General features: G+C 49.3%; 53 protein-coding genes, 2 tRNA genes, 3 rRNA genes, 1 other RNA gene and 1 other annotated feature (1 of these 60 only partly in view). Of the genes, 6 read left to right on the forward strand and 53 right to left on the reverse strand.

Annotated features, from left to right (window positions below; translation table 11 throughout):
* The 11 genes from AAV35_RS13535 to metG all read right to left on the reverse strand — a co-directional run.
* Window positions 1-613: the 5' portion of a ribose-phosphate diphosphokinase gene (locus tag AAV35_RS13535; RefSeq protein WP_008591378.1), read on the reverse strand. The gene continues 344 nt to the left of window position 1, outside the view; 613 of the gene's 957 nt are visible here — the first part of the coding sequence; the start codon lies at window positions 611-613; its stop codon lies beyond the left edge, outside the window.
* A 15-nt stretch (window positions 614-628) separates the two neighbouring features.
* Entirely contained in the window at window positions 629-2008 is a 1380-nt protein-coding gene (gene glmU / locus AAV35_RS13540) for a bifunctional UDP-N-acetylglucosamine diphosphorylase/glucosamine-1-phosphate N-acetyltransferase GlmU (RefSeq protein ID WP_008591376.1), read from the reverse strand.
* A gap of 262 nt (window positions 2009-2270) precedes the next feature.
* The gene (spoVG, locus tag AAV35_RS13545; RefSeq protein ID WP_008591375.1) at window positions 2271-2564 is read right to left on the reverse strand and encodes a septation regulator SpoVG; all 294 of its coding nucleotides are present in this window, start codon (window positions 2562-2564) and stop codon (window positions 2271-2273) included.
* A gap of 109 nt (window positions 2565-2673) precedes the next feature.
* On the reverse strand, window positions 2674-3492 hold the full coding sequence (gene purR / locus AAV35_RS13550) for a pur operon repressor (RefSeq protein ID WP_008591372.1): 819 nt from the start codon (window positions 3490-3492) through the stop codon (window positions 2674-2676).
* A 59-nt stretch (window positions 3493-3551) separates the two neighbouring features.
* Window positions 3552-4421: a 4-(cytidine 5'-diphospho)-2-C-methyl-D-erythritol kinase gene (gene ispE / locus AAV35_RS13555; RefSeq protein ID WP_008591370.1), complete on the reverse strand. Its 870-nt coding sequence runs from the start codon at window positions 4419-4421 to the stop codon at window positions 3552-3554.
* Window positions 4422-4498: 77 nt separating this feature from the next.
* Window positions 4499-4762 (reverse strand): biofilm formation stimulator Veg, encoded by a 264-nt coding sequence (gene veg, locus AAV35_RS13560; protein ID WP_008591368.1) that lies wholly within the window; start codon window positions 4760-4762, stop codon window positions 4499-4501.
* Between the two features lie 515 nt (window positions 4763-5277).
* Window positions 5278-6153, reverse strand: coding sequence for a 16S rRNA (adenine(1518)-N(6)/adenine(1519)-N(6))-dimethyltransferase RsmA (rsmA, locus tag AAV35_RS13570; RefSeq protein WP_008591362.1), 876 nt, complete (start codon window positions 6151-6153; stop codon window positions 5278-5280).
* A complete protein-coding gene (gene rnmV, locus AAV35_RS13575; protein ID WP_008591360.1) occupies window positions 6143-6706 on the reverse strand; it encodes a ribonuclease M5 in 564 nt (187 codons plus the stop codon). Before rnmV ends, rsmA begins: the two co-directional genes overlap by 11 nt.
* Window positions 6707-6895: 189 nt before the next feature.
* Complete coding sequence (locus AAV35_RS13580; protein ID WP_008591358.1) at window positions 6896-7150, reverse strand: hypothetical protein; 255 nt, start codon at window positions 7148-7150, stop codon at window positions 6896-6898.
* Window positions 7151-7294: 144 nt separating this feature from the next.
* Window positions 7295-8065: a TatD family hydrolase gene (locus AAV35_RS13585; RefSeq protein WP_008591356.1), complete on the reverse strand. Its 771-nt coding sequence runs from the start codon at window positions 8063-8065 to the stop codon at window positions 7295-7297.
* Between the two features lie 201 nt (window positions 8066-8266).
* Complete coding sequence (gene metG / locus AAV35_RS13590) at window positions 8267-10210, reverse strand: methionine--tRNA ligase (RefSeq protein WP_008591353.1); 1944 nt, start codon at window positions 10208-10210, stop codon at window positions 8267-8269.
* Between the two features lie 276 nt (window positions 10211-10486).
* On the opposite strand from metG, the gene AAV35_RS13595 reads away from it, so the two are divergent.
* On the forward strand, window positions 10487-10759 hold the full coding sequence (locus AAV35_RS13595; RefSeq protein ID WP_008591350.1) for a transition state genes transcriptional regulator AbrB: 273 nt from the start codon (window positions 10487-10489) through the stop codon (window positions 10757-10759).
* A gap of 77 nt (window positions 10760-10836) precedes the next feature.
* Here AAV35_RS13595 and rsmI read toward each other — a convergent pair whose 3' ends face one another.
* From rsmI to acsA, 23 genes are all read right to left on the reverse strand, one after another.
* Complete coding sequence (gene rsmI / locus AAV35_RS13600; protein WP_008591348.1) at window positions 10837-11706, reverse strand: 16S rRNA (cytidine(1402)-2'-O)-methyltransferase; 870 nt, start codon at window positions 11704-11706, stop codon at window positions 10837-10839.
* The gene (locus AAV35_RS13605) at window positions 11703-11960 is read right to left on the reverse strand and encodes a GIY-YIG nuclease family protein (protein WP_008591345.1); all 258 of its coding nucleotides are present in this window, start codon (window positions 11958-11960) and stop codon (window positions 11703-11705) included. The genes rsmI and AAV35_RS13605 overlap by 4 nt, the downstream gene beginning before the upstream one ends.
* On the reverse strand, window positions 11953-12693 hold the full coding sequence (locus AAV35_RS13610) for a tRNA1(Val) (adenine(37)-N6)-methyltransferase (protein WP_008591342.1): 741 nt from the start codon (window positions 12691-12693) through the stop codon (window positions 11953-11955). The genes AAV35_RS13605 and AAV35_RS13610 overlap by 8 nt, the downstream gene beginning before the upstream one ends.
* Before the next feature lie 73 nt (window positions 12694-12766).
* On the reverse strand, window positions 12767-13108 hold the full coding sequence (gene yabA, locus AAV35_RS13615) for a DNA replication initiation control protein YabA (protein WP_040609641.1): 342 nt from the start codon (window positions 13106-13108) through the stop codon (window positions 12767-12769).
* A 16-nt stretch (window positions 13109-13124) separates the two neighbouring features.
* Window positions 13125-13952 carry a PSP1 domain-containing protein gene (locus AAV35_RS13620; RefSeq protein WP_008591339.1) on the reverse strand — a complete coding sequence of 276 codons (828 nt, stop codon included), beginning with the start codon at window positions 13950-13952 and terminating at the stop codon, window positions 13125-13127.
* Between the two features lie 6 nt (window positions 13953-13958).
* Complete coding sequence (holB, locus tag AAV35_RS13625) at window positions 13959-14948, reverse strand: DNA polymerase III subunit delta' (protein WP_008591337.1); 990 nt, start codon at window positions 14946-14948, stop codon at window positions 13959-13961.
* A gap of 12 nt (window positions 14949-14960) precedes the next feature.
* On the reverse strand, window positions 14961-15401 hold the full coding sequence (locus tag AAV35_RS13630; protein WP_008591334.1) for a YaaR family protein: 441 nt from the start codon (window positions 15399-15401) through the stop codon (window positions 14961-14963).
* A gap of 21 nt (window positions 15402-15422) precedes the next feature.
* Complete coding sequence (locus AAV35_RS13635) at window positions 15423-15752, reverse strand: cyclic-di-AMP receptor (protein WP_008591332.1); 330 nt, start codon at window positions 15750-15752, stop codon at window positions 15423-15425.
* A gap of 35 nt (window positions 15753-15787) precedes the next feature.
* The gene (gene tmk / locus AAV35_RS13640) at window positions 15788-16411 is read right to left on the reverse strand and encodes a dTMP kinase (RefSeq protein WP_008591330.1); all 624 of its coding nucleotides are present in this window, start codon (window positions 16409-16411) and stop codon (window positions 15788-15790) included.
* 6 nt (window positions 16412-16417) lie between these two features.
* Window positions 16418-17845, reverse strand: coding sequence for an aminotransferase class I/II-fold pyridoxal phosphate-dependent enzyme (locus tag AAV35_RS13645; protein WP_008591327.1), 1428 nt, complete (start codon window positions 17843-17845; stop codon window positions 16418-16420).
* 153 nt (window positions 17846-17998) lie between these two features.
* Window positions 17999-18113, reverse strand: a 5S ribosomal RNA gene (rrf, locus tag AAV35_RS13650).
* A 51-nt stretch (window positions 18114-18164) separates the two neighbouring features.
* A 23S ribosomal RNA gene (locus AAV35_RS13655) occupies window positions 18165-21076 on the reverse strand.
* A gap of 223 nt (window positions 21077-21299) precedes the next feature.
* A 16S ribosomal RNA gene (locus AAV35_RS13660) occupies window positions 21300-22870 on the reverse strand.
* The 16S, 23S and 5S rRNA genes sit together here, the layout of an rRNA operon.
* A gap of 359 nt (window positions 22871-23229) precedes the next feature.
* Entirely contained in the window at window positions 23230-23439 is a 210-nt protein-coding gene (locus AAV35_RS13665) for a YaaL family protein (protein ID WP_008590209.1), read from the reverse strand.
* Between the two features lie 16 nt (window positions 23440-23455).
* Complete coding sequence (gene recR / locus AAV35_RS13670) at window positions 23456-24052, reverse strand: recombination mediator RecR (protein WP_008590211.1); 597 nt, start codon at window positions 24050-24052, stop codon at window positions 23456-23458.
* On the reverse strand, window positions 24052-24372 hold the full coding sequence (locus AAV35_RS13675; RefSeq protein ID WP_008590213.1) for a YbaB/EbfC family nucleoid-associated protein: 321 nt from the start codon (window positions 24370-24372) through the stop codon (window positions 24052-24054). Before AAV35_RS13675 ends, recR begins: the two co-directional genes overlap by 1 nt.
* 18 nt (window positions 24373-24390) lie before the next feature.
* On the reverse strand, window positions 24391-26082 hold the full coding sequence (gene dnaX / locus AAV35_RS13680; RefSeq protein ID WP_008590216.1) for a DNA polymerase III subunit gamma/tau: 1692 nt from the start codon (window positions 26080-26082) through the stop codon (window positions 24391-24393).
* Between the two features lie 159 nt (window positions 26083-26241).
* An RNA gene (gene ffs, locus AAV35_RS13685) (signal recognition particle sRNA large type) lies at window positions 26242-26507 on the reverse strand.
* Between the two features lie 44 nt (window positions 26508-26551).
* Window positions 26552-27019: a tRNA adenosine(34) deaminase TadA gene (gene tadA / locus AAV35_RS13690; protein ID WP_008590218.1), complete on the reverse strand. Its 468-nt coding sequence runs from the start codon at window positions 27017-27019 to the stop codon at window positions 26552-26554.
* Between the two features lie 12 nt (window positions 27020-27031).
* Complete coding sequence (locus AAV35_RS13695) at window positions 27032-27832, reverse strand: DUF3891 family protein (protein WP_337589699.1); 801 nt, start codon at window positions 27830-27832, stop codon at window positions 27032-27034.
* A 90-nt stretch (window positions 27833-27922) separates the two neighbouring features.
* The gene (locus tag AAV35_RS13700; protein WP_008590222.1) at window positions 27923-28438 is read right to left on the reverse strand and encodes a type 1 glutamine amidotransferase domain-containing protein; all 516 of its coding nucleotides are present in this window, start codon (window positions 28436-28438) and stop codon (window positions 27923-27925) included.
* Window positions 28439-28499: 61 nt separating this feature from the next.
* The gene (locus tag AAV35_RS13705) at window positions 28500-29810 is read right to left on the reverse strand and encodes a lysine N(6)-hydroxylase/L-ornithine N(5)-oxygenase family protein (RefSeq protein ID WP_008590224.1); all 1311 of its coding nucleotides are present in this window, start codon (window positions 29808-29810) and stop codon (window positions 28500-28502) included.
* 312 nt (window positions 29811-30122) lie between these two features.
* Entirely contained in the window at window positions 30123-31832 is a 1710-nt protein-coding gene (gene acsA, locus AAV35_RS13710; protein ID WP_008590227.1) for an acetate--CoA ligase, read from the reverse strand.
* Window positions 31833-32048: 216 nt separating this feature from the next.
* Between acsA and AAV35_RS13715 the strand changes: the two genes are divergently transcribed.
* Window positions 32049-32243 carry a hypothetical protein gene (locus AAV35_RS13715; RefSeq protein ID WP_008590229.1) on the forward strand — a complete coding sequence of 65 codons (195 nt, stop codon included), beginning with the start codon at window positions 32049-32051 and terminating at the stop codon, window positions 32241-32243.
* Here AAV35_RS13715 and AAV35_RS13720 read toward each other — a convergent pair.
* From AAV35_RS13720 to AAV35_RS13740, 5 genes are all read right to left on the reverse strand, one after another.
* Entirely contained in the window at window positions 32228-33136 is a 909-nt protein-coding gene (locus AAV35_RS13720) for a DMT family transporter (RefSeq protein WP_008590231.1), read from the reverse strand. The genes AAV35_RS13715 and AAV35_RS13720 overlap by 16 nt on opposite strands.
* Window positions 33137-33261: 125 nt before the next feature.
* Window positions 33262-33513: a hypothetical protein gene (locus AAV35_RS13725; protein ID WP_008590233.1), complete on the reverse strand. Its 252-nt coding sequence runs from the start codon at window positions 33511-33513 to the stop codon at window positions 33262-33264.
* 91 nt (window positions 33514-33604) lie between these two features.
* Window positions 33605-34252 carry a M50 family metallopeptidase gene (locus AAV35_RS13730; RefSeq protein ID WP_008590236.1) on the reverse strand — a complete coding sequence of 216 codons (648 nt, stop codon included), beginning with the start codon at window positions 34250-34252 and terminating at the stop codon, window positions 33605-33607.
* Window positions 34253-34310: 58 nt separating this feature from the next.
* On the reverse strand, window positions 34311-35567 hold the full coding sequence (locus AAV35_RS13735) for a DNA polymerase IV (RefSeq protein WP_008590237.1): 1257 nt from the start codon (window positions 35565-35567) through the stop codon (window positions 34311-34313).
* Between the two features lie 226 nt (window positions 35568-35793).
* Window positions 35794-36438: an alpha/beta hydrolase gene (locus AAV35_RS13740; protein ID WP_169819467.1), complete on the reverse strand. Its 645-nt coding sequence runs from the start codon at window positions 36436-36438 to the stop codon at window positions 35794-35796.
* Between the two features lie 298 nt (window positions 36439-36736).
* Here AAV35_RS13740 and AAV35_RS13745 point away from each other — a divergent pair, with 298 nt between their 5' ends.
* On the forward strand, window positions 36737-37474 hold the full coding sequence (locus AAV35_RS13745; protein ID WP_008590241.1) for a DUF3862 domain-containing protein: 738 nt from the start codon (window positions 36737-36739) through the stop codon (window positions 37472-37474).
* Between the two features lie 183 nt (window positions 37475-37657).
* Here the strand turns inward: AAV35_RS13745 and AAV35_RS13750 are convergent.
* Window positions 37658-37730 (reverse strand) — tRNA-Arg (locus tag AAV35_RS13750).
* A gap of 133 nt (window positions 37731-37863) precedes the next feature.
* Here AAV35_RS13750 and AAV35_RS13755 point away from each other — a divergent pair.
* Window positions 37864-38505 carry a deoxynucleoside kinase gene (locus tag AAV35_RS13755; RefSeq protein ID WP_008590242.1) on the forward strand — a complete coding sequence of 214 codons (642 nt, stop codon included), beginning with the start codon at window positions 37864-37866 and terminating at the stop codon, window positions 38503-38505.
* A complete protein-coding gene (locus AAV35_RS13760) occupies window positions 38502-39188 on the forward strand; it encodes a deoxynucleoside kinase (RefSeq protein WP_008590245.1) in 687 nt (228 codons plus the stop codon). Before AAV35_RS13755 ends, AAV35_RS13760 begins: the two co-directional genes overlap by 4 nt.
* Before the next feature lie 58 nt (window positions 39189-39246).
* Here the strand turns inward: AAV35_RS13760 and AAV35_RS13765 are convergent, their stop codons facing one another.
* From AAV35_RS13765 to AAV35_RS13785, 5 genes are all read right to left on the reverse strand, one after another.
* Window positions 39247-40194 carry a siderophore ABC transporter substrate-binding protein gene (locus AAV35_RS13765; RefSeq protein ID WP_008590247.1) on the reverse strand — a complete coding sequence of 316 codons (948 nt, stop codon included), beginning with the start codon at window positions 40192-40194 and terminating at the stop codon, window positions 39247-39249.
* A 29-nt stretch (window positions 40195-40223) separates the two neighbouring features.
* Entirely contained in the window at window positions 40224-40982 is a 759-nt protein-coding gene (locus AAV35_RS13770) for an iron ABC transporter ATP-binding protein (protein WP_008590249.1), read from the reverse strand.
* On the reverse strand, window positions 40976-41926 hold the full coding sequence (locus tag AAV35_RS13775) for an iron chelate uptake ABC transporter family permease subunit (RefSeq protein WP_008590251.1): 951 nt from the start codon (window positions 41924-41926) through the stop codon (window positions 40976-40978). The genes AAV35_RS13770 and AAV35_RS13775 overlap by 7 nt, the downstream gene beginning before the upstream one ends.
* Entirely contained in the window at window positions 41916-42869 is a 954-nt protein-coding gene (locus AAV35_RS13780) for an ABC transporter permease (RefSeq protein WP_008590253.1), read from the reverse strand. Before AAV35_RS13780 ends, AAV35_RS13775 begins: the two co-directional genes overlap by 11 nt.
* A 141-nt stretch (window positions 42870-43010) precedes the next feature.
* Entirely contained in the window at window positions 43011-43454 is a 444-nt protein-coding gene (locus AAV35_RS13785) for a MarR family winged helix-turn-helix transcriptional regulator (RefSeq protein ID WP_008590256.1), read from the reverse strand.
* 92 nt (window positions 43455-43546) lie between these two features.
* Here AAV35_RS13785 and AAV35_RS13790 point away from each other — a divergent pair, with 92 nt between their 5' ends.
* Window positions 43547-44359 (forward strand): alpha/beta fold hydrolase, encoded by an 813-nt coding sequence (locus AAV35_RS13790; RefSeq protein WP_008590258.1) that lies wholly within the window; start codon window positions 43547-43549, stop codon window positions 44357-44359.
* 171 nt (window positions 44360-44530) lie between these two features.
* Here AAV35_RS13790 and AAV35_RS13795 read toward each other — a convergent pair.
* The 8 genes from AAV35_RS13795 to gyrA all read right to left on the reverse strand — a co-directional run bounded on the left by AAV35_RS13795 (window position 44531) and on the right by gyrA (window position 54727).
* Window positions 44531-44623, reverse strand: a tRNA-Ser gene (locus AAV35_RS13795).
* 151 nt (window positions 44624-44774) lie between these two features.
* Window positions 44775-46049 carry a serine--tRNA ligase gene (gene serS, locus AAV35_RS13800; RefSeq protein WP_008590263.1) on the reverse strand — a complete coding sequence of 425 codons (1275 nt, stop codon included), beginning with the start codon at window positions 46047-46049 and terminating at the stop codon, window positions 44775-44777.
* A gap of 65 nt (window positions 46050-46114) precedes the next feature.
* Window positions 46115-46323, reverse strand: a binding site (T-box leader).
* 35 nt (window positions 46324-46358) lie between these two features.
* On the reverse strand, window positions 46359-46949 hold the full coding sequence (gene pdxT / locus AAV35_RS13810) for a pyridoxal 5'-phosphate synthase glutaminase subunit PdxT (protein ID WP_008590267.1): 591 nt from the start codon (window positions 46947-46949) through the stop codon (window positions 46359-46361).
* 18 nt (window positions 46950-46967) lie between these two features.
* Entirely contained in the window at window positions 46968-47846 is an 879-nt protein-coding gene (pdxS, locus tag AAV35_RS13815) for a pyridoxal 5'-phosphate synthase lyase subunit PdxS (RefSeq protein WP_008590269.1), read from the reverse strand.
* A 116-nt stretch (window positions 47847-47962) separates the two neighbouring features.
* Window positions 47963-49264 carry a serine hydrolase gene (locus AAV35_RS13820; protein ID WP_008590272.1) on the reverse strand — a complete coding sequence of 434 codons (1302 nt, stop codon included), beginning with the start codon at window positions 49262-49264 and terminating at the stop codon, window positions 47963-47965.
* A 187-nt stretch (window positions 49265-49451) separates the two neighbouring features.
* The gene (gene guaB / locus AAV35_RS13825) at window positions 49452-50921 is read right to left on the reverse strand and encodes an IMP dehydrogenase (RefSeq protein WP_008590274.1); all 1470 of its coding nucleotides are present in this window, start codon (window positions 50919-50921) and stop codon (window positions 49452-49454) included.
* A gap of 101 nt (window positions 50922-51022) precedes the next feature.
* On the reverse strand, window positions 51023-52096 hold the full coding sequence (locus tag AAV35_RS13830) for an HD-GYP domain-containing protein (protein ID WP_008590276.1): 1074 nt from the start codon (window positions 52094-52096) through the stop codon (window positions 51023-51025).
* Window positions 52097-52231: 135 nt separating this feature from the next.
* Window positions 52232-54727: a DNA gyrase subunit A gene (gene gyrA, locus AAV35_RS13835; protein ID WP_008590277.1), complete on the reverse strand. Its 2496-nt coding sequence runs from the start codon at window positions 54725-54727 to the stop codon at window positions 52232-52234.
* Window positions 54728-54771: the final 44 nt, after the last annotated feature.

Below are 54771 nucleotides of genomic sequence, written 5' to 3' on the forward strand. Positions count from 1 at the left end.
TTGGCAGCGGCCGGCGTTTATCGATAATGGCAATCGGGGCCCCGAGACGGTCTGCCATTTTTCTGGCGCGTGTCACCCCGCCGTGGTCAGGCGATACGACAACGATGTCGTCGAGATTCTTATTCTCGAAATACTCGGAAAGGATAGGTACTCCGATAAGGTTGTCGATCGGTATGTCGAAGAAACCCTGGATTTGCGGAGCATGAAGATCCATCATAATGACCCGGTCCGCTCCCGAAGTCTGAAGCAGGTCTGCTACAAGTTTAGCGGTGATGGGTTCACGCGACCGGGCTTTCCTGTCCTGTCTCGCGTACCCGTAATAAGGCATGACGATATTGATCGAGTTTGCCGACGCCCGTTTCAGTGCGTCAATCATAATCAGAAGTTCCATCAGGTGCTGGTTGACCGGTGAACTTGTCGATTGCACCACGTATACGTCACAACCACGAATACTTTCATCAATGTTGATTTGAACTTCTCCATCACTGAACGTAGTTACTGTACATTTCCCGAGCTCAATACCGATATTGCTGGCAATCTCTTCTGCAAGCGCCGGGTTGGAATTCAAAGTAAAAACCTTCAGCTCCGAGTTTCGGTAATCCTTAGCCGCCATGGAACGAACCCTCCATTAATCTTTTTTCTTGGATTTCAGTTTCTGTGCGTAATTTTCTTTGTTCGTCTGCCGTGCTCTTGCAATAGACAGCGACTCTTTCGGAACATCTTTATTAATGGTTGAGCCGGCCGCTACGTACGAACCTTTCCCAACGGTAACCGGGGCGATGAGGTTCGAATTACAGCCGATAAACGCATCATCTTCGATTGTAGTCAAAAACTTATTCTTTCCGTCATAGTTGACGGTGATCGTTCCACAGCCGATATTCACCCCGCTGCCTACGTCAGCGTCCCCTATATAACTCAGGTGGGAGACTTTACTTCCTTCACCGAACGAAGCTTTCTTCACCTCAACGAAGTTACCCACTTTCACTTCATCACCGAGGTCCGATTCAGGACGAATGTGCGCAAATGGCCCTATTTTTACGCGTTTGCCCACTTTACTGTCGGACACAAAACTCTGTTTCACAACGGACCCTTCTCCGATATAGCTGCGCTCCACAGTGGAATTCGGACCGATGACCACGTCATCCTCAATGACCGTATCACCCGTAATCGTGGTACCGGGCTCAATTGTGACATCCTGACCGATAACGGCATCCGCACTGATATAAGTATTGGAAGGATCTATAATAGTCACGCCGCCGCGCATATGGTTTTCATTGATTCTTTCCCTCATAAACGCCTCTGCCCTGGACAGAGCGACACGGTCATTGACCCCGAGTGCTTCCCTCAGGTCTTCCATCTGATACGCACTTACGGATTCCCCTTCTTTTTGAAGAATCTCCATGACATCCGGCAGGTAGTATTCCCCCTGGGCATTATCATTCGAAACGCTGGAGAGTGCTTCAAAAAGCATTTCATTATCAAAACAGTACGTTCCGGTATTGATTTCCTGCACCTTCGCCTCTTCCGGTGAAGCGTCTTTCTGCTCCACGATACGTTTGACGTCGCCACGTTCATCGCGAAGGACACGACCATAACCGTGCGGGTCTTCCGCATGGGCAGTAAGTACTGTCGCTTTCGCCTGCTTCTGTTCATGGTGCGAAAGAAGAGCTTCAAGCGTATCACTCGTCAGAAGCGGTGTGTCACCGCAGACGACGACGGTCGTCCCTTTTTTACCGGAGAGGTGATCTCCGGCCTGGAGTACTGCATGACCTGTGCCGAGCTGTTCCTTCTGAATGACATACTCACTGCTGTCTCCGAGCTGTTCCTGCACAGTTTCCGCTCCGAAACCGACAACAGTAATGATCTGCGATAGTTCCAATTGATTAAGTTGATCTGTTACGTGCTGCACCATCGGCTTTCCGGCTACAGGATGAAGAACTTTGTAAAGCTTTGATTTCATCCTGGTACCCTGACCGGCTGCGAGCACTACTGCAAAACGATTGGCCATGAAGTAACCCCCATCATAGTTATCCACTATGAATATTATCTTAAATCAGAATTAATTTCAACATTACACCCGTCAGTGATTATATTTTTTAGAAATGGGTATATCAATACTATAGCAGGTGGTCGGCTCTTCTTCTTCTCCTGTCGAAAAAAATATCCCGCCCCGTTTTAGTTACGCGGCTCCGATTATTTCCGGGAAAGAAACTGCTGAGAGCTAAAAAAGAACCTGACCCGTCCCGGTCAGATTCTCTTCTGAAACATTTTTAAGAAGCGCCTGCTCCCTCATATTCCATTTGCTGAGGTGCCTCGGCTTTTTGATAAGCTTCGAGTACAGCCTCCTGTATTTTACCTCTCGTGCCGGAATTGATCGGATGAGCGATATCCCTGAATTCTCCGTCCGGTGTACGTTTGCTCGGCATCGCCACGAACAGTCCATTATTCCCGTCGATGACACGAACGTCATGTACCACGAATTCCTGATCAAACGTAATAGAAGCAATTGCTCGCATTCTTCCTTCTGTGTTTACTCGACGCAGTCTCACGTCAGTTACTTCCATTAACCATTCACCACCTTTGTTTTATAGAGCCTGTTATATTATTTCTACTCTGTCACAAAGTTTCCTGCTTTATTCAGAAAATTTTTTCTCTATTTCTAATAAAGTTTTCTTAAAGCCTTCCGAGAAGATTACCGGCTTCCACTTCAATTTCTTTCGTACGGTCATCGGCGTGAAGAATGCGCAACAGTGATACATAGTCATCGACGACACGTTCTTCCTCTTCGTCTTCCGCTTCCGCCAGCACTCCGATACCTGCAACTTGCGCATCGAATTCTTTCAGCAGATTCTTCATACCGTTAATCGTGCCGCCTGCTTTCATAAAATCATCGATGATACATACATTGGATCCGGGACTAAGCGAACGCTTCGTCAGCACCATTGTCTGGATTTTTCTGGTGGAGCCCGACACGTAGTTAATACTTACGGTCGACCCTTCCGTAACTTTCGGGTCTCTTCTCGCGATGACCACCGGAACGTTTAAATGAGCGGCTACCGCATAAGCAAGAGGGATCCCTTTCGTTGCTACAGTCATTACCGCATCTATTTCCCGGTCGACGAACACAGAAGCGAACATTTTTCCGATGTCATTCACCGTCCGCGGGTCTCCGAGGAGATCACTCATAAACAGGTAACCTCCCGGAAGAAGGCGGCCTGTATCCGAAAGCTTCTCACAGAGTTGTTCGACAAACGGAGTCCCATAGCTCTGCGAGTAGGCCGGGATATATTTCACCCCGCCGGAAGCCCCCGCCACCGATGCCAGGTACCCCGTTCCTTCCTCCTGGAACCGTTCATCAATGATTCCGAGATCTTCACTGATGGAAGATTTGGCGGAACCGAACTTTTCCACGAAAAAGGGGAGGGAGATCAGGGTGTAAGGATGTTCAATAATGTAACGGGTCATAGAAACTAAACGTTTACTTCTTTTCATATACAGAAACTCCTCTTAAAACCGAATATTTTATTTAAATATAACAAAAATATACGGTTTTAATCAAGAGTGTCCTTCGTTCCAAGGACTCTCACCATATACACTTCATCACAAAACCCTTTCAGATGGTTACAGATCCTTCTGGCTTTTACATCCGGCTCCACCAGGGAAAACACGGTCGGACCGCTCCCGCTCATCAGGGACGTATCCGCTCCGGCCTGCAGCATATGTTCTTTCAGCTGGGCTACTTCAGGATAAAGTCGCACGGTGACCCCCTCCAGCGTATTACCTACGCTCTGGCACATCTTTTCATAATCTCCTGTCCGCAGGGCTTCCACCATGGAGGAGGTGTCCGGGTGCCCGGCCTCTTTTATGTCCAGGGCCTGATAAATGGTTTTCGTAGATACGCCGATAGGCGGTTTGGCAAGTACGACCCAGCACGGAGGAGGTGCGGGGAGCTCCTCGATTTTTTCTCCCCGACCGGTAGCTAAGGCCGTGCCCCCGTGGACGCAAAAAGAAACGTCCGATCCGATTTCTGCTCCGATTTCCGCAAGTTCACCGGGAGTTGTATCCAGGTCAAACAGCCGCGCCATCCCTCTTAATACGGCAGCTGCATCACTGCTTCCTCCTGCCAGTCCTGCAGCCACGGGAACGTGTTTCGTCAATTTGATATGGACACCGCCAGTGATGGAATAATGCTTCTTCATTTTCTTCGCTGCCAGGTAGGCAAGATTACGCTCATCATTGGGGACGTATCTGCTTTCGGCTTCCAGAACAATTTTATTCTTTTTCAGGCTGGTCAGTTCAATACGGTCGGCAAGGTCTATCGTAGTCATCACCATCTCCACTTCGTGGAAACCGTCTTTTCTTTTATGTAGCACGTCGAGCGATAAATTTATTTTCGCCGGCGCTTTCTCCATTATATACATACCAACACCCACTTAAACGTATAGTATGACCGCATTGTACCATAAAAAGACAAAACAAAAAGCAGCAAACGAAATGTTTACTGCTCTGCTACGGCAACTGATGGTTGTTCTTCGAAGTTGAGTTCCACGGTTTCGGTCAAAACATCCGCGTAACTGTAAGAGACTCTCTCATAAGAATTCTCTTCGGGATCCAATTCCACGATAAAAACGGAAGGGTACGTATCGGAAAGCGTCCCTGTACGTTCAATCGTTTTGCGTCGACCTCCATTAGCTTTCAATGTAAGTCGGTTTCCGATCTGTTCTTCTAGCGTTTGCTTGATTTCTCCCAATGTTTTAGCCACTAGACTCCACCTCACTAAAACAAATGTATCACACATATTGGAAATAGTCAAATAAGTGATATATTATAGCAATATTCAATAAAGAATGTCAATCACAAAGAAAAGCGGAGCCATTCGCTTAGAAGTTCTAAGATAAGCAGGTACTCCGGGCTTCGGGTGCTCTGGCCCGAAACAGGGGGGCCAGCTTATCTTACGGACTTCTGAATGGCGGAGCTGGATCATGAAAAGCGGAAACTTCCGGGTAGAAGCACTGGCGTAAGCAGGAGGCTTACTTTTCGGGGGCCTTTCCCCGAAAATAAGTGTACTGCTTAGGACATGAGCTTCTGGAAGTTGCAGCTGGACAAAGAAAAGCGAAAGCGTCCGTTCAGAAATGAAGGCATAAGCAGCCCGGTCACGTGAAAGGTGACTTTTCCTTTCACTGATCCGAGCTGCTTGTGACATGAATTTCTGGACGCTGCAGCTGGATCATGAAAAGCCGAAAATTCCGGGTAGAAGCGCTGGCGTAAGCAGGAGGCTTACTTTACCTTATGGAAAACATCCGCCAGTTTCGCGAACTCTTCCATCGAAAGCGACTCCCCCCGGCGACCGGGGTCGATACCCGAGCCCTCCATACGTTCCCTGATCTCACTCTTTTCAAGTGACCCTTTGAAGAAACTACCGAGGTTATTGATAAGCGTCTTCCTCCTCTGTTTAAAAGAGGCTCTCACTATTTCAAAGAAAAAATCTTCATCCTGCACGTCGACAGGCGGTTCCGCACGCTTTTCCAGATGAAGCACAGCGGAATCCACATTCGGCTGGGGCATGAATACAGACTTCGGCACCGTCATCGGTATGCTCGCTTCCGTGTAATACTGCACAGCGATCGACAGCGAACCGTAGCTTTTTGTGCCCGGAGAGGCGGCCATCCGCTCGGCTACTTCCTTCTGAATCATTACCGTAATGCTCTGGAACGGAAGACGGTCCATCAGCAATCTCATTAGGATAGGAGTAGTGATGTAATAGGGGAGGTTCGCAACCACTCTCACTTCTTCATGATCACGGGCAAGCTCGCGAACGACCTGGTCTATATCCGCTTTCAGAATATCTTCATTGATAATTGTGGCGTTCTCGAAAGATGACAGTTCCTCCTCGAGAATAGGTACCAGCCGCTGATCGATTTCAAAAGCCGTGACAGAACCTGCGTGGAGAGCCAGCTGTTCGGTCAGCGCTCCTATGCCGGGGCCGATTTCAATAGCTGCTGTATTCTCACTGATCCCGGCATGGCAGAGCATATTTTTTAAAATATTAACATCTACGAGAAAGTTCTGTCCCAGGCTCTTCTTAAAGGAAAACCCGGCTTTTGCTAAAATGTCTTTCGTGCGACCTGGTGTCGCTATCGCTTTATTGTTCATCTTTCTCCTCCTGAATAATTTCTCTCATGACCTGTTCCACTTCCTCTTTAGTAATGCGGAACATATTCAAACGACGCACCAGCTGCTTCGCGTTCGTATGACCAATGTAAAGGCGTTCCCCCAGTTTTTCCCGCCGGGCACTGGCACCGGGTCCTCCGACCAGACCGTATGGCAGAAGGTCGGCTTTCTCCAAATGATCATCCTCTTCTTCTGTCACTTCATAAACGGCGGACAATGCTTCCCTTATATGCTCTGCCGACGCATGTTCCACTCCTACCCCTTTGTCATGTTTGGCAATAGCCGTATGCTTCGGCAGAAACGCGTGCTTGCAGCCCGGTACATGTTCGGAGACGATATGTCGGATCCGTTTTCCCGGATAATCCGGATCCGTAAAAATGATGACCCCGCGCTTTTCGTATGCATGTCTGATTCTCTCAAGGACGTCATCACCAATCGCCGAGCCATTCGTTTCAATCGTATCGGCCACGACCGCCTGTTTGATTTTTTGTGTATCATCTTTACCTTCGACGACGATTATTTCTTTAACTTTCACCTCAGGCCCCTCCGTTCATTTGCTTCTGTAAGCATACCACGTGTGACCCCTCAGAAAAAGCACAGGCAAAATCAGCAGCTCGAATCAGTAGAGTAGGATTTACTATCCTTCCTCAAAAAGAAACTGAATACACAAAAACGCCTGTTTAGAGATAAAAACTCTATTCAGGCGTTTTGTATTATATGTCCGTTAATTTTCAGGATAAATCAAAACATTATCGACGAATATCCTGCAACGTACTGTGAACATACCACCGATACTTACTTTAATATTTTCTGTACATCCATTACTGCGCTTTAAACTCCCGGTCAAAATCCCTCGCAGGGTAAAACCGACCTGTTCGTCCTGCAATGTACCATCAACATATAATCTTTCCCCATTAAACCATGTATTCACTACCTGAATGTGGTGCCCTTCGTATGTAACTTCGAAGGTTTTCTTCATTTAAGCCTGCCCCCATCCGAAACTATAATAGAAATTTCTAACCAGAGTGGCATGATTTATTGAAAAATAACATACCAATCTATACGAAAATTGATATGTTATTAAACCTGTTATGTTGTGTTTTCTCCATTGAAAGTAAAGTAGTTACGACTGAATACCAAAAAACTTTTTCGCATTCTCCGTAGTCGTTTCCGCTACTTCCTCGTAAGATAACTCTTTCAACTCCGCAATCTGTTCGGCGACCAGCTTCACCCACGCAGGTTCATTCCTTTTGCCGCGATTCGGATGAGGAGCAAGGAAAGGGGCATCCGTTTCCACGAGCAGATGTTTCATGTCTACAGCTTTTGCCACTTCTTTCGGGAGCGTAGCGTTTTTGAACGTGACCGGGCCTCCGAGAGAGATCATAAAGTTCATGTCTATCGCACGCTCCGCATATTCTACGGGGCCGTTGTAACAGTGCATAATACCGCCAACATCCTCTGCATTTTCCTGCTCGAGAACTTCGATGATATCTTCTGTCGCCTCCCGGTTATGGATGATAATCGGCAGATTCACCCGTTTCGCAAGAGCAATCTGTTTTTTGAACACTTCTTTCTGTACGTCTTCCGGTGATTTATCCCAGTGATAATCAAGACCCATTTCACCGATCGCCACTACTTTCGGGTGGTCCGCAAGACTCTCAATCCATTCGAGATCTTCTTCCGTCATATCGACAGCATCCACCGGGTGCCAGCCGACAGCGGCGTAAATGTTCTCATCGCTCTCCGCTATTTCCAGAGCTTTCGGAATCGTTTTCCGGTCAAATCCGACGACTGTCATATATTCAACACCCGCTTCCCGGGCCCGGCGTATCGTTTCGTCCCGGTCTTCCTCAAACTGATCGGCGTTCAGGTGTACGTGTGTATCGAACAACATATTGTGTTTCCTCCTTCCGGATATTCATGACAAAGATTCAGGGGCAAAACAAAAAGATAACAAAAGAACAGCACGTCGCCTCCCACGGGCCCGGCCTCAACTTGTGCCGACGCCTCAGGAGTCTCCGTGCTGTTCTTCAAAAAATTCGGAAACCGGCGGGAACATCCGCTTCCCGTTATCTGTTTTATCCCGAACGTTTTCTCAGGTTACTTTGGCTCCGTTTGCCAGCGTCTGATCGACGGAAGCGAGTGACAAATTACCGGACTCGTCTTCTCCGGCAAGAATCATACCTTCCGACAGTTCTCCGCGAAGTTTCACAGGTTTCAGGTTACGAATGCATATAACCTTGCGACCTTTCAGATCTTCCGGACTGTAGTATTCGGCAATCCCCGATACGACCTGGCGTTCTTCATACCCGAGATCGAGCTGAATTTTCAGCAGTTTGTTCGCCTTTTTGACAGGAACCGCTTTTTTCACTTCGGCTACGCGGAAGTCGAACTGCTGGAAGTCATCGAAGGTTACTTCCGGCAGGTCCTCGGGCTTTTCCGGTCCTGCCGAAGGTTTCCTCATCATATCCTTGATGATTTGCGTCTCTTCCTCCACATCCAGTCTCGGGAAAATCGGTTCCGCTTTTTGAACTTCCGTCCCTTCGCTGATGTAATTGAAATCATCAAGTGTCTTCCATTCTTTCCCGGCAGGATCTGTGAGACCGAGCTGCTCAAACATACGCTCCGGCGTGTTCGTCATGAACGGCCGTAGCATAATGCCGATATGACGCAGTGAAGCTGCCAGGTGGGCCATCACGTTACCGAGACGTTCCCTCTGATCCTCGTCTTTTGCAAGAATCCACGGAGTCGTTTCGTCGATATATTTATTCGTACGGCTTATAAATTTCCAAAGTTCACCGAGGGCCACGGAGAATTCCATCTGTTCCAGGCTCTCTTCTACGTTCGTTTTCGTCTCCATAGCCATTCTTTCGAGATCTTCCTCCAGGCCGGTCTCTCCCGGTACAAGCGCCGGGATCCGTCCGTCGAAGTACTTGTTGATCATGGCGACCGTACGGTTCAGCAGGTTACCGAGGTCATTGGCCAGATCGTAATTCGTACGCTCGACGAAAGCCTCCGGTGTGAACACTCCGTCCGACCCGAACGGCACTTCGCGGAGAAGATAGTAGCGGAGTGCATCAAGACCGTATCTGTCACTGAGCTGGACAGGGTCCACGACGTTTCCTTTGGATTTCGACATCTTTCCATCCTTCATCAGAATCCAGCCGTGCGCAAACACCTGTTTCGGAAGCGGAAGATCGAGAGCCATAAGCATGATCGGCCAATAGATCGTATGGAAACGGACGATTTCCTTCCCGACCAGCTGTACATCGGCAGGCCAGTACTTGCGGAACCGCTCGTCATCATCCGTATCGTACCCGAGGGCCGTAATGTAGTTACTGAGCGCATCGATCCACACGTAAATTACGTGTTTCTCATTGCCCGGCACCCCGATACCCCAGTCGAACGTAGTCCGGGAAATAGCGAGATCTTCAAGCCCCGGCTTAATGAAGTTATTGATCATTTCATTTTTCCGGCTTTCCGGCTGGATGAATTTCGGGTTGTCTTCATAGAACTTAAGAAGGCGGTCGGCATACTTGCTCATCTCAAAGAAATAGGATTCCTCTTTCACTTTCTCAACCGGGGCGCCGCAGTCCGGACAGTGCGCTTCATCAAGCTGACGTTCCGTGAAGAAGGACTCACAGGAAGTACAGTACCATCCTTCGTACTCCCCGAGGTAAATATCCCCTTTTTCCATGAGGTAATCGAAAATTTTAGCTACTACCTGCTTATGCCGCTCCTCGGTAGTTCTGATGAAATCATCGTAAGAGATATCAAGTTTCTTCCATAGATCCTGAATACCGCCAACGATTTCATCTACATACTCAATCGGGCTTACTCCCTTTTCTTCGGCTTTACGCTGAATTTTCTGGCCGTGTTCATCCGTTCCGGTCAGATACATCACGTCATATCCGCGCAGTCGTTTGTAGCGGGCCATTGCATCCCCGGCTACCGTGGTATAAGCATGTCCGATATGAAGATTACCGCTCGGGTAATAAATCGGTGTCGTAATATAAAATGTATTTTTCTCCTCAGGCATACAGGCCCCTCCTTATAATTACGAGACTTCTTATAAATAGTCATTCCTAACTTTAAAATATACCGAAAATAGGTCCGCCCTGTCAAAAAATCGGGGTTTATTAAGGATACACCCTCCCTTCCCGAAACAGGTATAGACACCCGTATACAGACATGTAAAAGTTTTTTCGTTATTTAGAACATGCTAATTGACATGATTGGCAAACTTTGGTATTATGATTCTGAACCATCGTCGAAATCAGACGACTAACTTTTGAAGTAAGGGGAGAGAAACATTATGAAATCTACTGGAATCGTCCGTAAAGTGGACGAACTGGGACGCGTCGTTATTCCTATCGAATTACGCCGTACCCTGGACATCAATGAGAAAGATGCGTTGGAGATATACGTAGACGACGACCGCATCGTTCTTAAGAAATACCAGCCATCCATGGCTTGTCAGGTCACCGGGGAAGTGGCTGATGACAACATTAAGCTCGCAGGCGGCAATCTGGTTCTCAGTAAAGAAGGCGCCGAACAGCTGGTCAAAGAAATCCAGAGCAAGTTCTGATTTTAAGACCTCTTTTTAAAAAAGAAAGCACTTTTACCAACACAGAGAGAAGGTAAAAGTGCTTTCTTTTTTATTTTTTAATCCTCTTCCACGTGGTAAGCCCGGTACACTTCGCGTTTCGGCATACCTCGCTCCACCGCTACTTTTTTGACGGCTTCTTTGTCTCTCATCCCTTCCTCCACGTAGGATCCGACGTGTTCCTCCAGAGTGAGCGAATCCCACCAGGACGATTTCTCTTCCTCTTCGCCTCCTTCGACCACGATACAGAACTCGCCTTTCAGTTCCGTTTCCTGCACCCGGGTGAGGACGTCGGAGAGATCTCCCCGCAGAAACTCCTCATACTGTTTCGTCAGTTCGCGGGCAAAAGAAACGCGACGATCACCGAACACCTCGTATAAATCCTGCGTCATCTGTTTCAGACGGTGGGGAGATTCATAAAATACCATCGTTTCCGGAAAGCTCTTCCACTTTTCCAGTTCCTTCACTCTGTCCTTCTTTTTCCGGGGTAAAAATCCGTAGTAAAAGAAGTGGTCCGCCGGCAGCCCCGAACCGACCAGGGCGACGAGTGCCGCGTTGGCGCCGGGAAGTACGACGACCGGAATATCTTCTGCCACAGCCTGACTTATGATCTCCTCCCCGGGATCCGAAATCCCCGGCATTCCGGCATCACTGACCAGCGCTACGGAAAGGCCGTCCCCGAGCCAGGCGATCAGTTCCTCCGCCCGGTTTTTCCGGTTATGTTCGTGGTAACTGATCAGAGGGGTGTCAATATCATAGTGCCGGGTCAATTTCTTCGTGTTGCGGGTATCTTCCGCTGCAATCTTATCGACCGACTGTAACGTATGCACGGCCCGGTACGTCATATCCTCGAGATTCCCGATCGGGGTCGGAACGATGTACAACGTACCTTCCTCCTTATTTCCCCGGAAACTTTTTTGCGTCTTCATCCTTCATCCACTCCCTGTATAAGCTTTTCCTTGGCTGTGCGGGACAGTTTTTTTATTCTGTATTCTTCCCGGAGGGCCTCGCTTTTCGTCGAAAATATTTTCGTATAGACGACTTCAAAAGGAGCTCTGCCTCTCGTATACTTCGCTCCCTGTCCTGCCTCATGTTTTTTCAGACGTGCGGGAAGGTTGTTCGTGTATCCTGTATACAGCGTGTGATCCCGGCACTTGAGGACGTAGACGATGTGCTCATCCATACAGCATCTGTTCCGCTTCGTGCGTGTAATTACCGTCTTCCTCATATACATAGAGAGGAGGCAGAACACTGAGACCCGGGTTTCCGTCCCGTACCCCTTCGATCAGCAGCATATTCGCTTCTTTCTTCGCATTCGGATAAACGAAACGGACCCGCTTCGGTTCCAGTTTATACTTGCGGAACGCCTCGATGATTTCGACGAAACGTTCGGGCCGGTGAACCATAGCTACTTTTCCGCCGGATTTTGCCAGTCGGGAGGATGCTTCCACCACTTCTTCAAGCGTACAGGCGACTTCGTGACGTGCGATCTTCAAATGTTCATTTTCGTTCCTCATTACGCCATCCGTCGTCTTGAAGTACGGCGGATTCACGGTTACAAGATCGAATTTATCATTTTTGAAATAAGCCGGCATCTCCCTCAGATCTCCGTGGATCATGGACACCTGCTCTGCCGCTCTGTTCAGCTCCACATTCCGGACGGCCATGTCATACAGCCGCTCCTGAATCTCCACGCCGGTGATCGGCACGTTGGAGTGGTTAAGGAAAAAGAGGGGCAGCACCCCGTTCCCGGTACATAAATCAAGAATCTTCCCCTTCGTCCGCGGAAGAGAGGCGAATCTCGCCAGAAAAGCGGCATCCAGAGAGAATGCGAATACGCTCGGGCTCTGTATAATTCGTCTGTTTTCTTCTGCAAGCAGATAATCTATTCTTTCGTCTTCGTATAAGTGAACCACGTTCCCGTTTCCTCCCGCCTGATATGAATAAAGAAAAGAGGACCCCCCTGCACCCAGGGGAGTCCCGAAATAACTAACTGCGGTTTAAGAAAGAGAGACAGAACAGACAATCTTCGTCTCTTGGGCTTCCGAAATGCAGATTACATATGTGAAAGCCTTCTTCGTAAAGACGGGCTAAATTGTCGTAGCCTTCTCCGACTACGGGCCGGACAGGCACACCGCCCCCCTCTGCCGCTTCTCTTTCGGCATTTTCCCGATCGAGACGCTGCCGCAGGTGATGGTTTTCGATAGAGAGATGCTGGTTCTCTTCAATCAGCATAGCCAGCTGCTCCTTCAGGTCCCCAAGCTGTTGGTGAAGATCCCCGATCTGTGATTCCAAATGAGTGAACTTTTCAATCACATTTTTCTTATTCAGTGTCCCTCTCTCCTTGCTACTCTGCACCATTTGTTTCAAGCACTCCTTCATCTATCAGTTCCTGAAGGGAGTACTCCAAAGCATTTTCCTGATCTTTGAACTCAATCTGTACAACACGCTCAAGCATATTCAGCCCTACGACCTTCCCGTCGCCGAGAGACGTGGAAATACGTTCTCCGAGGTCCGGCAAGACACGTTTCGCCTCTTCGTAGTCGTCGTTTTCGTATTTCAGACAGCACATCAGACGACCGCAGAGACCGGAAATTTTAGCCGGATTCAGGGAGAGGTTCTGGTCTTTCGCCATTTTTATGGAAACGGGCTCGAAGTCCCCGAGAAACGTGGAACAGCACAGCATACGACCGCATGGGCCTATGCCTCCGAGCATTTTCGCTTCATCTCTTACCCCGATTTGACGCAGTTCGATGCGCGTACGGAAAACGGAGGCGAGGTCTTTGACGAGATTTCGGAAATCCACCCGTCCATCCGCCGTAAAATAAAAGATCACTTTATTGCGATCAAATGTATATTCAACTTCCACCAGATTCATATCCAGCTTATGTTCCTTAATCTTCTTCTCACATGTATCATAGGCTTCCTGTGCTTGGACTTTATTCTCCTGGACAGTGAGCTTATCCTTCTCGTCGGCTTCCCGGATGACTTGTTTTAACGGAAGAACTACATCTTCTTCGTCTACCGTGCGGTTGGAGATGGCGACTTTCGCAAACTCAATGCCTCTCACCGTTTCGACAATGACGTAATCACTCGTCGTCAACTTCAAGTTACCAGGAGCGAAAAAATAAACTTTTCCTGCCTGCTTAAAGCGCACACCTACTACTTCGACCATTACGGATCAACACCTTTGCAATTGAAGTGTAAGTTGTTCCATCACGAGTGTGGGGTGAACGTTCTGGTGTATGTGACGTTTCGCCTCCATAATTCCGGACATACAGGAGGTGACTTGTGCACGGGACCACCGCATCATCGCCTGTTCTCTCTTCTCCTGTTCCTGAATGAATACGACAGCTTCTTCACGGGCGAGGTGTTCGTGAAGAATGTCCTTATACCATAGCATGAGGACGTCCAGGCCGCGCTGAAGCGTATCCTTTTCGGAAAAATGAGGCATCCACTGATGATTGACAAACAATAGTGCTTCATTCGGTTTCGATTGAAGTACTTCCGTCAATTGTATCACTAATTTTCGAGCATTGGCAAACCAGTCTCCCTCAAGCATTTCCTTCGCTTCTTCCGCGTTATTCGTCAGTTCGCTCAAAAGGAAAGCGTTCGACTTCGAAATGCCCTCCTCCATCAGATAATCCCTCATCCTTTCATGATTCAAAGGCTGGAAGGCGATCTGCTGACACCTCGAACGGATGGTCTGCAGAATCGCTTCACTGTTTTCCGTCAGGAGAATCGCCGTAGTATCCCTTCCCGGTTCTTCCAGGAATTTCAACAGACGGTTCGAAGCGTTGACCGTCATTAAATCGGCGGACTCCACAACGTAGATTTTCCGGTCGGATTCAAGGCCTGTATACGTGAATTCTTTCTGCAGTTCGAGAATCTGTTCTTTTTTGATCGAGGCTCCATCCGGTATGATCCAGTGCAGGTCCGGATGATTCCCGGAGTCGATGCGCCGGCACTCCCGGCATTCCTGACACGGTTCTGTATCTGCGGTATACGGACAGAAAAGCGTTTTTGCCAGAAGACGGGCGGCTTCACGCTTCCCGGTCCCCCGATGGCCGTAAAAAAGATAGGCATGCGCCATTCTGTCTTTATCATAACTGTTCATAAGCATCTGTGCCGCAAGCGGCTGCATTTCTTTCAGTTGGCTCCAACGTTCCATCTCTGTCCGCCCTTACGTATATAAATTGATTAACAGACCCTTTATTTCACCGATCAGGCCTAAAAGATCCATCTTACTGTCTTCCCGGGTCATCACGGCTTCCGTCAGTTCAGCAAGCTTCTCATCCACTTCTTCCACGATCGTCAGCTTCCGGTTCTGGCCGGATCGGCTCCAGCTGTGCGAATGCTTCAGATTCATTCCGTACTGTACGGATTCTTTCACGAACTCACGGATCATCTTTTTATATTTGGCAAGTTCCCGGAAGGAACGATTGCGGGCGAGTCTTTCTCCCTGGGCGGAGATCCCCGCCAGCAGCCGGTTCAACTGTTCTTTCTGCAGCTGACCTGTCTCTGTACGTACCAGTGACTCGAAAGACCGGGCTTTCGCTCCCGTCCGCGCATCCTGCTTATACTGTGTTTCCATCTGAACGCGCATATCCTGACTTATTTTCATAAAAGCGCTCCCTCACTCAATTTAAAAGTGGAAAAACGATTCGACGGGAAGAACGAATACGTTGGCTCCTCCAACTTCCACCTTCACCGGTTTCGGAATGTAGGAGTCCGCGTTCCCTCCCATCGGGGAGATCGGCGCTACCATCTGGTCCCGTTTTGAACAGTTCTCTTCGATGATTTCAAGCACGTGGTCCACCTGTCCGTCATCCACCCCGATCATAAGCGTTGTGTTCCCCTCTCTGAGAAATCCACCCCGGGTAGCCAGTTTCGTAGATTTATAATCGTGTTCCGAAAGGGCGTCTGTCAGCCGGTTCGTATCTTTGTCCTGTACAATCGCCATAATCAACTTCATCGTTCTGCCTCCTCATATTTTTTAGTAGAACTGAATCACTGTCTGTTCGTGTGTCGACGCAGGGCCTGACGGGCTGCTTCGGTCACTTTTTCAAGAGACTGATCGGCATCGATTCTCTCCACCCTGTCCGGGTACCTTGCGACGAGTTCGAGATAAGCTTCGTATACTTTCCGGTGGAAATCGATGTCTTCGAGATCAAGCCGATTCTTCTCTCTCGTATCATTGGCATCGATTCTCGCAAGTCCGCGTTCCGGGGTGATATCAAAAAACAGGGTGACATCCGGCATCCACTCTTCTATGGCGAATTCATTGATCGCCATCACTTCGGAAATGCCGAGCCCTCGTCCGACCCCCTGATATACGAGACTTGAATCGACGAAGCGGTCACAAAGGACGATCTTACCTTCTTTCAGGGCAGGAATCACTTTTTCCGTCAGATGCTGACGCCTGGCAGCGGCATAAAGAAGCGCCTCTGTCCTTGCATCCATTTCCCTGTGGACGGGGTCGAGGATGACGTCACGTATTTTTTCGGATATCCGGATCCCTCCCGGCTCTCTCGTTGCGAGTACGTCATACCCCTGATTTTCGAACTCTTCGTGAAGAAGCTTGAGGACCGTCGTTTTTCCGGCTCCTTCGCCTCCTTCAAATGTAATGAACATACTTAGTCACGACCATTCTTCCTGAAATATAGTTACTGCTTTTTCTATGTTTTCATTTTGAAATACTGCTTTATTCTCTATGAGCGTGCGAATGTGTTCCACCTGTTCCTGCCTGATCCTCTCTCCTTTAAGGATAAGAGGGATGCCCGGCGGATAGGGGATGACCGCTTCAGCAGCTATGTGCTCCACTGCATTTTCGAGTGGAAGACAGGTCTGTTGCAGATCTTCCATCTCTTCATACTGTGCATCGAGCTGTTGAACAGGGGGGAAAGATATATTGTTATCTATTATTTTATCATGCTTTTCCCGTTTTTGTAATAATCGTGCCACTTCATAAAAGGCTGCCTTATCATTTTCCCAGCTTTCCGGACGTTCCAGCCCGAATGTCAGAAGCACCCCGGTATTCGTGGCCATTTCCGCATATATCCCCTGCTCTTCAAGCATAGAAGCGAGAGTGAACCCGTCCACTCTGCGCGGCTTCAATTCCACTTTCAGGGGATCGTCCTGTGGCGAAGCAGGCAGGACCTCCCATCCGTCGCAGCAGGCGTCCAGTTCTTCCCTTACTTCATCGAGAAATGTTAACAGACCGTCCTCTTTCCACATCGCCATATATCTCCGGCATAAGTCCAGGCTCACCATAACGGGATAAGAGGGGCTGCTTGACTGTACGACCTGGAGCATGTAACTCAGGCGTTTTTCCGGTACAAGAGGTCCCTGAGTATGTAAATAAGCTCCCATAGTCATGGCGGGAGCCATTTTATGAGCAGACTGTACCACTATATCCGCACCCGCTGCAAGCGCAGTATCGGGAAAGTCACGGTGAAGGGAGAAATGTACGCCATGAGCCTCGTCTACGAGTACCGGCTTGCCCGCTTCATGTACGAGTGAGGTTATCGCTGAAAGATTGAACGTATGACCGAAATAATCCGGGTACGTCACAATGACCGCCACTGCCTCCGGAAATTGTCGCAACCCTTCCCGCACTCTTTCCGGCGTCAGGCTGCTGTACTTTCCGGTTCTCGCGTCCCATTCCGGAGCCAAAAACACGGGCTTGGCCCCGGCCAGTTCTATACCGTGGAGTATGGATTTATGGGCGTTTCTCTGTACGAGAACGGGACTTCCTCTCCGGCATACCGCAAGGATCATAGCCAGATTTCCCGAAGTGCTTCCATTCACGAGAAAGCGGGTCTTTTCACTTTTAAAGTAAAGACGAGCCAGTTCTTCCGCTTCTTTGATCGCTCCGCGGGGGGAATGGAGATCATCAAGACCGGGAATTTCTGTCGTATCCATTTCCAGCACTTCACGGAAGACCTCCCGAGCCTCCGTATCAAAGACAGTCCCGTTTTTGTGGCCGGGCACGTGGTAGCTTCCGGCTTTTCCGTGGCGGTACTGCTTTACAGCTTCCCAAAGAGGGGCTTTTTCATGTCGAGTCATTTGTGCTCTCCCTTTCTTTTCTCCACTAATCATAACAAAGAAAAAGACTGCCTTCTACACAAGCAGAAAGCAGTCTTCCTCCTCCCTTCCGGGAGCGCCGGGTCTTACCTATACAAAAGAAGCCCAGAGGGGGTGGCCTCTGGGCTTCTGACAATGTGGCAGCGCCCTACTCTTGCGGGGGGTAACCCCGACTACCATCGGCGCGGAAGAACTTAACTTCTGTGTTCGGCATGGGAACAGGTGTGACCTCTTCGCTCTTGCCACCACATCTATGAAGGAATGAACCTTCAAAACTGGATAAGAAACATACGACCAACGTATAGAGAAGATCTCGATGGATTAGTATCCGTCTGCTGCACGTGTCGCCACGCTTCCACACCGGACCTATCAACCTCTTCGTCTCAGAGGCATCTCTGTAAAGGGAAATCTCATCTCAAGGGGGGCTTCATGCTTAGATGCTTTCAGCACTTATCCCGTCCACACGTAGCTACCCAGCAATGCTCCTGGCGGAACAACTGGTACACCAGCGGTGTGTCCATCCCGGTCCTCTCGTACTAAGGACAGCTCCTTTCAAATTTCCAACGCCCACGACGGATAGGGACCGAACTGTCTCACGACGTTCTGAACCCAGCTCGCGTACCGCTTTAATGGGCGAACAGCCCAACCCTTGGGACCGACTACAGCCCCAGGATGCGATGAGCCGACATCGAGGTGCCAAACCTCCCCGTCGATGTGGACTCTTGGGGGAGATAAGCCTGTTATCCCCGGGGTAGCTTTTATCCGTTGAGCGACGGCCCTTCCATGCGGTACCGCCGGATCACTAAGTCCGACTTTCGTCCCTGCTCGACTTGTAGGTCTCGCAGTCAAGCTCCCTTGTGCCTTTACACGCTGCGAATGATTTCCAACCATTCTGAGGGAACCTTTGAGCGCCTCCGTTACTTTTTGGGAGGCGACCGCCCCAGTCAAACTGCCCACCTGACACTGTCTCCGGACCGGATCACGGTCCTGGGTTAGAATGTCCGTACCGCCAGGGTGGTATCCCACGGGCGCCTCCACCGAAGCTTGCGCTCCGGTTTCGATGGCTCCCACCTATCCTGTACAAGCGATACCAACATTCAATATCAGGCTACAGTAAAGCTCCACGGGGTCTTTCCGTCCTGTCGCGGGTAATGCGCATCTTCACGCATCGTATAATTTCACCGGGTCTCTCGTTGAGACAGTGCCCAAGTCGTTGCACCTTTCGTGCGGGTCGGAACTTACCCGACAAGGAATTTCGCTACCTTAGGACCGTTATAGTTACGGCCGCCGTTTACTGGGGCTTCGGTTCAACGCTTCGCTTACGCTAACGCATCCCTTTAACCTTCCAGCACCGGGCAGGTGTCAGCCCCTATACTTCACCTTACGGTTTCGCAGAGACCTGTGTTTTTGGTAAACAGTCGCTTGGGCCTCTTCACTGCGGCTCCTCGGCAGAGGAGCACCCCTTCTCCCGAAGTTACGGGGTCATTTTGCCGAGTTCCTTAACGAGAGTTCTCCCGATCACCTTAGGATACTCTCCTCGCCTACCTGTGTTGGTTTGCGGTACGGGCACCCGCCATCCTCGCTAGAGGCTTTTCTTGGCAGTGTGAAATCAGGAGCTTCGATACTCATGTTCTCTCCCCATCACTGCTTGCACTTGCCGGACGGATTTGCCTATCCGACGCGCTCACAGCTTGGACGCACACATCCAATGGTGCGCTCTCCCTATCCTCCTGCGTCCCCCCGTTCGCTCGAACGGAGGCGGGTGGTACAGGAATCTCCACCTGTTGTCCATCGCCTACGCCTTTCGGCCTCGGCTTAGGTCCCGACTAACCCTGAGTGGACGAGCCTTCCTCAGGAACCCTTAGGCTTACGGTGAAAGAGATTCTCACTCTTTTTTCGCTACTTATACCGGCATTCTCACTTCCAGTCGCTCCACCAGTCCTCACGGTCTGACTTCACAGCTCCTGGAACGCTCTCCTACCACTTGCATCATCGATGCAAATCCGTAGCTTCGGTGGTGTGTTTAGCCCCGGTACATTTTCGGCGCAGCGTCACTCGACCAGTGAGCTATTACGCACTCTTTCAATGATAGCTGCTTCTAAGCTAACATCCTGGTTGTCTAAGCAACGCCACATCCTTTTCCACTTAACACACACTTAGGGACCTTAGCTGACGGTCTGGGCTGTTCCCCTCTTGACCATGAACCTTCTCACCCATGGTCTGACTCCTCGACGCGAGTCGCTGGCATTCGGAGTTTGACTGAACTCGGTAACCCGGTAGGGGCCCCTCATCCAATCAGTGCTCTACCTCCAGGACTCCTGGCCGAAGGCTAGCCCTAAAGCTATTTCGGAGAGAACCAGCTATCTCCGTGTTCGATTGGCATTTCACCCCTACCCACCCCTCATCCCCGTAATTTTCAACTTACGTGGGTTCGGGCCTCCAGTCAGTATTACCTGACCTTCACCCTGGAGATGGGTAGATCACACGGTTTCGGGTCTACGACCGTCTACTCGAGACGCCCTGTTCAGACTCGCTTTCGCTGCGGCTCCACACCTACGGTGCTTAACCTTGCAGCCGATCGTAACTCGCCGGTCCATTCTACAAAAGGTACGCCGTCACCCATTAACGGGCTCCGACTACTTGTAGGCACACGGTTTCAGGTTCTCTTTCACTCCCCTTCCGGGGTGCTTTTCACCTTTCCCTCACGGTACTGGTTCACTATCGGTTACCAGGGAGTATTTAGCCTTGGGAGATGGTCCTCCCGGATTCCGACGAAATTTCTCGTGTTTCGCCGTACTCAGGATCCACTCCGGAGGAGGGAGGATGTCGGCTACAGGGCTGTTACCTGCTATGGCTGGACGTTCCAGTCCGATTCGCCTATCCTCCCTCTTGGTAACTCCAAGGGAGTGTCCTACAACCCCAGAGAGCAAGCTCTCTGGTTTGGGCTGGTTCCGTTTCGCTCGCCGCTACTCGGGAAATCGCATTTGCTTTCCTCTCCTCCGGGTACTGAGATGTTTCAGTTCCCCGGGTCTACCTCCGACCACCTATGTATTCAGTGATCGGTACTGTCCCATAACGGACAGTGGGTTCCCCCATTCGGACATCTTCGGATCAACGCCTACTTACGGCTCCCCGAAGCATTTCGGTGTTTGTCCCGTCCTTCATCGGCTCCTGGTACCAAGGCATCCACCGTGCGCCCTTCATTTCTTCACTATACTAGTGAAAAGACGCTTCATTCTAAAATAAAGATCGATGTTGGTCCAGATCAATATCTTACGATATTGTCTGTTTGTTTCTTATCCAGTTTTCAAGGTTCAAAGAGAGCATAGATCTCTCAAAACTGAACATGTTTTAGCCATACGCCGGAGCGCTCCATAAGAGCGCCCGGTTCGTGCGGATCTTTCCCGTAAGGGGAAAGATCCGTTCCTATCCTTAGAAAGGAGGTGATCCAGCCGCACCTTCCGATACGGCTACCTTGTTACGACTTCACCCCAATCATTGGCCCCACCTTCGACGGCTGGCTCCTGTAAAGGTTACCTCACCGGCTTCGGGTGTTGCCAACTCTCGTGGTGTGACGGGCGGTGTGTACAAGGCCCGGGAACGTATTCACCGCAGCATGCTGATCTGCGATTACTAGCGATTCCGGCTTCATGCAGGCGAGTTGCAGCCTGCAATCCGAACTGAGAATGGGTTTCTCGGATTGGCTACCCCTCGCGGGTTCGCTTCCGTTTGTCCCATCCATTGTAGCACGTGTGTAGCCCAGGTCATAAGGGGCATGATGATTTGACGTCATCCCCGCCTTCCTCCGGTTTGTCACCGGCAGTCACCTTAGAGTGCCCAACTGAATGCTGGCAACTAAGATTAGGGGTTGCGCTCGTTGCGGGACTTAACCCAACATCTCACGACACGAGCTGACGACAACCATGCACCACCTGTCACTTGGTCCCCGAAGGGAACCTTCCATCTCTGGAAGTAGCCAAGGATGTCAAGACCTGGTAAGGTTCTTCGCGTTGCTTCGAATTAAACCACATGCTCCACCGCTTGTGCGGGCCCCCGTCAATTCCTTTGAGTTTCAGCCTTGCGGCCGTACTCCCCAGGCGGAGTGCTTAATGCGTTAACTTCAGCACTAAGGGGTGGAAGCCCCCTAACACCTAGCACTCAGCGTTTACGGCGTGGACTACCAGGGTATCTAATCCTGTTTGCTACCCACGCTTTCGCACCTCAGCGTCAGAAACCGACCAGAGAGTCGCCTTCGCCACTGGTGTTCCTCCACATATCTACGCATTTCACCGCTACACGTGGAATTCCACTCTCCTCTTCAGTTCTCAAGTTCCCCAGTTTCCAATGGCCATCCGTGGTTGAGCCACGGGCTTTCACATCAGACTTAAGGAACCGCCTGCGTGCCCTTTACGCCCAATAATTCCGGACAACGCTTGCCCCCTACGTATTACCGCGGCTGCTGGCACGTAGTTAGCCGGGGCTTCCTCGTGAGGTACCGTCAAGGGACCGCTCTGTTCGCACGATCCTTGTTCTTCCCTCACAACAGAATTTTACGATCCGAAGACCTTCATCATTCACGCGGCGTTGCTCCGTCAGACTTTCGTCCATTGCGGAAGATTCCCTACTGCTGCCTCCCGTAGGAGTCTGGGCCGTGTCTCAGTCCCAGTGTGGCCGATCACCCTCTCAGGTCGGCTACGCATCGTCGCCTTGGTGAGCCGTTACCTCACCAACCAGCTAATGCGCCGCGGGCCCATCTGTAAGCGATAGCCGCTAAGGCCATCCTTTTACCATCGGTTCAGGAGAACCGATTGATTATCCGGCATTAGCCCCGGTTTCCCGGGGTTATTCCGGTCTTACAGGCAGGTTGCCCACGTGTTACTCACCCGTCCGCCGCTCGTTCCACGAGCGTCCGCCCCGAAGGGCTTCAGCTCGCTTCCCGCGCTCGACTTGCATGTATTAGGCACGCCGCCAGCGTTCGTCCTGAGCCAGGATCAAACTCTCCATAAAAGAGATTGATTAGCTCAATCATAATTCGTTCAAAAAATTGACGCATGGCATAAAACATTGTTCAGTTTTCAAAGATCCATTACAACGTCGCCTCAAAACAGCGACTTAATTAATATATCATGCTGAGGGTTTCCCGTCAACAACTTTATATATTTTTTAATTTCGCACTGCTTGCCGTTTCCGGCTTTCTTAATGCGACAGGTAATAATATAACACCTTGTTTCTAACATTACAAGAGTTATGTTGAAAAAAATAAAAAAACCGCAGAAATCGCAGTTTTTCAAAAGAGGGATGGCCGTTTCTCTTCTACAAGATACAGCCGGGGAGAAGATCTTTTGAAGCAGCACGGACTTCACAGTTCAAAGAACATTGATCTCTCTCTCCCGTGCCTCCCTGAGTAAATAGAAATATTTAGCTTTCGCCACGGTGATCTGACGATATTCTTCCTCACTCGCATGAAAGTTGTGCTCCATCAGACGGGCAAGTTCGCTCCATTCCCTGTGGGCACGTCCAATACTCTCAATTAACCGTTTCTCTTCCCGTTTTCTCTTTCTCTTCCTATTAAACATAAGGCACCCCTCACTCTCAGAGCTCCCGTCTTCCTTCCATCGCTTTGGAAAGAGTAACTTCGTCCGCGTATTCGAGGTCCCCGCCGACCGGCAGCCCATGGGCTATGCGGGTCGTCCGGATTCCGGCCGGCTTCACGAGACGTGAAATGTACATAGCCGTAGCCTCCCCTTCCACGTTCGGGTTGGTGGCAATGATGAGTTCTTCCACACCTTCATCTTTCAGACGCTTAATTAAGCTTTCAACGTTGATGTCTTCAGGACCTATCCCGTCCATCGGGGAGATGGCACCATGGAGCACGTGATACTTTCCACTGAACTCTTTCATCTTTTCCATAGCAATGACGTCTTTCGGGTCCTGGACTACGCAGATAAGCGTACTGTCTCTCGACTCGTCCTGGCAGATGGAACAGGGATCCTGATCCGTAATGTGTCCGCAATTGGTACAGTGGGTCAGTTCCCTTTTCGCATTCACAAGCGCTTTACCGAACTCCAGGACGTCGTCCTCTTCCATCTCTAAAACATAAAAAGCCAGACGGACCGCCGTTTTAGGACCGATCCCTGGCAATTTAGTAAAGCTGTCGATCAGCTTTGAAATCGGTTCTGGATAATACACTAAAACATTCCTCCACCAGGCATGCCTTTCGTAAACTCACCCATCGTATCATTCGTCTTATCGTCCACCTGTTTCAATACGTCGTTCGTAGCTGCGATGATCAGATCCTGAAGCATTTCCACATCATCCGGATCGACTGCTTCTTCATCTATTTCCACATTGGTGATTTCCTTTTTCCCGTTCGCTTCCACTTTAATCATTCCGCCGCCCGCTGTAGCTTCGAACGTCATTTCATAAAGTTCTTCCTGTGCTTTCATCATTTTCTTCTGCATTTTCTGCATCTGTTTCATCATATTATTCATGTTTCCGCCACCACGCATATGAATTCCTCCTAAAGTTTAATCGTGAATTTCAATTATATCATCACCGGCTAATTTTTTCGCTTCTGAGATGAAATCGTCTTCTGTATCTGCATTTTTCTCTTCTTCCGGAGCTTCGTCTCTCTGTTTCTGTACGTACTCCTCACGCAGTTGCTGCCACTTCGGTTCCGGCACGGGGATAATCACCAGCGGTTTCCCGGTGAATTCCTCAAGCAGAGGCTCGATAGTCGCTTTATGATCGAGCGCTAAGGAACAATGGATATCGTAACGGAAAGCGAGAACGAGTGAGCTTCCGGAAGCGGCCCTCGGTTTACTGTTCAACAGTGTCGCATGAGCGGGGGCATTTCTCTTCTTCAATGCTTCCATGAACTCGCCCCACACTTCCTTCACACCGGTAATCGCTTCTTTGGAAGCTTCATGGAGCGTACGGTTTATCTTCTCATAAGGAACCTGATAATTGTTTTTGGCTCCCCTGGAGGGCGTCCGCTTTTCCGGGGCCGGCGCCTGCTGGGAAGCTGCGACCGCAGGTGGATTTTCTTCCATCTTCATGATTTTCTTCTCCAGCGTATCGATTTTGCGGGAGAGTTTATCCACCATCTCCGTATCTCCCCCTGCGGGAGCTCCCGATTTCTGGTCTGCAATATTCAAAAGAGCGATCTCTATGAACACCTTAGGGCTCGTCGTCCACTTCATCTCCTGCTGACACTGGTTCAAAGAGCGGATTGCGCCCTGAATCCATTCCGGCTGAAGCTCCCCGGAGAGAGCCCGGAAGCCTTCATCCGGTACTGCTCTCTCCAGATGCTGTTCAAGTCCCGGCGCACTCTTGTACATAAGCAGATCCCGGAGATAATAGATCAGATCGAAAACGAAACGCCCCGGGTCTTTCCCTTCCTGAATAAGAGCATCCACCGTTTCGAGTGCTTCCTTTACTTCCCCTGCATGTACGTAACGCAAAAGAGCAGCCAGTTGCTGCTGGGAGATGGAGCCGGTAACGGCCAGTACATCTTCCGTACCTACGGCATCCTCACTGTAGGAAATCGCCTGGTCCAGCAGACTGAGAGCATCCCGCATTCCGCCCTCTGCACTCAAAGCTACGATCTCGAGAGCTTCCCTGTCCACTGCAAGATCCTCTTCTTCCGTAATGGAAGCCATCCGTTCTACCATAGCTGTCTGCGATATACGTTTGAAATCGAAACGCTGACAGCGGGAGATGATCGTCAGGGGTATTTTGTGAGGTTCCGTCGTCGCCAGAATGAAAACTACGTGTGAAGGAGGTTCTTCAAGCGTCTTCAACAGGGCGTTGAAAGCCCCGATGGAAAGCATGTGCACCTCATCGATAATGTAGACTTTGTAGGAGACGGAAGTAGGCGCGTATTTGACTTTATCCCTGATATCACGGATCTGCTCCACTCCATTGTTTGAAGCTGCGTCTATTTCGATAACGTCCGATATGGAACCGTCCTGGATACCGAGACATGCGCTGCAGGCGTTACAGGGTTCTTTCGTCGGTCCCTGTTCACAGTTGACCGTTTTTGCGAAAATTTTCGCAGCACTCGTCTTTCCGGTACCGCGCGGGCCGGAGAACAGATACGCATGTGAAAATTTCTGCTGGGCGATTGCGTTTTGCAAAGTACGTGTAATGTGTGTCTGTCCCACCACATCCCTGAACAGGGTAGGGCGCCACACCCGATATAGGGCCTGATAGCTCATAGTCGATGTTCCCCTTTGTTAGTCTTACTTCTTATTATAGCGAAAACGGACCCTCCCTGTGAAGTTCCACCTCTGTCTCTCTGCAAAAACTTTACAACCCCTGAGAGAAAAAAAGCCGCTATGGCTCTTCGCCATAACGACTTTCTGTTTTATGTAATGCCGTGCACCTGCTGTCGATGACAGAACCCCAAGCGTTACTCACAATCACAGCTCGATCCAGGCACTCCCGCGGCACACGAGAGGCACAGCTTACTGCTGCTTCCTTCCGGACCTGACAGGGTTCACTGCTTCTCATTGCGCAGGACCTGGATGTCAACACTGCTTTTGTGAGGCAGACCTTGAAACTTTGTCACCTCGAGCAGGAATTCAGCCTCGCTCTAGCGGCTTGCGAGTGCAGGGCACCGCTACCTCCCCGCTTAGCACGACAATCGTAATTATATAACCTCATCTTCGAAATTGCAATAGATAGCTATTTGTCTTTTCTTTTTTTCCTTATCCTTCTGAAAAAAGAGGAAAGCATCTCTCCGCACTCCTCTTCCATCACTCCGGCACGGATGGCTGTACGGTGGTTAAAACGATCGTCGTCCAGAAGGTTCATAAGCGTCCCGGCACATCCTGCTTTCCGGTCGTAAGCTCCGTACACGAGTACAGGAATGCGGGACTGGAGAATCGCTCCGGCACACATCGGACATGGTTCAAGTGTTACGTACAGCGTGCATTCCTCGAGTCTCCAGCTTCCTATAACATCATTGGCGCGATCGATCGTAATACACTCGGCGTGAGAGGACGTTTTTTGTGTAGTTTCTCTCAAGTTATGTCCCCGGGCTATCACTTCACCTTCGTGGACGAGGACAGCTCCTATCGGAACCTCTCCGAGCGCCTCTGCTTTCTCCGCTTCCTCGATGGCTTTCTTCATATAATACCGGTCGCTTTCCATACGTCCACGTCCTTAATCGAAAGTTACGAAATAGTTCTTTTCTTCCGCTTCATGATAAGCTCTCTCAAGACCCGCCTCATCGATTTTCTCCTTCGTTACGAAACGGTACGGAACGGAAACGGTCCATTCCTCCGCGAAAGGAAAAGGGGTAAGAAGAACGGCAGCTTCATTCTTCCACTCCGGATAAATCCCGCCCGGAGCGATGTCGAACTTCTGCGGGAAACCGTCTCTGAACCATGGCACTTCATTTTCTTTGGAGGCCCCCGGCTCATTCATACATATATACAGAGAGAGATTATCGCAAAACTGAAGCCTTTCAAAATGAAGATGACGTAATTCCGCCGGCACTTCCACTTTCATTTCATTGAGCAGTTTTTCCTGTACTTCCTTCTGCTCTTCATAAAATTCGGCGGTGCGGGGGTCGTCCCGGTCATTTTCGAAGAAGGACTGGTAATGCATACTCGTCAGCGCTCCGGCATACGGAGATTGCTCCGCTGTCTTCTCGATGCCGCTTCGATAGGCCGCCAGTTTCTCTTCCAGAGGGTAATCGACGAAGGTGAAAGGCCGCCCCTTCTCTTTGTTCCACAGCGGCTTCTCATCAAGAGGGATCCACGCCCTGTCATGGACCTCTACCGCCCAGTCCGCTTCCGATCGAATTCTTGAAGTCAGCAGGAAATCATTTTTCCACTGACGTGCCATCTCTCCTGAGATAAGCGCATGATCATGCTGACGAATCATAACAAATCCTTCCTTATATTCCCGGACAATCATTTTCACCCCTCCACTTCCTCGCTTTTTCGTACTACTAATCATAGCAATTTTTTGAAAATATTAAAAGCACGGGCTTTCGGACGTTTTCCCGAAAGAAAACCCCCGCTTATGAAAGCGGAGGCTTCTGTCCTTTTATTTACTGAGGATGCGGGTCATTTCTTTATTGAATGCCGGGATATCATCAGGCTGACGGCTCGTCACCAGCTGATCCTGGCATACGACTACTTCCTTGTCCTGAACGGTCGCACCGGCGTACTCCATATCCACCTGAATGGATTTGAAGCCTGTCGCGTGACGTCCTTCCAGACTTTTCGCAGTGATCAGAAGCTGTGGTCCGTGGCATATTGCAAAGACCGGCTTCTCATTATCCATGAAATACTTGGCGAACTTCACGAAATTATCGTCCGCACGGAGCTGATCCGGAGAGAAACCTCCCGGAATGAACAGCGCATCGAAATCGCCGGGGTTCACTTCATCAATAGATTTATCTATTGCAACTTTCGCCTCTCCCTGTTTTCCTGTCACTTCTTTTCCGGCTTCCCATTCTATATTCGTCACTTCATGGCCTTCTTTTTTCAAAGCGTTGACCGGCTGAGTGAATTCTACATCTTCAAACATATCGGTGATTACACATGCTATTTTACTCATTGTGTTTTCATCTCCTTTGTAAGATTGTTTCCACTATCAATGTTTCCCGGTGCACACTATATTAAACCTGACCCCACTTCCGTTCTTTCACGGAAAACGTCTGAAAAGCCGGGTTCTCCTGGTTTCTATAGACTTCCTTGCCTGCTATGGCATTTAAAATGTGTATATTTCTGTGCACGGCGAGTCCAAGGTTGGTCGCTCCGGTACCATGGGAATGAGTAAGGCCGGTAGCTGTGAAGAAGTGGTGAGATCGTTCTTCATTGAAGACGAGTTTATAGTCTCTCGTCACTTTGTACTGCATCTCGCCTTCCCACTCGATTTTATCTTTGAAATTCTGCATGAACCACTCGGGAAAATGAGGTTCATATCCTGTCGCGAGCACGACTTTTTTCGTCGAATGTACGTATTGTTCTTCTTCCTGCCACTGATAACAGTCGAGATGATACCTTCCGTTGTCGTAAGTGATATTGTTCACTTCCGTCATCGGCTGAATGAAGATACCGCTCTCCCCTCCTCCTGCTGTCCGGTGATACAGTTTCGTATACAGACGGATGAGGGTGTCGGGGTCGATTCCTTTACGCAGAGGTTTAAGGGTATCGAGGGCTTCCAGACGTTTTTCTTCACTTAAACTATGGAAGTAATCGATGTATTCGGGGGTGAACATCTCCTGGGCAAATTTCGCCTGATCGAGCTGGAACAGACCTCCGGACCTTGTAAGAAGCGTTATCCGCATATCCTGTCGCTCCTGTTCCTCCAGCAGGTCGAGGAAAATTTCGAGAGCACTCTGCCCCGAGCCGATCACCGTCACGTCCTGGGAGCGGAGAAGCTGATCTTTTTCAAACAGATAACGGCTAGAATGAAGGACGTCTTCCCGCGGGAGTTCTTCCGTCCCCTTGAATGCGAGCGGCTTCGTGCCCGTCCCCATTAAAACGTGTTTCGTATCATATTGCTTGAGTTCACCCGTCATTTTATCCTCCACCTTAACGGTGTAATACTCTTCCTCCTCGTGATCCAGAACATCAACTACCACATGCCCAAAATACAGGTTATCGAGGCGATCGGCCGCCCATTGCAAATAATCATTGTATTCCTGACGGGGGATTTTGAAATTCTGATACAGGTAAAAAGGAAATAATCTATTGTTTTCATACAGATAGTTCATGAACGTATAAGGGCTTTTAGGGTCAGCGAATGTAGCCAGATCCGCCATGAACGGAACCTGTAAATCCATTTTTTCCACGAGCATGCCGGGGTGCCATTCGAACTTCGGAGTATCATCAAAAAAGATCCCCTCTACTTCATTCGTCTGATCTATGAGCCCGGCCATCCCGAGATTGTAAGGTCCGATTCCAATACCAATTACGTCGTACATACTGTTTCCCCCTTTTTCTTCTAAGAGGCTATTCCCAACTTTCCTCCTTCTTAATCTCCGGGGTTTTTTCGGGTACGTTCATCTATTATGTATGTTTCACGTGGAACTTCTGCCGAAAAGCAAAACGAAAAGCACGTCGCTTTCCGCGGGCACAGCCTCAGCTGACGCGATCAGAAAATCCGTTTGATCACGCGGGTCTTCAGCCCGTACCGGTTCTGCGGAAGTTGACGTACTTTTCGTATAGAATTCATGGATTCGATTGTCCGGATGCTGTATCTTTACCGTTCGTTTTACCCCGGGTGCCGGGAATATTTATTCTTCAAGTGTGGACGTATCTCCTGTCGGAAGTCCAAGTTCCCAGGACTTCAGCAGGCGACGCATAATCTTACCACTTCTCGTTTTAGGAATGGAGTCTTTCACTTCCATTTCACGTGGTGCTGCGTGAGCACTCAGACCTTTTTTCACGAACTGACGGATGTCTTCCAGAAGTTCATCCGATTCTTCGTAGCCATCGTTAAGCATAATGAAAGCTTTGATGATTTCTCCGCGCTCAGGGTCCGGTTTACCGATAACCCCTGCTTCCGCTACGGCTTCATGCTCAATCAGCTTACTCTCCACTTCAAACGGGCCTACCCGCTCTCCGGAAGTGTTGATGACATCATCGAGACGTCCCTGGAACCAGAAGTACCCGTCTTCATCCTGATAGGCACTGTCGCCGGAGACGTACCAGCCGTTGACGAAGTAGCTTTCAAATTTACCGGGGTTGTTCCAGATGGCGCGCATCTGGGCAGGCCATCCTTCTTTGATGGCCAGGTTCCCCATCTGGTTCGGTGGAAGTTCGTTCCCTTCGTTATCTACGATAGAAGCTTCTATCCCCGGAATCGGTTTACCCATGGAACCGGGACGGATTTCCATAGCAGGGAAGTTACAGATCAGCTGGGCTCCCGTCTCCGTCATCCACCATGTATCGTGGATACGAAGATCGAACGCCTTCAGCCCCCACGTAACGACTTCCGGGTTAAGCGGCTCCCCTACACTCAGTACGTGACGGAGGGAAGTCATATCATGTTTCTTCGCAACCTCCGCTCCCGCACTCATCAGCTTACGGAAAGCGGTAGGCGCCGAGTACCAGACGCTGATCTCTTTCTCTGCGATCAGAGAGTACCAGTCATCGGCGCTGAAGCGGCCGCCTTTGACCACGTTCGTCACTCCGTTCAGCCAAGGGGCGAAAATACCGTAGCTCGTACCCGTAACCCAGCCCGGGTCGGCAGTACACCAGTAAATATCGCCCTCTTTCAGATCGAGCACCCATTTACCCGTCTGATAATGCTGGATCATGGCGTTGTGTACGTGATAGACGCCTTTTGGTTTACCCGTTGAGCCCGAGGTGTAGTGAAGCAGCATTCCGTCTTCGAGGTCTACCCATTCTATATCGAAATCCTGAGAAGCGTCTTTCATCTCCTCTTCAAAACTGATGTAGTCGCCGGAACCTTCTCCTCCTACGAGCACGACCTGCTTCAGGTCCGGAAGTTCTTTTTCCGGTACGCGTTCGAGAAGCTCAGGAGTCGTTATGAGCATTTTAGCCCCGCTGTCTTCCAGGCGATCACGGACAGCCTGTTCCATAAACGCTTCAAACAGAGGACCCGCGATAGCTCCGGTTTTCAATATACCGAGAAAAGCAGCGTAAAATTCCGGGCTTCGCGGAAGGAACATAAAAACCCGGTCCCCTTTTTCAATATTATGCTTCTTAAGTACGTTTGCGAATTTATCACTTTCCCGCTTCAAATCACTGAATGTGAGTGTTTCTTCCCGACCGGGAGCCGAATAGACGAGAGCGGGCTGATTCTTTTTGTCCGGATCCTCTGCATGCTTATCTATCGCCTCATAAGCCATGTTCACTTTCCCTGTTTCATTCCAGGTGAAGTTCTTTTTGGCGTCTTCCCAGTCAAACGTTTTGTACATTTCTTCGTAGTTCTCGAGATTGTAATTACCCGTTTGTGCCGGAATTGATTTCATATCCATAATTGTCTCACACTCCTTGGCAAAATTACTCCCCCGTTTCACATGTCGGGGAAGCTATGTACATGTATTTCGGAAAATTCCGTTAATTGTATTGTATGCGATTTCAAAAAATATTTAAAGTGAAACACATATTTTCCCTTTTGACCGCCGCAGTCGGGGGACGTTTGCTTCCCGCCTTTTGTCTTTATATAATATACAGTAGAAAGGTGAGAGACTATGACTAAAGAAAATAAAATGTTTTGGATTCTCGGTGTTATAGGAACAGTCAATATTATCGTTTCCCTTATACTGCTTCTGGCTATCAACAACACAATGATTTCCCTGATGCTCTTCTCCTCGGGTGTGTTTCTTATCATCGGAGGAATTGCGGATCGGAAGGAGAAAAACCGGCGCCGTCAGCGCAGCTTGTAACCGGGTTTTCTTCCACCTTTTACTCTCGTAGTAAAATAAATCCCCGTGAGAACGATTGCGCCCCCGATGACCTGATCGACCGTAATTTTTTCCTGCAGAAAAAGAAGGGAAAGGATCGCAGTGGCGAACGGCAGCAGATTGATGAATATCGTTGCCTTCGCCGGTCCTATTTCCGCAACGGCCATATTCCATGACAGCAGCGCAAGAAAAGACGGAAACAGTCCGGTGTAAAGGATGCTGGTGATGATCGGCATGGACCAGTCGGTTATGAACCGGCCCTGGGACCATTCGAATAGAAAGGCCGCTATCATCACCATAACATTCCCGATCACCAGGATACCGAACAGACTTCCGAACAAAGGCAGCCTGTAACCGTAAATGTTCACGAGCGTAGAGTAAATGGCCCAGCTGATGACCGCCCCTATCATAATCAGATCTCCACTGTTGAACTCGAGACTCAGCAGCCTCGCAAAAGACCCCTTACTTATAATATAGGCGACACCGGTCAGGGATATCCCCACGCCTATCAGCTGACTCAGTCCATATTTCTCCTTCAGAAATACGGCTCCGATAAAAATAGTCACTGCCGGAGTAAGCGATTCCATAATAGAGGCGTTTATAGTGGTAGTGTAATGAAGAGCCAGGTATGAAAAAGCCGGAAACATTACTATTCCCGTAGCTGCCATGCCGACCAGAGGGCGCCATCCGTCGATGAGCTGTCTCTTCACCATCCTTATCTTCTTCCAGTAAAACGTCGTGACAAGAATCACCCCGATGAGCGTTCTCAGCCACGTCAGGGTCAAAGGAGGGACGGCATCAGCCGCCACTTTCCCCACAATGTAGTTTCCTGCAAACAAAAACATAGTTACCATTACAAGAGCATACGCTCTCATCCCGACTCCCCCTTTCCTGAATAACGAATGTACTCGGGTATCTCTTTTTCTAAAAGCCAGGGATTTTTCTTCTTCCTCATTTCCCCTCAGTAAAAAAGAGCCTCTCGTCTATAAAGAGGTTCTTCTCACCATTCCAGGATATATCCTTTCACCCCTATCGGCTTTTGATCGGGTTCCTGTTGAACCGCTTTGAAATAAGGATCTTCATGATCAAGATGATATTCGATAGATTCCGGATCCAGATACAGCTTATATTCAAGATTAGTGACTTTATGAAGTTTGACGTTCGATACCGTCTCCTGATTCTTTTCGTCGTCGATGAGGAAAATATCGACCGTATCGAAGCCATACGTAATTAAACGATCTTTCAATTCCATAACCCGCCTCCTTCCTATTTCATTGTGTACTATATTTCTTACCCTATCTTTTTCACATAAAAACAAGGACGGGCCGATTGTCCCGGAGAAATTAAAAAAATCGTTTCCATGCCTGAATACCGAAGTAGAACGCCTGGAGGAAAAAGCCTGTACCCCAGACGACCGCCGGTATTTTCGTGGCACGTGCGAGGTTCGTCGCATCACCGGCCCCGGAAGGAGAAGTGAGGCTGAGCCACATGATATTAAAAGCACTTATAACTGACTGCACCAGTATGAGTGCGGCAATAAACGTCAAAGCATAAGCGATGAGCGTCTGGTGACCGGAACGCAGCAGCCAGAGAAAGAGAACTGCGAACGTGATAATCCAGAATACTCCGTACGGATTGCGTACCCAGAATAACAGGTTTACGGAGAGTAATCCGAGTAACAGAATAACGATCAGCGTGTATTTTCCTTTAGAGAGAAGGTAAAAAAGAAGAAATGCGAACGCTGACGCGAAAATATAGCCCGACAGGCTGGTGAGTACGTGGCTGAACCATGAGGTGTGCCCGGTCATGGTTACACCGGACGTGTTGGGAAAGAGGGAGATGTTCCGTACTTCTCCGCCGCTTAAAAGAGCCATTAAGGAGTGGCCGGTTTCGTGTACCATCGTATTCAGCATAGCAAAATACTTTCCTATGATAGGCATCTGCGTCAGTAAAAGAGCAACTATAAGACTTATAATAATTTGTATTTTCATCGATACCTCTCCATTCCTCATCTGCTTTCTTCTTTACGTTTTCACGGACGGAAACGTTTCATGCATAGTGGCCCCCGACCTTTTTACTTCTCTCGATTGTAATCCCGCCCGGCTCATAACTGCTGGCCCGCAGCAGAGAAGTGGAGCCGTACCGGGCCCGTATGTCATCCATCGTAACAGCCAGATCACGTTCTTTCTCTTTCCGGTCGAAAAAGGTCATCTGCAGACTCTCATCATTCTCCAAGTTCGTGAGAGAGACGTAAACCTGGCGAATGGCCAGGCCGCGGTCGTAATGTTTCCGGAATAAGGAAAGGATCGCTCTATACATATCCATCGTCAGGTTCGTCGGGGTATGGAGAGTGAGTGAACGGGAAAACCCTCCGCCTGTCCCTTTCGTGTACCCGAGCCCTAAATGGACGGTCCGGCCGATATGATGGAATTCTCTCGCCCTGCGGCACACCTCCTCACATAAATCCAGAAGACAGGGATATATATCCTTTTCGTCATAATCCTCAAGCAGCGTTATTCCGTGTCCATAACTCTTTTGCACCGCCCCCGTGAAGTTTCCGAATACCGGACTTAAGTCCACGCCTCTTGCATGCCAGTAGAGCTGTTCTCCCATGACACCGAAACGTTTTTTAAGAAAGCGGAGCGGATGGGTAGCCAGATCTCCGAGCTTTATAATTCCCATATTGTTCAAACGCCGCATCATACGTTTCCCTATCCCCCATATATCTTCCACCGGCACCGGCCACAGAAGCCTTTCCACATCTTCATAACGGCAGACGGCGATTCCGCTTGCGCTCTTTTTCGCGTGTATGTCCAGCACGACTTTAGCCAGAAACTTGTTATCTCCTATACCGACAGCACACTCAATTCCGAACTGTTCGGCAATTCTTTTCCGGAAAAGTTCAGCGATTTCACGTGGAGGACCATAGAGCTTCTCCAGCCCGTCCACCGTCACCCAAAGCTCATCGACGGAATAAACGTGGATGGCTTCCCGCGGCGCATACTGATGAACGAGCCTCGTAATCTCTACGGAAACATCCAGATAATCCTGCATGCATGCTTTGGCGATAATGATTTCCGGGTCATCGGGAAGCTCGAAAAAGCGGGAGACGTTCCCTGTTCCGTGCCGCTCCTTAAGAGCAGGAGAAGCTGCAAGCACGATACTACCGCTGCGCTCCGGGTCGCCGACTACAGCGAGAAGCGCCTTTGCCGGATCCAGTCCTCTTTTCATACATTCGACACTGGCATAAAAAGACCTCATATCGAGACATAGCACGTCGTGCCTCGGATAGGGGTACTCCGTCATCGCCATCACCTCATTTCCCGGGAAATATAATATCAGTACCGTTTCACTTTTAACGGGAACACTTGTTCTTATATTACCCTTGTACTGTTTTTTTGTAAACAGTACTTTTTGATCCTTCCCCCTGCAAGTCCACGATTTTGGTTACGGGAAGCGGGGGCTGCCACGTTGATAAAAAACGCCTCATGAGACAGAGACCTTCTGCTGACTCACGAGGCGCTTATATCTGTCAGGAAGTGTTTTCATCCTTAAGAAACCGGATGATTTCGCTCATCACCTCTTCACTTTTCTCCCCTTTGAATATCTCCTGAGCGTGGGCTCCGCCCGAAATTTCCATCGTTTTCATCACTTCTTCCGTACTTTCTTCAAGTTCTCTGTAACCTTCGTCCTCACTGTAAACGGTCAACACCGGAGTATCACTGATTTCCATAGGGTCGCCCCCTGGGGAGAGGAGCACCACTTTTTGAAAATCGAAGTCCCCTTCCGTCACAGCTTCAATAGCGGAAGAACCGCCGGCACTTGCCCCCATCACAGCTACCTCTTCGGCTCCGTGCTCTTCTTTAAGCATCGCAGCCGCTTTTTTGAGTGTCCGCGGTGACGTGTCTTTCGTCGCAAAAGCGGTGATACCGTTATCTGCTAATTTTTTGCCCTGGTCATCCCAGCTTTCCGCATTGTAAACGGCACCGTGCGAGAGGACGACGGCAAGGTCTCCGTCCCCTTTCCACAATTCACCTTCTATATTACTTTCCTCGGATGTTTCGCTGCTATTTTCATCTTCCTTCTCCGGACTCTGACTGTCCGGATCGTCTCCCTGGCAGGCTGCAAGAGAGAGTAGTACTACAACTGAAAAAAGTACCCTATACATCAATCTCACTTTCGATCCCTCCCGTATTTCATAATTTCCGGGCCCGGATCTGTTCAGGGCTCCATTCGTCCTGTACCCTTCAAGCGTCTTTTTCAAAATGATAAACACGTAGTATTGGGTAAGAAGAGGTGCATGTGTTCCAAAAAACTGCTCATAAATCAACTGGTAGATGAAAGGAACATCAAAAAAATGTAGAAATTCGGGAAAGTCGGAAGCGATAACCATTTCTCCTGTAGTTATTTTTTACTACATATGTTTATAATGATACCTGCAGCGTTACAAATATCCATTCAGGGAGGTACATAGTATGAAAAAGTTTTTCAAGTTCGGTTGTTTAGGGATCATAGGAATCATAGTTCTTGGTACTGTGATCGCTGCTTTAGGTGGAGGAGATTCAACTGAGAATACATCCTCGAATGAAGAAAACCAGACAGAAACAACCAGTGAAAAACAAAGTCAGGAAAATGACGGCGAAAGCCAAAATCAAAAAAATGAAAATCAGAGTGAAGAAAATACCGAACAGTCTTCTGGTAATTCTACTTCTGAAAATACATCCTCTAAAAACGACGAAACTATAAGTGCAGAGGAATTTGATCAGATTTCTAACGGTATGAGCTATGAGAAAGTTGTAGAAATTATAGGAAGTGAAGGCAGTCTTCAATCTGAAACGGGTGAAAAAGGGACTCAGTTTCACACAGTTATTTACTCGTGGGACGGAGAGTCAGGGTTCGGTTCTAACGCAATGCTTACTTTCCAAAACGAGAAACTACAAAGTAAATCACAAGCCGGAGTGGGAGACGGCCGTTCTTCAGACGTAACGATCACTTCGGAAGAATTCAATCAGATTGAAAATGGAATGAGTTCTGATGAAGTATTTGAAATTATTGGAGGAGAAGGAGAAATTACTTCTGAGAGTGGAGAACCGGGAAGTCAATTTTACACGGTAAGCTACACTTATAGTGGGGAAGCCGGCCTGGGGTCCAACGCCACTCTAATGTTCCAGGGCGGAAAACTGTCCTCTAAGTCACAGTTCGGACTGGAATAAAACCGGAACGACATTTCTGCTTTTCAAAGCTTAATGAATGGTTTACGTCCTTTTGTGCAAAAGGCAATAGAAAACCTCCTTCCGAATACAGATTACGAAACGGAAGAAGGTGCACGTACCACTTTTAGTATAAAACTTTAACTGCATTCTCATCGGTGGAATCACCGCTTATAAACTGCGAAACGCCCCCGGCAGGATTCGAACCTGCGACACATGGTTTAGGAAACCAATGCTCTATCCCCTGAGCTACGGGGGCACAAACGTTATTATACTACCATTTCCCTTTTATGCAAAGATAAAATTCTTCCTCCTCGTGCCTTCCCTGACCGGTGTGTGATAGAATATACTTTGTCTGTTCGAACGGATGTATAAAAAGGAGGAAGACAGTAATGGCTCAACTGCCTTTTATAGCTGTGGAAGGTCCGATCGGTGTAGGAAAGACCTCCCTGTCCAAGAAAATAGCTGCGCATTTCAAATTTCAATTATTGGAAGAAATCGTAGAAGAAAATCCTTTCCTCGGTAAATTCTACGACAATATCGAAGAATGGAGCTTTCAGACAGAGATGTTTTTCCTCTGTAACCGGCACAAACAGCTTGAAGATATAGAACATAAATTTTTGAGGGAAAGCAAGCCCGTCGTCGCGGATTATCATATCTTCAAAAATATGATTTTTGCAAAGCGTACACTAAAAGAAGAACATTTCCGCAAATATTCCCGTATCTTCGATATTCTGACCGGAGATATGCCGCGTCCTAACATGGTCATTTATGTACATGCGGGACTCGATACGCTATTCGAGCGTATACGGAGGCGGAACCGGGACGTGGAAGCGAATATACAACCTGAGTACCTGCAGCAGCTGTCCGATGATTATGAGACATTCATGGATCAGTTCGAAGAAACCCACCCCGATATTCCGGTCATACGTCTGGACGGGGACCGTCTTGATTTCATCAAACATCAGCGTGACCTTGACTATATACTTGAAAAAGTTGGAAGCTACCTGAGCAAAGGAGAAGTGATCAAATGAACGCACGTGAAAAATACGGGATCCCGCACGACAGTGTGATTACCGTAGCCGGTACGGTAGGTGTCGGGAAGTCGACGCTCACGACATCTCTGGCTCAGGCCCTGAACTTCCGTACGTCGTTTGAAAAAGTGGAAAAGAACCCTTATCTGAACAGTTTCTATAAAGACTTCGAACGGTGGAGTTTCCATCTGCAGATCTACTTTCTCGCAGAGCGGTTCAAAGAACAGAAAAAAATCTTCGAATATGGTGGCGGCTTCGTCCAGGACCGCTCCATTTATGAAGATACCGGTATCTTCGCGAGAATGCATTACGATCAGGGTACCATGTCCCCTACCGATTACGAGACGTACACCAACCTGTTTGATGCGATGGTCATGACCCCCTATTTCCCGCACCCGGATCTGCTTATCTATTTGGAAGGGTCATTCGATGACGTCATCGAACGCATCAGAGAACGCGGCCGGCCGATGGAACAGGAGACACCGACTGCTTACTGGGAAGAAATGTACAACCGTTATGAAGACTGGATCGACAATTTCAATGCCTGTCCGGTATTACGTCTGAATATAGCCGACTATGACCTTCTGAATGATGAAAAAAGCGTTGAACCGATTCTCGAAAAAATCGGTCACTTTATTCAGCAGGCCCGTAAATGGAGATCGAGCCATCTCCCGGTCGAGTGAAAATAAAAGAAAACCCCCCGTCTGCAACAGTTCCGTAATGCAGACGGGGGATTTTTCATTATTCGCTGATACCGGCCGATACTTCCTCGGCCATTTTTTCAAATGATCTTAAGCCGCCTCCGGACAGATACCAGACTGCCGGGTCCAAATAGATCTTCTTGGCATCCGTCTGGTTGACCAGATCGTTATCATACAATTCCTTCGCCTGCCCTTCACCGCTGACTACCTTATCGCGGTCGATAATGAAGAGATAGTCAGGATCCTGTTCCGCAATATACTCAAACGTTACACTCATACCATGAGTAGAGGCTTCGATCTCTTTATCAGCCGCCGGTACTCCGAATACATCGTGGACGAGCCCAAAACGTGACCCGGGTCCGTAGGCACTGACTTTTCCACCGGTCGCAAGCGTTACGAGACCAGTCTTATCCTCCGGCATATCTTCTTTAATCTGCTCAATATCTTTTTTCAGTGCCGAAACCTTCTGGTCAGCTTCTTCCGTTTTACCGAAAATTCTGGCAAGGGTTTGAGTATTCTTCTCGAATGATTCCATATAATTTTCGTTATCCATACCTACATAAACAGTAGGAGCAATATCACTGAGATCTTCGTATGCCTCGGACTGACGACCTGAGATAACAATCAGTCCGGGGTCCATACTATTGATTTTTTCGAAATCAGGTTCTTTCAGACTTCCAACGTTTTCATAATCATCTTCTTCATATTTCGACAGATAATCGGGAAGGGTACTCGATTTCGCTACACCGTCTGCTTCTATACCGAGGGCATCGAGCGTATCAAGCGCTCCGAAATCAAATACGACTATGTTCTCCGGATTCTTCTCCACTTCCGTCGTTCCGAGTTCGTGCTCCACCATAACGGTTTCTTTACTCTTCTCCTTGTCTTCCCCGTCACCGGAAGAGGCACCGGCTTCTTCTTCCGAACTTCCGCAGGCCGCGAGCACCATCATTACGAGCACACTGAGAGTCATCAACAATTTCTTCATATTCATTCTCCTTTATTCTTTTTTATTATTCAGGTAAAAAACACACAAATACGGTTGCCGTCTATGTTACATACATTGAATTCCATATCGTAAACTTCACGGAGCACGTTATTCGTAATCATCTCTTCCGGATGCCCCTCGTACACACACTTTCCATCTTTCAACGCTACGATGTGATCGGAATAACAGGAGGCGAAGTTGATATCGTGAATAACGATTACAACCGTCTTCCCGAGATCATCCACCATGCGCCGGAGTGCTTTCATAATCTGTTTAGAATGTTTCATATCCAGGTTATTGAGCGGTTCATCAAGAAGGATGTAATCGGTATCCTGGGCGATGACCATCGCTATGTAAGCCCGCTGTTTCTGTCCTCCGCTCAGTTCATCGAGAAAGCGGTCTTCGAAATCTTCGAGCTGCATGTATTCAATCGCTTCATTAATCAGTTTCTCATCTTCTTTTTTCAGCTTTCCCTGCGAGTAGGGGAAACGTCCGAAGCTTACCAGTTCCCGGACAGTGATCCGCACTTTGATATTATTCGACTGTTTCAGAACGGAGAGCCGCTTGGCCAATTCTTTGTTGTCGTAGGAAGTGATTTCCTCGCCGTCGAGGAGTACAGAACCTTCGTCTTTCGGAATGAGCCGGCTCACCATCGACAGAAGCGTACTTTTTCCAGCTCCGTTCGCCCCGATAAAAGAGGTGATCGTACCTTTCTTTATATGGACGGATACGTCATCGACCACTTTCACTTCTTTATAAGCCTTGGATACATTCGTTACGTCTACCATACGTCATTCTCCTTTACTAACAGATAGATGAAATAAATACCGCCGACGAAGTTCACAATGACACTGATGGTCGTGGAAAAAGTGAAGACGTGTTCCACGAACCACTGCCCGAGCAGCAGACTGAAGATACTTACGAATATCGCTCCCGGGATAAGATACTTATGACGATACGTCCGGAACACTTCGTGGGAGACATTGGCCACAATCAGCCCGAGAAAAGTAATCGGACCAACAAGTGCCGTTGCGACGGAAACGTATACGGCTATTACACCGAGCAGGCGTTTCACCACCGCGTCATAATTGACGCCGAGATTCACCGCCTCTTCCTCACCGAGAGAGATTACATCCAGATACTTCGTATACCTGAACAGATACAGCGTAGCTGCGAGAAGCAGAATTCCTCCCACAAGCAATAGCTCCGTATTGGCATTGTTGAAGCTTGCGAACATCTTATCCTGCACGACGAGGAATTCGTTCGGATCGATCAGCACCTGAAGGAAATCTGATACACTGCTGAAAAACGTTCCGAGAATAATGCCGACGAGCAACAGGAAGTAAATATTCTTCCCTTCTCTTTTGAATATGAACAGAAACAGAAGAAGGGCAAACACGACCATAAGTCCGACAGACAGAAGGAAATGAAAGTGATTGTTCATCATCACAAGCGTTCCGCCTCCGAGCAGGAAGACGATTGCCGTCTGCAGTAGAACGTAAAGAGAATCGAATCCAATCAGGCTCGGTGTGAGAATCCGGTTATTCGTAATGGTCTGAAAGATGACCGTGGATGCTGCAATGGCCGCTCCGGTCATCGTAATCGCGGCCACTTTCTCAAGGCGCCTCGGGAGGACGTAATCCCACTGCCCTCCGACATCCCAGAAAACAAACAGCAGAATGCTTGCAACCGACAGAGACAGTAATATGATCAGTTTTTTGTTATAGCCCATACGACCGTCTCCTTAACAGTAAATAAAGGAAAATACCACTGCCGAGAACTCCGACAGTCAGACCGATGGATATTTCATAAGGGTAGATGATAACCCGCCCGAGGATGTCACAGACGAGTACGAACAGTGCCCCGAGCACCGCTGTCTGCCATATACTGCTTCTTAAATGATCCCCCTGGTAAATCGTCACGATATTCGGAACAATCAGCCCGAGGAACGGCAGCATCCCGGCTGTAAGTACGACGGAGGCTGTAATCAGTGCTACAAGCCCGAGCCCCAGATAAAGAACTTTCTGATAGCTGAGCCCTAAGTTGGAAGCAAAGTCTTCCCCCATCCCGGCGATAGTGAAGTGATGTGCAAATATGTAAGCGAGAATCACTACCGGAAGGCTTAAGTAAAGAAGTTCGTAACGGCCCTCGATCAGCATGGAGAAATCCCCGTGAAGCCACGTCCCTATGCTTTGGACGAGATCAAAACGATAGGCGAGAAACGTCGTAACGGAACCGATGATATTCCCGAACATCAGTCCGACCAGAGGGATGAAGACCGCGTCTCTGTATCTAATCTTATCGAGGATTTTCATGAAAACGAACGTACCGGCCAAAGCGAAAAGAAAAGCCAGCAGCATTTTCTCCATCATCGATGCCGAAGGGAACAACAGCATACCGACGAGAATCCCCAGTCTTGCCGAATCCATCGTACCGGCTGTCGTCGGGGAGACGAATTTATTCTGGCTGAGCTGCTGCATAATCAGTCCGGCGATACTCATACTCATCCCGGCGATAAGAAGGCTGACAAGCCTCGGAATTCGGCTGACGAACAGGACTTCCTGCTGTTCGTCGCTTAAGGAAAAAAAATCCGTGATCGATAAATCAGACACCCCGGTAAAAAGGGAAAGAATCGAGAAAAATATTAAAAGAAAACCCGTAATCCACCATTTCATATCCAATTCTTCCTAACCAACCTGCTTCTATTTACAAAAAAATCCTTGTCTAGACAAATATAAGTACAAAAAAAGAAGCAGTTGTAAAAATGATAATCATTCTCAATGACAAGTAAATGATATCAATTCTCAATGAGAGTGTCAACTGCTTCCGAGATTATTTCGAATTTTTTCAAGAAAAAGCTGTCCGCTGCGCTTTTCTTCCTCTGTCATTCCCGCACAGGCTTCGTCGATTGTATCCAGAGCCGTCCGATTCAGCTTCTCTTCTTCCTGTCTCGCCCATTCCGTCGGGTAAATGTAATTCCTCCGCTTATCTTCCGGGTTTACGTAACGGTAAATGTACCCGGCCTTCTCCATCCTTCCAAGCAGTCTCGATGTCCCGGCTTCGTCTCTTTCAATGGAGACGGCAAGCATCCGCTGCGTCTGTCCTTCTTTCCCGTACAGACGGCTCATTATCTGCCACTGTTCATACGTCAACGTGTGCCCGATTTTTTTGAAATTCTCATTCAGTCTTGCGTTCATTACCCGGGAGGCCTGAAAAAGCTGATACCCCGGCGATTCGTCCATTACATATTTCCGATTCATGATCCGCACTCCCTCCGTTAAGTAATAGTCGTCCGTTGTGATAGAATGATAATAAAGACAGTATTTCTCTTACAGCAAAGGATGATAGGAACATGAAAATGAGAAAACGCAACAATGTTCAGATATACGGAAACGGCACGACCCCGATCATTTTTGCCCACGGTTTCGGGTGTGACCAGCATATATGGGAATACGTCATCCCCGGTTTCTTCGACATGTATCAGGTTATTCTTTTTGATTACGCGGGTTCCGGCAACTCCAGTGCGGGCTCCTACTCCGAAGAGCGCTACAGTTCCGTCGACGGCTATGCAGAAGACGTCATCGGCATTATGGAAGAGATGGCTCTCACGGATGCAATCTTCGTCGGACACTCTTTCAGCGGCATGGTCGGCCTGAAGATCGCGCTTGAACGCCCCGAACTTCTGCGCTCGAACATCATGCTCGGTGCTTCTCCCCGTTTTCTTAATGAAGACGGCTATAAGGGGGGTCTTGAAGAAGAAGATCTGGAGAAGCTTCTCCAAATGATGGACAGCGATTACCGGAAATGGTCGAAATACATGGCCGAGCTTTTTCTTGAGGAGATAGACGCACCGAAAATGAAAGAAGAACTGGAGGAGATGCTGGCCGATCAGTCTCCGGAGGTCACCCGTTCTTTTGCCGAAGTGGCGTTTACGCTGGATATGCGGGAGAAACTGAAAGAAAACACCGTACCTTCCCTGCTCCTTCAGTCAAAAAAGGACTCCCTCGTCCCGCCTGCGGCCGGTGAATATTTACGGGAACACCTTCCTTACAGTGAATCCGTCATGCTGGATGCAAAGGGGCATGCTCCTCACCTCAGTCATCCGCAGGAAGTGACCTCTTTGATCTTGGACTACATCGAACAGAAGCTGTGGAAAAGCAGCTGATTAATAATTTACGGAGAAGGCAGGCCCAGTACTGTGAGAAGGGTCTGTCTTTTGTTTATACATACGTATTCGGGGAAAACCGGAAAATTCCTGTCAAAAAAATCGTTACTGTATACAGTAACGATTACTTCCGGACTTCTCCGAATATATATGCGCGTTTATTTTAAAATATGGCGGAGGAGGAGGGATTCGAACCCCCGCGGGCCGTAAAGCCCCTGGCGGTTTTCAAGACCGCTCCCTTCAGCCGGACTTGGGTACTCCTCCGTGTGACCGACAATTAGTAATATACCACGCCTCCCGGCAGGCGTCAATAAAATTTCGGCAATTCGCCGCCGAAAATAAAAAACCGCCTTCTCCCCCTGAACACGAGCCCGTGCTTCAGAAAGGAAAAAGGCGGCCGTATGCACACAACCCGTTACTTGATGACTTCTTTGCCGCCCATATAAGGACGAAGAACTTCAGGAATGACGACCGTGCCATCCTCCTGCTGATAATTTTCGAGGATAGCTGCTACCGTACGGCCGATAGCGAGCCCCGAACCGTTCAATGTATGCACGAATTCAGGTTTGCCGTTCTTCTCCCGGCGGAAACGTATGCCGGCGCGGCGGGCCTGGAACGCTTCAAAGTTGGAACAGGAACTGATTTCCCGATACGTTTCATAGCTCGGAATCCAGACTTCGATGTCGTATTTCTTAGCAGCCGTGAACCCGAGATCTCCCGTACACATGCTCATTACCCGGTACGGCAGTTCAAGCATCTGCAGAATCTTTTCCGCATGTCCCGTCAGTTCCTCCAGCCGCTCATAGGATTCCTCCGGTTTCGACAGCTGTACGAGTTCCACTTTGTTGAACTGATGCTGGCGGACAAGTCCCCGCGTGTCCCTTCCGGCAGAACCGGCTTCGGAACGGAAGTTCGTACTGAAGGCGACCAGTTTTTTCGGAAGCTCGTCAATCGGCAGAATCTCGTCACGATGATAGTTCGTAACCGGAACTTCGGCGGTAGGGATCAGGAAGTAGTCCCAGCCCTCAAGTTTAAACGCGTCTTCTTCGAATTTCGGAAGCTGGCCTGTACCCGTCATCGAATCACGGTTTACGATTTGAGGAGGAAGCATTTCCTCATATCCGTGCGTATCCGCGTGATGATCCATCATGAAGTTCAGCAGGGCCCGCTCCAGTCTTGCTCCTGCCCCTTTATAGAAAACGAAGCGGCTCCCCGTCACTTTGGCGGCGCGTTCGAAATCCAGAATACCGAGGTTTCCTGCCAGGTCCCAGTGTGCTTTCGGTTCGAAACCGAAAGATGTAATGTCCCCCCAGGAACGGGTCAGAACGTTATCGTCCTCATCACTTCCGACCGGCGTACTTTCGTGCGGAATGTTCGGAATGGACAGAAGGATCGTCTGCAGCCTCTCTTCCGTTTCCTTAAGCTCCCCGTCGAGCGTTTTGATGCGTTCCCCGACTTCCTGCATTTCTTTTATTTTTTCGTCGGCATCCTGTTTTTCTTTTTTCAGCTGGGAAATTTCTTTGGATACCTCGTTCCGCTTCGCTTTCAACTCTTCACTTTCCCTGATCAGTTCTCTTCGTCTCGTATCCAGTTCCTCAAAGGAATCGAGTTCCGAGAGGTCTTCCCCCCGCTCCCGCAATTTCTCTTTCACTTCCCCGAAATTCTGTCTTACATATTTTAAATCGAGCATACGTCATCCTCCTCTGTTTAATGTATAACATCAGTCATTAAAAAAAGACTCCCATCCCTTTGTAAAAAAGGGACGAGAGTCTGACTTCCCGCGATACCACCCCGGTTGAAGAGCAGCTGCTCTTCCGGCTCGACCTCCGTAACGGGGAGGATCCGTCCTGGCTCATCACCAGACGCTCCGGGATGGATTCTCATCAGTTTTCTGTCAGTTTTCACCGGGCACTGACTCTCTTTGAAGAAAAGCTGATGATACTTATTCCGTTCATAGCGTTTTTCTATTTACTTATTATACAGATTAGCTCATTCCCGCTCAGGATGCAAGCGTGCGCTTAGAATTTTCCACCATACTCACGAAATGAGCAGTAAGACGGTGGTCTTTCGTAAGCTCCGGATGGAAAGAACAGGCGAGAAGGTGGCCTTCCTGCGCTACGACGATGTGATCGTCATAAGTGGCCAGAACTTCCGTCTTCTCCCCGACCCGTTCAATGTAGGGCGCCCGTATGAAGACGGCATTGTAACCATCCGCGACGCCTTTGATATCAAGATCGGTTTCGAAGCTATCCCGCTGTCTTCCGAAAGCGTTTCGGCGGACACTCATGTCCATAAGACCGAGATGAGCGTCATGGGAACCGTCAATTTCCCCGGCAAGTAAAATCAGACCGGCACAGGTGCCGAATACAGGCTTTCCCGCATTTGCAAAAGCGCGGATCGGCTCAAGAAATCCGTATTGATCGATGAGGCGGCGCATCGTCGTACTCTCCCCACCCGGGATGATGAGACCATCGATCGTCTCAAGCTGTTCTTTACGTTTTATGATTACCGCTGTCGCTCCGGAAGCCTCCACGGAGCGGATATGCTCCCGGAAGGCTCCCTGCAGAGCAAGTACACCGATAGTAGTCATGAGGCATTTCTCCTTTACTTATTCACTGCGCTCCTGCATGCGGTCAGTCGTTTCGTTCATCTCTTCGCCTTTCATCGCAGTACCGAGACCTTTGGAAATCTCCGCAATCAGCTTGTAGTCGTCGTAATGAGTCGTCGCTTCCACGATAGCCCGGGCAAACTCTTTAGGACGGTCGGATTTGAAAATACCGGATCCGACGAATACGCCGTCCGCACCAAGCTGCATCATAAGAGCTGCGTCTGCAGGGGTGGCGATACCGCCTGCTGCGAAGTTTACGACCGGAAGACGGCCTTCTTCCCGGATCTCAAGCAGAAGATCGTAAGGTGCACCGTTCTCTTTTGCATAAACCATCACTTCGTCTTCGTCCATCGACTGAAGGCGGCGGATCTGGCTCTGCACTTCACGCATATGACGGACCGCTTCCACAATATTACCGGTACCCGGCTCCCCTTTCGTACGAAGCATGGAAGCACCTTCCGCAATACGGCGGGTCGCTTCTCCGATATTACGGCAGCCGCATACGAATGGAACCGTATAGCCGTCTTTTTTAATGTGGAATACTTCATCCGCAGGAGTAAGTACTTCACTTTCATCGATATAATCGACGCCCATCGATTCGAGGACACGCGCCTCGGCGATGTGACCGATTCTCGCTTTTGCCATTACAGGAATCGACACGGCGTTCATCACTTCCTCAACGATCGTAGGGTCCGCCATTCTCGCAACCCCTCCGGCCGCTCTGATGTCGGACGGTACGCGTTCAAGTGCCATAACCGCAACAGCTCCGGCCTCTTCGGCTATTTTCGCCTGTTCCGCATTTACGACGTCCATGATGACGCCGCCTTTCTGCATTTCTGCCATACCTCTTTTTACAACATTCGTTCCTGTTCGAGCCATGTTGATTCCTCCCTGTTCTGTATCTATATCCATCGATTATTGCAATTTTCTTTACTATTTTAACGCATTTTTCCCGTCAATCCTACCATTATCAACCATCGTTATCAGAAAATTAATCAAAACCAGCTTTTGACCGTATCGACGGCTCCTGTGAACATGTTACCGAAGAAGTTCCCGACATTTCCGAGAGTGAGCATGAACCAGTTCGACTTCTCCACTCCGGTCGTAGTCACAAGCGGCACGGAGGGGGCCCCTCCTTCGATAAGGTTGGCTTTCTTCCCTTCCCCTTCATACACCAGTTTCGCTTCCCCGACTTTCTGACCGGACTCGACAGGTGCCGTAAGTTCCTCTTCCTTCAGGGAGTATTCAAGAGAATAGGAGTCTTCTTCTCCCTGTTTGACCATCGCAGAAAGAGCTTTGCCCGTTTCGACGGAAACATTGTCCTCTTTTCCTTTTGATACCGGAACAGAACTTTCACCTTTCTTCTGGTGTCCGGCTGCAAACAGTTCCTTCGTCTCAAACTGATCGAAACCGTAATCGAATAACTTGGCCGTTTCCCGGAAACGGGCTTCCCGGCTGTCCGTTTTCATAACGACGGAAATAAGCCGCTGTTCTCCCTGTTTAGCTGTACCGGTAAAGGTGTTGCCGGCTTTCTCCGTATAGCCCGTTTTCAGGCCGTCGACCCCTTCATAGCCGAAATCGGAAAGATACCCAGGCATGTCGGGAATCATCCAGTTCCAGTTCTGAATCGTCTGACCGTCGAACTCGGCTGTACGCGTGCCGGAGATCTCGAGTGCCTGCGGATAATCGTTGACGAGATGATACGCAAGGGTAGCGGTCGCTTTCGCCGACATGAGATTATTCTCATCGGCCCCCGTCCCCTCCGGCACGTGGTCACTCAGGTCACTGTTGGCGAGGCCGGTGCTGTTGACGAATTTATAGTCTTCCATCCCCAGCTCTTCCGCCTTTTCGTTCATCATCTTGACGAACTCTCCTTCGGAACCTGCAATAAGTTCTGCGAGAGCAATGGAGGCTGCGTTATCGGAGTTGATCGCCATCGCTTCATAAAGCGAACGGACGGTGTAGTCCTTGTTCTGGGTCATCCCCACTCCGGAAAAGGAGGGATCTGCCGAAATACTGTAAGGGTAGTCGGAGATCTCGGTGGTGGTGTCCCAGCTGATACTTCCGTCCTCAATCGCCTCCATCACAAGATACTCCGTCATCATTTTCGTCATACTTGCCGGCGGCAGAGCCTGTTCTGCTTCTTTCTGAAAAAGTATATCTCCCGTATCAGCATCCACAAGGATCGCTGATTCCGCTTCCGTCTCCACTTCCCGTGCCATAATGTCCGCGGGAGCAAGAAGGGTTGATGCTATAACGAGTAACGTTAATATAAGTGCTGTTTTCCATCTTTGCATTACTATTTTCGACCTCCGCTGTATATAAATTTACGCTCTACAATTTTACCACACCCCCCTGTAAAAAAATAGACGCGGGTGTACCCTCTGACTGTAAAAATATGAAAAATCAATAAAATTACATAAAAATAAAGAGAGACTCTCTGAAAAATCAAAGAGCCTCTCCTGTGATAGCCTATGTCGGCAGTTACACCGAGTAGTTCGGTGCTTCTTTTGTAATCTGAACGTCGTGAGGGTGGCTTTCGCGCAGACCCGCACCCGTAATTCTCGTGAAGTACGCATCGTTTCGCAGTTCCTGGATCGTCTTCGTGCCGCAGTATCCCATACCGGAACGAAGACCGCCGAGAAGCTGATGGACAGTGTCGGCAAGTGGGCCTTTAAAAGGAATACGGCCTTCGATGCCTTCGGGTACGAGCTTCTTCGCTTCGCTTCCGCTCTGGAAATAGCGGTCTTTCGATCCCGCTTCCATTGCTCCGACCGAGCCCATACCGCGATATACTTTAAACTGACGGCCCTGGAAAATTTCCGTATCGCCCGGGCTTTCTTTCACCCCGGCCAGCAGACTGCCGAGCATAACGGCGGAACCGCCGGCAGCAAGAGCTTTCACGATTTCCCCGGAGTACTTGATCCCTCCGTCGGCGATGATGGACACGCCGTGTTTCTCCGCTTCTTCAGCGCAGTCGTAGATAGCGGTTATCTGAGGGACCCCGACACCGGAGACGACCCGCGTTGTACATATGGAACCGGGGCCGATACCCACTTTTACGACGTCCACGCCCGCTTCGATCAGATCGCGGGTAGCTTCTTTTGTAGCCACGTTACCGGCGATGATATCGACAGATGGATAAGCTGCACGGATTCTTCTCACCTGTTCCATCACGCCTTCCGAGTGTCCGTGAGCGGTGTCGACGACGAGAGCGTCCACGCCTGCTTCCACCAGTTTTCCGATACGCGTCATCGCATCAGCCGTTACGCCGACGGCGGCGGCTGTAAGAAGGCGGCCCTGGTCGTCTTTTGCCGCATTCGGGAATTCAATCACTTTTTCTATATCTTTAATAGTGATCAGACCTTTAAGCGTGTTGTTTTCATCGACAAGAGGGAGCTTTTCTATCTTATGTTTCTGCAGTATGTGCCCCGCTTCTTCGATTGTAGTTCCTACCGGAGCCGTAATCAGATCTTCGCTGGTCATCACTTCGGAAATCCGCAGGGAGTAGTCTTCCACAAAACGCATATCCCGGTTCGTAATGATGCCGACCAGTTTTCTTGAAGTGTCGTTGTCCACGATAGGGACGCCCGATATTCTATATTTGCCCATCAGATGTTCGGCATCGTACACCTGATTTTCCGGAGTAAGGAAGAAAGGGTTGGTGATGACCCCGCGCTCCGAGCGTTTGACCATATCCACCTGTTCCGCCTGTTCTTCAATGGACATATTTTTGTGAACGACTCCGAGGCCCCCCTGGCGGGCCATCGCGATAGCCATCGAAGCTTCGGTCACCGTGTCCATGCCGGCACTTACTACAGGAATGTTCAGCTTCAGCCTGGAAGTCAGGTCAACGCTTAAGGATACGTCCCTCGGCAATACTTCCGACTTTCTCGGCATCAGCAATACATCATCGAATGTGAGTGATTCTTTTTGAAATTTATCTGTGCGCACGTCTCTCTCTCCTTTTCCCTCCCGAAGGAAGCTATCTTATATATTGTTATTTACAATAAGACATCCGCCGTCGTTTTTCAACCTGAAAAGTTATAAAGACGTCAATAAACTTCCTCCACGTGCAGTCCTTCATCTTTTAAAGACAGCAAAATCTGGCTGCGCTGCAGCCGCACCATGGGATGAGCCGGAGTTGAAGGATCGACGAACACTATGGTGGCCAGTTCTTCGTTGGAAAGTTTCACCGTCGTTCCTACGGATATACTGGCCAGATCTTCGACGAGCATTTTGATCACTCTCATATCGTATTTGCCGAACTGCTCTTTCTGGATTTCTTCGATCACTTTGAAAGGAGACTGTTTTTTACGGTAGGGACGCTCCGATGTCATCGCATGGTAAACGTCACTTACGGCGATGATCTGACTGTAGAAGTGGATTTTTTTCTGTGAAACCACGAGAGGGTACCCCGACCCGTCCAGCCGCTCGTGATGCTGAAGTACGGCGTATTTCACTTTCTTGCTCAAAACGGTCAGATCCTCGACCATCCGGTAGGAATGCACCGGGTGCTGGCGGACTTCAGCCATTTCCCCGGCGCTCAGAGAGCCCTTTTTCTTCAGTATTTCCGGGGAAATAAGCGCCATACCGGCATCACTCAACAGACCGCCGAGAGCAACCTGGATCCATTCCCCCTTCTCAAGACCGAGTCTCTGCCCGAGGTAACCTGCAATCAGGCCCATCGCTACACTGTGGTGGTGGATATAGTCGTTTTCACTGGAATAGTGGTGAAGTCTCAGGATTTCCTGACGGGCTTCGGATGCTTTGAACAGCAAAGGGAGGAACCACTTCCTTATTTCCGGAAGATCGATGCCCGAGCGGTTCCCCCATTTCGTGAACATACGTCTGTGATGATGGACCGCGCTCAAGTATTCTTCCCTGAACTCCTCGTTCACCGTCGCCTCCATATCTTCCGGTTCATAATGTTCGGATGCTTCCTCAAACGTCTCCCCGCTCGAAAGCCTGGAGGAAATCTCCACTTCCCGGATACGGAAAGCACGAAGAACGTTGATATGTATCGGATGAAGCACCGTATTCTCCGGTATGAGCGGACGCGAAGTTTTCCCTTCCACTTCTTTGATCAAAATACATCCCGGTATCAGTTCATTTACGCTTACCTGCATCTTTTTCCCGCCTTCCTAAGCATTCGGCCCACTTCAAAGAAAGGTCCTTTACTTATACTATCGACTTCTTCTCCTGCTATTTCAGTCAAAAAAGAAAAACCCCCGTCCGTTTATAACGGCGGGGGGATGAAATTGTTACTCCAGGCTCTCCGTCGAATCTTCAGAGAGTCCTTCTGTATCTTCCTCTTTCTCTTCTTTCATCGCTTCAAGACGGGCTACGGTCGACACCTCTTCGCCTTCCTGCAGACGAATGAGACGCACGCCCTGTGTATTACGCCCGGTACGTGACACACTGCCGGCTGCCATACGGATAAGGACGCCGCTGGCTGTCATAATCATAAGGTCCTCTTCTCCCGTGACCGCTTTCGTGGAAACGACTTTTCCGTTCCGTTCGGTGAGGTTACAGGTAAGGATCCCTTTTCCGCCCCGGTTCGTTATCCGGTATTCGGAAGCAGGTGTCCGTTTACCGAACCCTTTATCCGTAACGGTAAGAATCTCACGGTCATCTTCGACAAGTTCCATCGATACGACCCGGTCGTCGCTTCGGAGGGAAATACCTTTGACTCCGGCAGCTGTACGGCCCATGGAACGTATCTGGGTCTCAGGGAACCGGATAAGATACCCGTTTCTGGTAGCAATCATAATGTCTTTTTCTCCGTCCGTCATACGTACGGAAATGAGCTCATCATTTTCACGAAGGCTTAGGGCGATCAGGCCGCCTTTTCGTATGTTGGCAAATTTCGAAAGGCTGGTCCGTTTCGTAACTCCGTGCCTCGTAGTAAAGACGAAGTACCAGTCCTCCTCGAATTTATCCACGGCAATGACGTCGTTGATCCACTCATCATTTTCGATATTGAGAAGGTTGATGATCGGAAGGCCTTTCGCCGTTCTGCTGAATTCGGGAATCTCATACCCTTTAAGCTTGTACACTTTTCCTTTATTGGAGAAAAAGAGCACTGTACTGTGGGTGGAGGTCGAAAGCAGATGTTCCACGAAGTCTTCGTCATTCGTACCCATCCCCTGCACGCCACGGCCACCGCGACGCTGAGCCCGGTATGTGTCGGCCGGAAGCCGCTTCACGTACCCTTGATTAGTAAGAGTGACGACAATCGTCTCCTCCGGAATAAGGTCTTCATCTTCAATCATTTCCATACCGCCCATGATAATTTCGGTACGGCGTTCATCACTGAAGCGCTCTTTCAGTTCAAGAAGCTCTTCTCTGATGATTTCGAGTACGCGTTCTTCGTCGGCCAGAATTGCTTTTAATTCCTCGATTTTCTTAACGAGATCATCGTACTCGGAATCGATCTTCTCGCGTTCAAGCCCTGTCAGACGCTGCAGACGCATATCAAGAATAGCCTGGGCCTGCTTCTCGGAAAGCTCGAAGCGGGTCATCAGTTCTTCGCGGGCAACCTCTGTCGTCTGTGACTGTCTTATAAGCGTAATGACTTCATCCAGGTGATCGAGCGCCACTTTAAGACCTTCGAGAATGTGGGCTCTCGCTTCAGCTTTCTTCAGTTCATAAGCCGTCCGTCTGCGGATAACCACTTTCTGGTGTTCCAGATAGTGTTCCAGTGCCTGTTTCAGGTTCAGAACCTGAGGTCTTCCGTCGACAAGCGCCAGCATATTGATGCCGAAGGAAGTCTGGAGAGCTGTCATTTTGTAAAGGTTATTCAGCAGGACATTGGCATTAACGTCTTTCCTTAGTTCAATGACAATCCGCATGCCGTCCCGGTCCGATTCATCACGCAAGTCCGTAATACCGTCTATTTTCTTATCACGGGCAAGCTCGGCAATCTTTTCAACCAGCCGGGCTTTGTTCACCTGATAAGGGAGTTCGGTCACGATAATCTGGCTTTTGCCGTTCGATTTTTCTTCGATTTCCACCTTCGAACGTATCAAAATGGAGCCTTTCCCTGTTTCGTAGGCTTTTCGTATCCCGCTCAGTCCGAGGATTTGACCCGAAGTCGGAAAGTCCGGACCGAAAATATAGTTTTCCATCAGTTCCTGAACAGTTATGTTACGGTCCCGGCTCAGAGCCAGCACACCGTCGATAACTTCTCCGAGATGGTGAGGAGGAACGTTTGTGGCCATACCTACGGCAATACCTGCTCCCCCGTTCACGAGAAAGTTCGGAAAACGGGCGGGCAGAACGGCCGGTTCTTTTTCCGTGCCGTCGTAGTTCTCCTGATAATCAATCGTATCTTTCTGTATATCGCGCAGCATTTCCATCGAAATCTTGGACATACGTGCCTCGGTGTAACGCATGGCGGCTGCAGAATCCCCGTCGACGGATCCGAAGTTTCCGTGTCCGTCCACGAGCTCGTAACGGAAGCTGAAATCCTGAGCCATACGTACCATCGCTTCATATACGGCAGAATCCCCGTGCGGGTGATACTTACCGATGACGTCCCCGACGATACGGGCGGATTTCTTGTACGCTTTGTCTGCAGTAATGCCGAGATCGTTCATGGCATAAAGAATACGTCTGTGTACCGGTTTCATACCGTCCCGTACGTCCGGGAGGGCACGCGCCACGATGACACTCATCGCATAATCCAAAAATGAGGTCCGCATCTCGTTACTTATATTTATTTCATGCACGCGCGAACTGTCTGGCTGATCCACCATTTTGTAAACCTCCTAGAGAAACGAACTCTTATCTTTCCTTCGTC

The sequence above is a fragment of the Salimicrobium jeotgali genome (genome assembly GCF_001685435.2).
GTDB lineage: Bacteria > Bacillota > Bacilli > Bacillales > Halobacillaceae > Salimicrobium > Salimicrobium album.

Excerpts from the sequence above, each read along its gene's own strand:
- AAV35_RS13635 (WP_008591332.1), bottom strand. The coding sequence starts at position 15,752 with ATGAAGTTGATTATGGCGATTGTACAGGACAAAGATACGAACCGGCTG.
- dnaX (WP_008590216.1), bottom strand. The coding sequence starts at position 26,082 with ATGAGCTATCAGGCCCTATATCGGGTGTGGCGCCCTACCCTGTTCAGG.
- AAV35_RS13790 (WP_008590258.1), top strand. The coding sequence starts at position 43,547 with ATGAAAATGAGAAAACGCAACAATGTTCAGATATACGGAAACGGCACG.
- AAV35_RS13830 (WP_008590276.1), bottom strand. The coding sequence starts at position 52,096 with ATGCAGGTAAGCGTAAATGAACTGATACCGGGATGTATTTTGATCAAA.
- ispE (WP_008591370.1), bottom strand. The coding sequence starts at position 4,421 with ATGTATATAATGGAGAAAGCGCCGGCGAAAATAAATTTATCGCTCGAC.
- serS (WP_008590263.1), bottom strand. The coding sequence starts at position 46,049 with ATGCTCGATTTAAAATATGTAAGACAGAATTTCGGGGAAGTGAAAGAG.
- AAV35_RS13785 (WP_008590256.1), bottom strand. The coding sequence starts at position 43,454 with ATGAATCGGAAATATGTAATGGACGAATCGCCGGGGTATCAGCTTTTT.
- AAV35_RS13765 (WP_008590247.1), bottom strand. The coding sequence starts at position 40,194 with ATGAAGAAATTGTTGATGACTCTCAGTGTGCTCGTAATGATGGTGCTC.
- AAV35_RS13705 (WP_008590224.1), bottom strand. The coding sequence starts at position 29,810 with ATGTACGACGTAATTGGTATTGGAATCGGACCTTACAATCTCGGGATG.
- tmk (WP_008591330.1), bottom strand. The coding sequence starts at position 16,411 with ATGTTCATTACATTTGAAGGAGGCGAAGGAGCCGGAAAAACGACGGTC.
- AAV35_RS13675 (WP_008590213.1), bottom strand. The coding sequence starts at position 24,372 with ATGCGTGGTGGCGGAAACATGAATAATATGATGAAACAGATGCAGAAA.
- AAV35_RS13585 (WP_008591356.1), bottom strand. The coding sequence starts at position 8,065 with ATGTTGTTCGATACACACGTACACCTGAACGCCGATCAGTTTGAGGAA.
- rsmI (WP_008591348.1), bottom strand. The coding sequence starts at position 11,706 with ATGAAGACGCAAAAAAGTTTCCGGGGAAATAAGGAGGAAGGTACGTTG.
- AAV35_RS13580 (WP_008591358.1), bottom strand. The coding sequence starts at position 7,150 with ATGAAGAAAACCTTCGAAGTTACATACGAAGGGCACCACATTCAGGTA.
- pdxT (WP_008590267.1), bottom strand. The coding sequence starts at position 46,949 with ATGACTACTATCGGTGTACTTGCTCTGCAGGGAGCCTTCCGGGAGCAT.
- spoVG (WP_008591375.1), bottom strand. The coding sequence starts at position 2,564 with ATGGAAGTAACTGACGTGAGACTGCGTCGAGTAAACACAGAAGGAAGA.
- holB (WP_008591337.1), bottom strand. The coding sequence starts at position 14,948 with ATGGAACGTTGGAGCCAACTGAAAGAAATGCAGCCGCTTGCGGCACAG.
- rsmA (WP_008591362.1), bottom strand. The coding sequence starts at position 6,153 with ATGAACAATAAAGCGATAGCGACACCAGGTCGCACGAAAGACATTTTA.
- AAV35_RS13725 (WP_008590233.1), bottom strand. The coding sequence starts at position 33,513 with ATGGAATTGAAAGATCGTTTAATTACGTATGGCTTCGATACGGTCGAT.
- AAV35_RS13695 (WP_337589699.1), bottom strand. The coding sequence starts at position 27,832 with ATGATTAGTAGTACGAAAAAGCGAGGAAGTGGAGGGGTGAAAATGATT.
- AAV35_RS13820 (WP_008590272.1), bottom strand. The coding sequence starts at position 49,264 with ATGCAAAGATGGAAAACAGCACTTATATTAACGTTACTCGTTATAGCA.
- AAV35_RS13665 (WP_008590209.1), bottom strand. The coding sequence starts at position 23,439 with ATGTTTAATAGGAAGAGAAAGAGAAAACGGGAAGAGAAACGGTTAATT.
- metG (WP_008591353.1), bottom strand. The coding sequence starts at position 10,210 with ATGCCTGAGGAGAAAAATACATTTTATATTACGACACCGATTTATTAC.
- AAV35_RS13775 (WP_008590251.1), bottom strand. The coding sequence starts at position 41,926 with ATGGGCTATAACAAAAAACTGATCATATTACTGTCTCTGTCGGTTGCA.
- pdxS (WP_008590269.1), bottom strand. The coding sequence starts at position 47,846 with ATGGCTCGAACAGGAACGAATGTTGTAAAAAGAGGTATGGCAGAAATG.
- gyrA (WP_008590277.1), bottom strand. The coding sequence starts at position 54,727 with ATGGTGGATCAGCCAGACAGTTCGCGCGTGCATGAAATAAATATAAGT.
- AAV35_RS13735 (WP_008590237.1), bottom strand. The coding sequence starts at position 35,567 with ATGACGGAGTACCCCTATCCGAGGCACGACGTGCTATGTCTCGATATG.
- tadA (WP_008590218.1), bottom strand. The coding sequence starts at position 27,019 with ATGGAAAGCGACCGGTATTATATGAAGAAAGCCATCGAGGAAGCGGAG.
- AAV35_RS13630 (WP_008591334.1), bottom strand. The coding sequence starts at position 15,401 with ATGAAAATAAGTCAGGATATGCGCGTTCAGATGGAAACACAGTATAAG.
- AAV35_RS13645 (WP_008591327.1), bottom strand. The coding sequence starts at position 17,845 with ATGACTCGACATGAAAAAGCCCCTCTTTGGGAAGCTGTAAAGCAGTAC.
- AAV35_RS13745 (WP_008590241.1), top strand. The coding sequence starts at position 36,737 with ATGAAAAAGTTTTTCAAGTTCGGTTGTTTAGGGATCATAGGAATCATA.
- AAV35_RS13770 (WP_008590249.1), bottom strand. The coding sequence starts at position 40,982 with ATGGTAGACGTAACGAATGTATCCAAGGCTTATAAAGAAGTGAAAGTG.
- AAV35_RS13755 (WP_008590242.1), top strand. The coding sequence starts at position 37,864 with ATGGCTCAACTGCCTTTTATAGCTGTGGAAGGTCCGATCGGTGTAGGA.
- AAV35_RS13730 (WP_008590236.1), bottom strand. The coding sequence starts at position 34,252 with ATGAAAATACAAATTATTATAAGTCTTATAGTTGCTCTTTTACTGACG.
- AAV35_RS13720 (WP_008590231.1), bottom strand. The coding sequence starts at position 33,136 with ATGAGAGCGTATGCTCTTGTAATGGTAACTATGTTTTTGTTTGCAGGA.
- purR (WP_008591372.1), bottom strand. The coding sequence starts at position 3,492 with ATGAAAAGAAGTAAACGTTTAGTTTCTATGACCCGTTACATTATTGAA.
- glmU (WP_008591376.1), bottom strand. The coding sequence starts at position 2,008 with ATGGCCAATCGTTTTGCAGTAGTGCTCGCAGCCGGTCAGGGTACCAGG.
- AAV35_RS13780 (WP_008590253.1), bottom strand. The coding sequence starts at position 42,869 with ATGAAATGGTGGATTACGGGTTTTCTTTTAATATTTTTCTCGATTCTT.
- AAV35_RS13605 (WP_008591345.1), bottom strand. The coding sequence starts at position 11,960 with ATGGATGAGCACATCGTCTACGTCCTCAAGTGCCGGGATCACACGCTG.
- AAV35_RS13715 (WP_008590229.1), top strand. The coding sequence starts at position 32,049 with ATGACTAAAGAAAATAAAATGTTTTGGATTCTCGGTGTTATAGGAACA.
- acsA (WP_008590227.1), bottom strand. The coding sequence starts at position 31,832 with ATGGATATGAAATCAATTCCGGCACAAACGGGTAATTACAATCTCGAG.
- AAV35_RS13620 (WP_008591339.1), bottom strand. The coding sequence starts at position 13,952 with ATGGTCGAAGTAGTAGGTGTGCGCTTTAAGCAGGCAGGAAAAGTTTAT.
- AAV35_RS13595 (WP_008591350.1), top strand. The coding sequence starts at position 10,487 with ATGAAATCTACTGGAATCGTCCGTAAAGTGGACGAACTGGGACGCGTC.
- AAV35_RS13700 (WP_008590222.1), bottom strand. The coding sequence starts at position 28,438 with ATGAGTAAAATAGCATGTGTAATCACCGATATGTTTGAAGATGTAGAA.
- AAV35_RS13760 (WP_008590245.1), top strand. The coding sequence starts at position 38,502 with ATGAACGCACGTGAAAAATACGGGATCCCGCACGACAGTGTGATTACC.